Genomic DNA, 57,671 nt, shown 5'->3' on the forward strand with positions numbered 1-57,671 from the left:
CCGAAGGGCTAGGACAAGTGAAACAAGATTTAGTGGAGGTGGGAAAAGCCGCACTTCGTGCATGGCTGAAAGAGGCGGTACAGGGGGCAGGACGAAACGTTCATCCCGCCCGCGATCGCCAGGCAGCAGAAACCAAGGTGAACAGAAAGACCAGGAGAGAGGATGGAGATCATCCTCAGGATTCTCATGTAGTAGAGGCATAGGCAGTGGTTTCTCGAAGCTCTCTGCAGGCCGATCAACATATGAAGTCGACCTACTCGGAGCAGATTCGACGGACGCTTGGATGCGCCTACGGGTATCGTATTGGGTCGGGCGAGAGGGATCATGTGGTTCGAGTTCGAGTCAAGTGCTGATAGGCTCTATTTTCAACAGAGAACAATCCCAATCGGCGGGCAGTGCCCACTGCCGGGCCCATCGGTAATCCGACAACAGGCTGGCCCATGAGCTGTCGAAATGGCTGAAGCAGGTTCTTACCCCCGATCGTCCGCTGTGCGAGTCACAAATCAGTGGGAGCGCGGCGGACTCTCATGGACCCAACTGGGAAAGCGAGTGTGGCATGAGGTGCAGAAAGACGGACTCCTTGGACGGGCCGCACAACTCGCCTACTATTTTCTCCTGGCGCTGTTTCCTCTGCTGCTATTTTTCACGGCACTCATTGGATTATTCCCGATTAATGCCCCCACATCAGCCATCCTGGATTACGCGAGGCAGGTGATTCCATCGGAAGCCCTCGGTCTCGTCGAACGTTACTTGGACAATGTCGTGCATGGAAGCGGGACGGATGTCTTGTCCCTGGGAATCATCGGAGCACTGTGGGCATCGTCCAGTGGGATGACGGCAATCATGGAGGCATTGAATGTCGCGTATGATACCGCTGAAACACGGCCGTTCTGGAAGGTTCGGCTACTCGGCATTCTGCTCACACTCTGTCTTACCGGCCTCATCATCCTGTCCGCCACATTGGTCGTATACGGAGGATTCGTATTGGATTGGGCGACCCACTTCTTTGCACTCACACTCGTTTCAGAGCTGACATGGCGACTAGTTCGCTGGCCGCTGGCCATCGGCCTCATGCTCGTGGCGATGGCCATCATCTACTATGCATGCCCCGATGTCGAGCAGCCATGGCGATGGGTCACGCCTGGAGCCGTATTCGCCGTCCTGATGTGGTTGCTGGTCTCTCTGGCCTTTAAATATTACGTTCAACATTTCGGCAACTATAATGTTGCCTATGGCTCAATAGGTGGGGTCATCGTGCTGATGCTGTGGTTATATTTGAGCGGAGCAGTCATTCTGCTCGGCGGCCAGATCAATGCCGAAATTGAAGCAGCTGCCCGGCAACAATAATCTCTTCCGGATTCGACTCTAAGAAGTTGAGAGGACGCAATCTGTGTTTCCTTGTGCTGGGACCAGAACATCACCAGCTGGCCCAAGGCGACCGTAGCTCCAAACAAGACCAGTTCTTTACGATAGGCACGTCTCAACGAATATCATGAGTTGACGGTATTCCTCCAGGTCAACGTTCCGAGGATGATGGAGTGCGCCTGCGTGACACTCTTGTGAGCACATTCCTCATCGAGACTGGAAGGGTATTCTTTCCGACAGGTTCACCGGTTACGTATCCGTCATCATGATCACGGGTGTCGACTAATCGTAGTGAGGAAGAACATGCTCCGACCTGACACGTCAGCATCTGCATAGATTTTACCGAAAGTCCCTGCCCTTCGGCGATGGAAACGACACTGTGGCCTCAGCTGAACTAATGCCCATGGATCCAACAAACCACACACTGCCCAATACCAGGCTCATTCCTGCGGAACGTATGGCGACCGATGCACCTATCTTCTCCATAACGACTCCTTTCTCCCTTATGGTAAGTTGACGCAACTGCACCGCCTTGTTTACTGAAGAGTAATGCCATCTCAGCATCGCAGGAACCTGGGGAGGGTCCAGGCTGGTACGGGATCATCCGTCCAGCGTGCGTCCTCAGACTCAGTACCCTCGACAATGGTGGGATCCATGCGATTGCGAAGAATCACACGATCGAGAATATCTCCGCATTGGACACAGCGCAGGGCCGAGACCTGCTGTTCAACGAACATATCGACCGTGCTATCTATACGCTCCGCGACGAGCAACCCTCCGCAGCGCCTGCAATTTCGTGATCCACGCAGCATCATGAGGAACCGAGCTGCCTGGAGATCATCATGATGCGGCAACATTCCTGTTGTCGCGGTCTTACGGACCTTCTGTTTCACACGCATGGTTTACCTCCCCACCTCTGAATCAGCTGAATTTGGTTACGCTTCTGACATCACCCGATTCCTCAGACGATACTGTACGGTGGAGAATACGAGGGAGAGGCTAGCAATCCCTCTAGATCTACACCTAGAGGAACCCTGTTCTTGATGAGTTCTCCACCCTGATGCCGTAGTTGTAATAGCCGCTAGATTGGAAACCAGCGATCTTGATCATGAGATCCGGCACAGTCAGCATCTCTGATTTTCACCAAGTTCAACTGCTGCACAGTTTGGAACTGAATCTCAGGAGCGTTCTTGAACAAATTCGTGAACTCGACTGCTACTGCGGAATGCGGGCTCAGTTTGCTGTGGCTTGGACAGACCTCCGTCATCCCCTATAACCCAGGGCTATTACCAGTTAAACCTCTAGCACCGACCTCCTATACTGTGACGCGTGACATATTTTACCGATCATGTCTCAACGCCTGATGGCGTGGACGTAAATGACTGCATCCTGGCCACAGCATTACCATCGTTGATTGCGTTGCGAATATTCGCAACGAGTGCGGCCATGATCGTAATGGCGTGGTCCTTAGTGGAATTGATCTGGCAGGGCATCTCCCCTGTCACGTTCACGGATCTCGTACCCTCAGCACTCGCCATGAGCACGATGACTGCCTCAGGGTTCCTCCTAGGCGGCGCAAGCTTGCTCCTCTACACTTATGGAAGTCCTTCTCATTCACGTCAAACGACGGCTCAACTCGGGGGTACGCTCATTATCATCTGTAGCTTTGGGTACTGGGCGACCTCTCACGGGTTGGACTCCTCAGAGGGTGCTCTCGGAGCGCCGCTTCTGGATCAGAGCTTGAACTCTTCTATCCCGATTGCCTGTGCGATTCTGATCTGTCTGGGACTTGCAATTCTGACTCTGTCTGTCCGCACGGCTTCCGGATACCGACCTTCACAATATTTTGCTGGAGCCCTCATTCTCCTGGGAGCCGTCCCCGGCATCGGTCATCTCTATGACTTCTCGAGTCTTCTTGAGTCCACACACCATGTCCCCATCGACGGTTCAACCAGCATCATGTGCATTTTCTTGGGCCTCGCACTTCTTTGTATTTATCCGACCGAAGGATTCATGCGGCCGTTCATGGCCCCAGACATTGGCGGTGCGCTCTTGCGGCGCCTCGTGCCGGTTGTCATCGGTCTGCCGCTCGTTGCCGGATGGTTGTGCATCCTCGCGCAACGACAGAGCTGGTATCCCTTCGGTTTCGGCATCATAGTCGTGATCGCGGTTGTACTGCTGATTCTTCTGATTTGCCTTTGGTATCTGGCTGGTTTGGCCAATCGAATCGATCAGGAACGCTACAGCCTGGTCCGGGCTTGGATAGAGCAGGAGACCAGGCTACGGCTGGCTGCGGCGGCGGCTCGAATCGGATATTGGCGATGGATGGGGTCGAAGAACGCCATTGAGATTGACCAAGTCTCTGGTGAACTACTCGGCCTGTCGTCCGGTTCACAGCTGACCCTGGGCACGTTCATTCAGGCGATCAGGCAGGAAGATCGCCGTGATTTGATGCAGGCCATCGAGAAGGCCAAACTGGACGGTCAATCATTTGGGGTCGAATGTCGGCCCGTGACGACAACGCATGCACAATGGATCAATGTAAGGGGAGTTCCGTCAAATCAACTCGATAGCTCCTCCTGCCGATTTCATGGTGTCATCGTCGATATTTCTGAGCGTCGCAACGCGCAGGATGCGCTTCGGGACAATCAACAGCGGTTGAATAGTATCGTGCAATCCGCCATGGATGCGATCATCACGGCCGATCAAGATCAACATATCCTCCTATTCAACAAGGCAGCGGAGCAACTCTTTCAATGTCGGGCGGAAGAGGCCATTGGAAGACCCATTAGCCAATTTGTTCCAGAACGAGTTCGTCAGCGGCACCACTCTCACATGATGGCATTTCAACAAAGTACGGTTAACGCTCGCCAAATGGGACGTCCGGGGTCGGTGAAGGCCTTACGAGCTGACGGCCATGAAATCCCGATCGAGGCATCCATCTCCAAAGTGAATGTGGGCGGACACAGCTTGTGCACGATCATACTTCGGGACATTACCGATCGCCTGAAGAGCGAAGACGCTATTCGTGAACGGGAAGCCCGTTTTCGGCACATGGCCGACAGTGCGCCGGTCATGATGTTCATCACAAGTTCCACCGGGGTCTGCACCTACCTGAATCGGCAATGGTATGGATTTACCGGTCAAACTGAAGAGACCGGGCTGGACTCGGGATGGCTCAATCATGTGCACGATGACGATCGCCGCCATGTGATGGAGTTGCTCGATGATTGCGGCAATGTGGAGCCCCGCCGATTGGAGTGTCGCATACGGAGGTACGACGGCGAGTTTCGATGGACACTCTGCTCTGTCTTGTCTCTGGTCGATGAACGGGAAAGATGGGAGGGGTGTATTGGTTCGATCATCGATGTCACGGATCATAAATTGGCCGAGCAAACCCTCAAAAGATCGGCTGAGGAACTTGAGCAACAAGTCACAGAGCGGACAGCGGCGTTGCGTCGCTCGCAGAAACAGTTGCGTGCCCTCACAGACCAATTGACGCGCGCGGAATATCAGGAACGACGACGGATTGCGGGCGAGCTGCACGATTATCTGGCACAACTTCTCGTGGCTGCGCGCCTAAAGTTGGCGCAGGACTCTCGACCATTAAAAACCGACAAGGACCGGACGCTCGCGAGAGACTTGGAACGAATCTTGGATGAAGCGCTTACCTATACTCGATCATTGGTCGCTAAATTAAGTCCTCCCGTGCTGTACCATCTCGGATTGCCCGCCGCGCTTCAATGGCTTGCCGAGCAGATGGAGGAGCATCAATTGATTGTGGAAACGGCATTTGACGTTTCACCCTCCCTCCCGAAGTTTGCAGATGACGTGGCCGCCATTCTGTTTCAGTCCGTGAGAGAACTGCTCTTCAATGTCATGAAACACGCGGGTTCATCCCATGCTCAAATCGCGTTACGAGCGACGCCGGATCAGCAACTCATGATCATGGTCACCGACCAAGGTTGCGGATTCGACCCCTCACAACTGGACCAGGCTTCTACCATTCCCACTTCATTCGGTCTCTTCAGCATCAAGGAACGGATGGAAACGCTCGGTGGGTCGGTGCACATCCACAGTCGTATCGGACACGGCACATCGGTCACCTTACTGTGCCCTTTGTCAACCCTGGTGAAAACCAACTCATTATCGTCGGCTTCAGACGGACATGACGAAACATCCATCGCTCTTACATCGCAGGCATCGCGCTCGCTTCGCATTTTGTTAGTCGATGATCATGCCATGGTTCGTCAGGGAATTCGGGCCCTACTCGAACGACATCCCAACATGGAGGTTGTGGGGGAAGCGTGGGACGGACAACACGCCTATGAGCTTGTGGATGCCTTGCATCCGGACGTCATTGTGATGGATGCCAACATGCCGCGACTTGATGGGATCGAAGCGACGCGTCGCATCAAGCGAACGCATCCTCATGTGGTGATCATCGGATTATCCGTGCAAACAGCGACCCAGGTGGCCACGAGCATGTTGCAAGCAGGTGCGAGCAGCTATCTGACGAAAGAATCCGCCGGAGAGCAACTCTACGAGACCATCCTGGGTGCAGTGGCATCCCAACACCTTTAGTGAAAGAAGAGCCACTTCCCCACCCCATGGTGATGTACGGTGTCTCGTTCGAACAGACCATCAGACGTCTCTAAACTTGGGAATGCCTCAGTGTAAATGTGCCGAACGTGATTTCCTACATGCTCCCAGATTTTCATGATGTCACGCATCTTGGCTGGAGAAGGATTCGGATAGACCGAACAAACCTATCGCTTCCGCTCGCCACGACAAACAGGCCAAGCTGATACGAGATGGAGCTCACTTTCGTGTCCACCACATGCGGTCAGGAGTTCAGAGCTCCATGAATGACGAGTATTCATCGAGGCTCAGAGGCACACCACCTGGTTTTATTCTTCACAAGGTCATGTGCCGATCCTTCGGGCGCTAATCGACGACTGGATCATCCTATCAGGCCATCGGTTTGCGCCCTGTCAGAAATCCCACTAACGCGAGCAGGACAAATATGACAAACAAGGCATACGCGATACTGGTCGCAGTGCCCGCGACTCCTGATAATCCGAGTACCCCAGCGATAATGGCCACAACGAGAAACGTCACTGCCCAACTCAGCATGGTGTGCCTCCTGGTTGCATGATTGAGGTGCGCATATCGTCACTGCTACTGCCGTCTCTCTCACTTACAGAAGAGTCGGAGCGACTCGATGTCATTTTTCATCTGAGCGTCTGACAAGCTACCCAGGGTTTGGTTGGGTGCCAGAATGAGCGTGCGCCCTGCGAATTCCGGATCCACGTACACAGTCATCATTGCCTCAGGGCCGACGATGATGCTTTCGATATCATTGTCCCAGTTTTGATCGTTGAGGCCTTTGAGCGTAGCTAACTCGTGAGGACCGATGAGCAAGAGCCGCAGGCCGTTCTTATCGAATTCGGCATTCATATAAATTTCCGCCCAGCACTTATTGTCATGCTTGAGCGGATTATTATCCTGTTGTTGAGAAACGCCGGCCTCCCCGGCATGGCTCCCCGTAAACGAGAGACTCACCAACAAGCTGATCAGTCTGACCCATCGCAGTACACGCGTCATACCAACTCTCTCAGGTGCGTCACCTGCATGGGGAACCTGTCCTTGCCTCAACTCCCACCCAATTCGAGACCACATACTCGATGCGCATGCAATGCGATCAGAAGTGAACATTAAGGCCCACCGTGATCATGTGCCCGTTATCGTTAAACCGCTTATCGTCAAGTGCCGCATTCTTCGACGAAATTTTCTCCAGCCAGATGTGTCGATACGACGCATCGGCAGAAAGATGACGAGTGATGAAGACTTGTACTCCCCCACCGACATGGCCTCCGAACCTCTGCTGGGTATCATCAAAGTTCCCCGGACCCGTGACGGAGGTGAAGTACCAGCCTCCCCCTCCAAGAATGAAGGGAGCAATCCGTTTCAGACCTAATGGATAAATCATCAACGATCCCTGAACCGGATAGGAGTGGACTCGCGTATCGCCAAAATCATTCCGGCGATAATCGACGGATCCCTCCACGGCTAGATATCGGATCGGATGAACCCGTACTTGCGCCCCCCCATACCACTGACCATCCCCATCTTTCGGGTCAAAGTAGGTCGCACGTCCGCCGATAGAGAACAGTCCGACATCCACGTCGTCGAACAGACTTTCCGCCTTGGCGTTTTCGACTGCGGCCAGCGACAACGATCCGACCGTGAGCAATGCCGCGGCGTACACCCTGAACCGATTCCACATCATATTCATCCTCCAAGCCTCCTCAAAAAATCTCCTGTAAAAAATGAGCCTCTCATCGGCTACTTCTTTTTTCTTAAACTCCGTAAAATCCCACTGACCTATGATTCCAATAACGATAACAGCTAACGATAACAGCCTCATTATTCGTACGATTCATTCGTACGAATAGATATACCCACTCGGCAGGCGGTAAGCGCCTGGCAGATGCCCTAGTCTATCGGGCGTGCCACCCTAGCCGCAGTCAGCCAGAGAAGCTGTGGCACGGTTGAATTCGAGACGGGTAAGGCGTAGGCTACCGCTCCCCTGTATATCGCAGGAACGCGACACTCTGGAGTAGGACACCCTCGTCGAATTCCAATACTCGAGGTTTCCCTCATTGAAACACTCGGTATGAGTACCAGCATAGAGAGCACGATTCCATGAAGATTCCAGTACCTGAACGGAGACTGACCCTCATCGGCCTCAGCTTGGGACTGGTCGTCCTCGTGGTCCTGGTGATTTACACGCTTGATCGAAAGCGGGAGCAGGCTGAACAACGAGAAGCCGTTCGCGAGATCCGCAACGTCGTTGAACTGATTCAGTCGTTCCAATCCTACTTATTGGATGCGGAGAGTGGGCAACGCGGATTTTTGCTTACCCATGATCTGCAATATCTTGCTCCCTACCATGTCGCGGTCGACAAGCTTCCTTCCGTGATGACACAGCTCGAACAGAAGACCAGCCAGAATGCATCTACGAAGCAACACCTGGAAATCTTGCGACTCTTGACCCAGAAAAAAATGGCGGAGTTTCGCACTACACTGGACATGGCACAGACCCGTTCTACAGAGGCCGTCGATTTCGTACGCAGCAATGCCGGGAAACTCCTCATGGATGACATCAAGATGAATCTCATGGCCATATTTGACGGAGAGAATGAACTTCTCAGATCGGCCGATGAGCGTGAGAAGCAAGCTGCCGATGAAGCGTTGCGGATCATCGTCTGGGTCACAGCCCTGGCGCTGCTGCTGTTGGTGGTTGGGACCTATCGCTTGATTCGAGATACGACATCCGGGGAACTAGCCGATCGGTTAACCGAACAGACTCAACTTTTGAATTTAGCGCCCATCATGACTCGCGATATGAACGGCCGGATTCTGTCATGGGGCAAAGGGTACGAACGCCTCTATGGCTGGACGAAAGAAGAAGCCGTTGGGAATATCAGCCACGACCTGCTCAAGAGCCGGTTCACTCAACCGCCGGAGGAGATTCAAGCAACGCTCTTGCGGGATGGTCAATGGACCGGAGAACTCACACACACGCGACACGACGGGACCGCCATCACAGTCTCTGCCGATTGGACCTTACTGAAACAAAAGAATAGGACTCCCACAGCAATCGTCGAAGTACATACCGATATCTCAGAGCTGCATCAGACCAAACGTGCGCTCGCAGAACAGTCTGCCTTCACGCGATCCATCCTTGATTCACTTGACATTCAACTCGTCGTGATCGACGCACAGGGGGTGATCCTTCGGGTCAATGAACCATGGATACGTGCTGCGAGGGAAAACCTATGGCCGTATCATTCTGAGCTCCTTGGTGTCGGCGCCAACTATCTGGAGGTGATTCGAAGAGCTGCCGTCTCCAATAGCGAGGTTCGGCAGACATTGGACGGTATCGAGGACGTCCTGGTCGGAAAGAACGACCTGTTTGAGCAGGAATATTCGTGCCATGCTCTGCCACAACGACGGTGGTTTCGAATCTCCGTATCTCCTCTGAAGACAACTGAATCTGGCGCAGTGATCACCCAGCTTGACGTGACCACTCGCAAGCTTGCTGAAGAAGCACAAGGGTTCATAGCGGCCATCGTCACGGACAGTCTGGACGCCATCATCACCAAGTCCGTCGAAGGCACCATTCTGACGTGGAACCGAGGCGCCGAGAAGCTCTTTGGTTATTCCACCGAGGAGATCGTCGGTCAATCTGTCGACCTGCTGGTGCCTGAAGAGTTGCGAGAAGAGGAGCAGAATGTCCGTCGCCGCACGCTTGGCGGCATAAACGTCGAACAGCTTGAAACTCAACGCCTCCACAAGGTTGGTCGACGAATCGACGTGTCCATCAGCATGTCGGCGGTCCGCGACAAAACCGGCATCATTATGGCCACCGCACAAGTGATACGAGACATCTCCTTTCGCAAACGGGCAGAGCTGGCCCTCCAAGCGAGCGAACGGTTCGGCCGCGCGTTATTCCAGAGCAGCCCCGATTGTGTAAAAATTCTCAGCCCAAACGGGGAACTGCTCGATATGAACACACAGGGTATGTGCGCGATGGAGATCGAAGAGATCGAAAGACTGAAAGGAAAACATTGGACACAACTCTGGCCTGCCGAGGCCCGAGAGATGATCGAGCAAACGCTTGACAAATGTCGGACGGGGGAACCCTCCAGCTTTCGAGGGTTTTGCCCAACCGCCAAGGGAAACCCTCGCTGGTGGGATGTGGTTGTGACACTTGTGCAAGATGGAAGCGGTCGGATGCTTGCCGTATCTCGAGATATCACCGAGCACGAACGAATTCAGAAGGCCATCAAAACCAGTGAGAAGCGCTTCCGTACGCTGACGACGCACATTCCGCAACTTGTGTGGTCGTGCCGATCCGACGGAGCGTGCGATTATCTGAGCGAGCAATGGTTGTCCTACACAGGGACGACGCTCGAACAGAATGTGGGGTATGGCTGGCTGTCCTTGATCCACCCGGATGATGCTCCAGGAGTCGACCGAACATGGAAGGAATCCGTTGCTTCAGGATCGCCCTTCATTACCGAGTATCGGCTGAGGGCTGCCGACGGCGCCTACTACTGGCAGCTGGCCAGAGCGACTCCGCAACAGGACAATTCGGGAGAGACGTCTGCCTGGTTCGGAACCACCACTGACATTTCAGCTCAAAAAGCCACCGAAGCCTCGCTTGAGCGGGTCAACTCGCTGCTCGAATCTAAAAGCGAGGCCCTCGTGGCCGCGAACAAGGAGCTCGAGTCCTTTTCCTATTCGGTGTCGCATGACCTCCGCGCACCGCTTCGCACCATGACGGGATTTGCCCAAGCCCTGCTCGAAGATTACGGCGAGAAATTAGAACCGGAGGCTTCACGCTATCTCACGATCATCTCCAATGGTGCTCGTCAAATGGGCCGCTTGATTGATGATCTGCTTTCTTTTTCACGGCTGTCACGTCAAAACTTGGCAGTGAGTTCGATCTCACTTACTGAGCTCGTGCAAGAGATCCGTAACGAATCGGTCGCAGATCAATCCGGACGAACGATCGAGTGGGACGTTGCCGACCTGCCACTGTGTCGAGGGGATCAAACCACCATCAAGCTGGTCCTTGCCAATCTCCTCGGCAATGCGCTTAAATACTCTCGGCTGCGGGACATAGCAAAGATCCAGGTTGGGTGGGAAGTTGATGAGCAGCAGCCGAGATTCTGTCGAATCTTCGTGAAAGATAACGGAGTCGGCTTCGATATGCGATATGCGGACAAACTGTTCACTGTGTTTCAACGCCTGCATCGGGCGGAGGAGTTCGAAGGAACCGGTGTCGGTCTGGCGATCGTGCAGCGCATCGTGCACCGCCATGGAGGACGTGTCTGGGCGGACGCGCGACCCAACGAAGGTGCCATATTTTGGTTCACACTGGAACGCTCCTCATGACCACACCTATGCATGCTGATATTCTCTTGGTCGAGGATAATCCCGACGACGTCGAACTCACACTCCGAGCCCTCAAGAAAAACAACGTCACCAATCGGATCGCGATCGTCAGGGACGGAGCTGAAGCCTTGGACTATTTGTTTGCCACAGGCCGGTATGCCGATCGCTCGCCCTCCGCACCTCCCAAGGTAGTCTTGCTGGATCTCAAACTGCCGTTGATAAGTGGAATTGAAGTGCTCCGGCGGTGTCGAGCCGACGCGCAGCTGCACCGCATTCCCATCGTCGTGCTTACTTCCTCCCGTGAGGAGCCTGATATCCAAACCTGTTACGATCTTGGTGTGAATAGCTATATTGTGAAGCCCGTGGATTTTCAACAATTCACCGATGCGGTTCGACAGGCCGGCCTCTATTGGCTGCTCCTGAATGAGCCACCGGGCGCGGTATGACCCCCCAGAGTCACACAACGCAGTGCTCGGCGGAGACGCAGGCGCTTCTTCCGCTCAAACTCCTCATTGTGGAAGATCGCGAAACCGATACTGAGTTGATCGTTCGCGAACTCAAGAAGCATGGGTACGATCCCACATGGGTGCGTGTCGACACAGAAGAGGAATTTCTTCACCAGGTTCAGGCACCGGTCGACTTGATTACCGTCGATGCCATCATGCCTCAATTCAGTGCGAAGCGCGTCTTGACCCTGCTCCAAGAACACCAGCTCGATATCCCTTGCATCATTATCTCCGGATCGATCGGTGAAGAAGAGGCTGTCGCGCTGATCCGCGCGGGCGCGGTGGATTACCTCATGAAAGATCGCCTTGGCCGCCTCGGACAATCCGTCCGCTACGTGCTTGATCAACACCACCTGCGCACCGAGCATCGCCAAGCTCACCAAAGCCTCGTGACCTTGAATGCGGAGCTGGAACGACGGATCGCCGAGCGAACCGCCAAGCTCGAAGAGGTCAATCAGCAACTGGCTCAAGAGCTGGAAGAGCGCAAGCAGGTCGAGCTTCGTCTTCGACAACATGAGGCGATGTTGGAACGTCACGTCGCGACACGCACGATCCAGCTGGAGCGGTCGCATGTCCGGTTGCGCCGTCTCGTCTCCGAATTGACGCTCGTCGAACAACGTGAGCGGAAACAACTAGCATCGGAGTTACATGACTATCTTGCTCAGTTGTTGGTGGTCGCGAAACTGAAGATCGACCAACTCAGCCACAATCCGTCGTCAGAGCACACCGTCCGGATGATCTGTGAAGCACGATCCTCACTCGATCAGGCGCTGACCTATAGTAGAACGCTTGTTGCTCAGCTCAGCCCGACAGTGCTCTTTACCCAAGGGCTCGTGGCCGCCCTCCAGTGGTTGCCGGAATATTTCTCCATGTATGGACTGCGGGTTCATGTGCAATCGTCCGTCTCCTCCGTCATTCTCGCCGAAGACCAGTCCGTGTTACTGTTTCAATCGGCACGCGAACTCTTATTTAACGTCCTGAAGCACGCCGGCACCGGAGAGGCCACCGTCGGACTCGATATCCTCAATGAACAGACGTTACGGATCACAGTGGCGGATCGCGGAGCGGGGTTCGATGCACGGAGTTTGGGAGGGGAAACCAAGGGGTTTGGACTCTTCAGCATTCGCGAGCGTATCGAAGGACTGAACGGGAACGTTTCCGTACAGTCCTCTGCTGATACCGGAACTCAAATTGAGATTTCTGTCCCCTGGTCCCATAGTGATATCTCATCAGACCCGCATGGTCCGATGGATGACATCACAAAGCCGTTGTCCGATATTCCCCCCTTGTCGGGAACCTGTCGCGTGGTCATTGTCGACGACCATACATTGGTTCGGAAGGAGATGTGTCAGCTCCTGTCTACAATACAAGGTGTGACGGTGGTCGGTGAAGCATCGGATGGGAAGCAAGGAGTAGAGCTCGTCGCCACATTACACCCAGATCTAGTCCTGATGGATATCAATATGCCGGGACTCAACGGAATCGAAGCGACAAAACAAATCCTTGCTCACAACCCGGTACTGAAAGTGATCGGTGTCACGGTCAACACGGAACGCGATATTCATGCACGGATGCTGGCTGTTGGAGCCGTCGCTTGCCTGGCAAAAGATTCGCTTTCCCATGATCTTCAACCGACCATTTCGAGAATTCTCGAGCAAGCTCACATGGCACAGTCTCCCTGAGCCGGCGTCGTTAAGGATACACCGCCAGTCCTCTTCAGAAACGGCTCCTGCAATGATTCGCACAGGACGGCCCTGTGGTCATCGAAGAAACCCGAAGAGATAAAGGAAGACGACGATCACTCCCGGAACACCAAGCAGCCATAACAGCAGGCCTTTCCACATATGCTTTCCTTTCTGCGAGGCACCTCGCAGTTTGTTCTTTTTACATCAAACCTAGAGTATCCAAATACGAGAACGCGCGTATCAGAGAATATTCTGACTGCTCCCTCGAGCCGATCGCATAGCCGCACTTCGGCTCACTTTGTTCGGTGTCGCCCGTGGGCGTCATGCTGTTCGAACCACTCCTCAATCCACTTGTTCACTTCCTCTTGCTTGTCCCCATACCATTCTTGAACCTTGCCGTCGAGTTTATCTTTGTGCCCTTCGATATATAGGAGATCGTCATCAGTGTTGTTGACGATCAATCTTTCTATCTTTTTCTCCGCGAATCACCGACCGTTCGCGGTCATTTTCTGGTGTGAAACATACATGCAATTGATCCAACGCGGCAGTCATGCCGCGCTGGATCAGAAGTCCGCTCGAACTATCCTCTGCGCGCTCCAGTCTCAGTATTCTTCCGCTCATACCAGTCATTCGCCCACTTCAGGACATCTTCCTTCTTGTCCCCATAGCGTTCCTGTACCCGGCCGACGAACTTGTCATAGTTACCTTCCGCCTCCGTGAGGTCGTCGTCCGTCAATTTCCCCCACTGACGCTTTGCTTCTCCCTTGAATTGCTGCCACTTCCCCTTGAACTGATCCGCGTTCATACAAACCTCCCATAAATGGATGATGGTTGAAGTACTTGATATGCCATTCATTTCCTCAGAAGGAACGGCATACACGATGTTTTTCTTTCTACGCTCGTTTCATCACCCACGGCACTGGACGATCCCCTAGTTATTAGTTAGTCGAAAATAGACCAGACTTGGGAACCGCGCTTCGATTGCCGCGATCGTCAAGAGACCTGCCAGTTTCCCGCCTGTATCCAATACTGGAAGACACTCCTGTCTGGTCTGTCGCATGCGCCTATACGCATTCATCAACGGCTCATCCGGTGCAACGGACGCAGTGGACCGGTCCATCACCTCGGCTACTAAAGTCTGTTGTACATCACCTATGAAATCTTTCCTCATCCGCTCCACGCTGGAGTACGTGAGAAGTCCCTGATAGCTACGTCCGTCGAACACCACCAATCCTTCAACCTCCAATCTGGCGAATAAATAGAATGCTTCATGCAGCGTGGTCTTGGGGCTCACTACTGAAGCATTCCAGGTCATCAGGTCTTTGACTCGTGCCGTCTGGCCATCGTCCCACCTACTCGGACTCTTCTGGTTCATTTCCAATTCATACTCCAACTGAGATTTCGGACCCCGAATATCTTCGGCTATACACATAAGTTCACCTCCAGATGATCATGTTCGCCAGTGAGTCATGCTTCTTTGTCATCTGACTTGCTTTTCCTGCTGCTGCCCACTAGAAAATACCCGAGTTCCCATTCACCTTCTGTAATTTGGTTGGGTGGAAAGGCGATCACTCCGCAGGCCAGTTTGTGGACCATGACTAGGCTCAGGACTCATTAACGTTGAGGATTTCCTCCGCAAACGATATGTGCTTCACTATGGCTGGAGGTAGCCATGAGTGATGTATTTCTGTTGACGCCAACGCAGTCGAACAGGATCAAGCCGTATTTATCGGCCTCGCACGGTGTCCCGCGCGTGGGTGATTTGCGGGTGATGAGCAGGATCTTCTCTATGATCCGGCACGGACTTCACTGAAAGTGATGTGCGAGGCCTAATGGCTTGCGCAAGACACTCTAGAACCGGTTTGTGCGCTGGAGCTGAGCACGGTGGCCTGAATTCGAAGCGACGCGCTGTGTGTGACGGTACGGGCAAGCCGGTGCGCCTGTTGCTGACGGAAGGGCGCACCAGCGATGACACCGGCGCAAGATGCCTTCTGCCTACTCTCCCCAAAGCCAACCATCTGATCGCCGACCGCGGTGCTGCGGAAACACTCACTTCGACTTCTGTCGTCGTCATGGGTCCTGAGGTACGGACGACATTGAACAGCCATTCAGGATACATAAATGGGGATATGGCCGATGTGATCTCGCGACACTGTCGGCACGAGACCTGGGGTTGTCTTTTAGCTCAGAGCGGGAGGCCCGGAAGACCCTGCCCGATAAGATCGCAATGGAACGAGATTCTTCTTCCACGCGGCCACGATCGGATCAATGATCCTCCAGGCTTCTTCTGCTTCATCATTCCTGATAAAAAAGATGGATTGGCCTTGGAGCACATCGAGGATCAGGCTTGCATAGGAGGACATTGCTTCTGGAGCCAGCTGCACATTCAGTTCAACCGGATCGGCTTCCAGGGGATTCCCTGGACCGTTCACGTTAAGGGTCAATCCAACTTGATCTCCCGTGAGCCCCAATCGTAACCGGTTTGACTTTACTGAGCGCGAGGAGCCGAACGTCGAAAGCCTTGAGGGCTTAAAAAATATCGTGAGTTCATGACGATCCTGCTTCATGGCTTTTCCGGTTCGCAAGACAAACGGAACATTTCGCCATCGTTCATTGTCGATACACAGACGAATCTCAGCAAATGTTTCAGTCCGCCGCTGAGAATCGACCCCCGCCTCATTGACGTAGCCTCGAACCCTCCGACCATGGATTTTCCCCTCCGCATAGCGACCCCGCCTCGTATGGGCCAACATCTCTTTCTTCGACAAAGACCCAACGTCTCGCAGCAAGCCCATTTTCCGATCGCGAAACTCGTCTGCGGTCAAGTCGGGCGGCGGCTCCATCGCGATCAAGCACATCAGCTGTAAGAGATGGTTCTGGATCATGTCTTTCAGCGCACCGGCCGAATCATAATAGCCGGCTCGCCCTTCCAATCCATGCGTCTCCTCCCACACAATCTCAACCCTCTCTACGTGCAATCGATCCCAGGCTGATTCGAATACTCTGTTGGCAAAGCGGAGGCCAAGAATATTCTGAACGGTTTGTTTACCCAAAAAATGATCGACGCGAAAGATATCCCGTTCAGATAAGAAGCTGAGCAATTTGCGATTGAGCACTTTTGCCGACTGCCTATTTTGCCCGAACGGCTTCTCCAGCATGACTCGGCTGCGTGGAGGCAACCGAATTTCGTGAAGATGGTCGACGATGGTTTCTGAGATGGAGGGAGGAAGACCAAAATACAGCACCAGGGGACCTCGTAACCGGCCGATCACTGCCTTGAGCTGATGCGGGTCGGTCAGATCGGCGGATGTATGTCGTACTCGCGCCAAGAGCTTCTTCACAACGCCAATACCGATGTTCCCACGATGCGCCTTCACTCCGTCCACAATTCGACGACGAACATCCGTCCAGGCTTTTCTGCTGACAGCCACAATCCGAAACCGCCGTGGCAATAGGCTTGCTGCTTCAAGTTCTGCCAAGGCGGGAAAGACATAGCGATAGGCCACGTCGGATCCGGCACCGAGCAGGACGAACTCATACTGCGCCATATGATTCCCTCCAGTGCTACCGGCAGACCATAGATCGCCGTTGATGGTCAAGCACGAAACACTCACCAGGAAATGACCGTACCATCATGTATTGTGGTGAGTGAACATCATCCAATAGTTTGAGTGTCCGGACTAGAGCGCGGTATCATCTTTCTGCTGCACGTTCCTTCAAGAAACAGATTGCCTTCGGTGATTCAGAATGACCCATCCAGAGGCGAGCACGAGCTGTAATGAGTTAGCATGTATTGATTCTTGGTCTCGGCTGCACTTTTGACCGAAGTTGGTCTATTCGATCGGTAATAAAGCTGAACCGCTTCCTTGTTGGATAAGGGAACCGGTAGGCGATCGGTTCTTCCTGGGGCGGTAGATGGTCCATATCTCGATACACATTCACCGGAGCTGAATCGGCTGCCAGATGGAACATAGAGCGATACCCCATCCCACAGCCGGCAATATTGAGCAGCTCTCCGACTCCATTCTGCGAGACTCGTTGGAGCGCCCGCTGTCCGATTGACTTAACGGCTCTCTCACCGCTTGTTGAGCCTCGCGATGTCGAGCACCTGTTGACTGGAATCAATCAGCAATGTGATGGCATCACCCGCCTGTACCAAGGCCAGTTCCTTCGCGGCATAGGGCCGTACAGAGTACACCTGTTGTTCTCCGTCCGTCGTCTTGATCATGATGTGTCCATCGGCCATGACTTCCACGACGGTACCGTTAATGCGGTCATGCGGCGCCTTGGGGTTGGAGATCTGTCGATATTCATGCTTCATATGTTCCAAGGACACGGAGTCCCCGAAGGTAACATCCACAATATGATCGGTCTCGTCTACCAGAAATACGGCCGGAGCTCCGATAGGCATGGATGCTAGTTTACTCCGAATCAGCGGGCTTACCGGGTGGGTAGTAGTCTCTCCATCATCCGCTCTCACCACAACTCGTTCCTGACCAACCTTCATCTGCTCCGCAACATGACCCGCCATAACGGTGTGGTGTGAATCCTTGTGTCCCCAAGGATGAAAATCGACAAGCACCTGTTGCTCATTGAAGACCATCATGACCGAGTCTCCAGGCTTGAGCTCCATTCCCTTCGCCTCTGCCACAGAGAGCGGCAGGTAACGGGGTTGGAGTGAGTCGGCGTACTCCACCTTGATTTGGTTACCTGAGATCGCTTTGGCGGTACCAAATACTATCCGATCTCCAGGAAGTAGTTGAGATGTACTCCGTGAAGTTGGAGCATGCTTCAATGCCGGAAGTGGTTGAGCTGTGCTGACTTCAGGACTCCTCGCTGATTGAGCTCCCACACACCCCGAAAGAATCAAAACAATACAGAGCACGGCTACCATTGACGGTGATAGCTTTTGGTCAGGTGAACACATAATCAGAGAGCGGGACGCTGGAGGTAATATGCAGCTCAGGTTGGTCATGTGGATTACCCTTTCGCCGAATACGTAGTGCGCGTGACGTTCACGTGAACGTCTTGATCCATCGCTACTGCTTCTACATTTTTGAATTTCTCCTATAAAGAGTAGCGTGTTCTCCAGTTGCCATGTACTCGACAAAACCCTAGCTTCACGGGTTGGACAAGCTGGATGGGACGGCTGGTTCATATTGTTTGAAATCCGATCAATCAATCAGCAGACGGGACAGATGCCGGTCGCACTCATCAATGTGATCAATGGTTAGATATCCCGCAACAGCGGATTTCATATATTCGCAGGGACCGAACACCACAACAGGGCAAGATTGTGACAGTCCTCTCCTGCTGTGCCAGACTTGTCAACTCACTCGCTGATCGCTGAGGGTTGATAATCAGTCTCCTCCCTTGAGAAGGGCTCCTTCCTCGATCTGCTTTCGCAGCGCGTTGTCTGAGTGTCTTCACATCCGTCAAGAATGGAGTCTCTGCTATATGCATTTTCTCATGTCTCATTGGTGTCTCCTTCTACAGCCCCTGCCGCCTGAATAGCTCATAGACGCTCATATGGGATAGAGCTACTCACCCCCTTGAAAGCGTCCGTCGAAGATGAGGCGATGGCCTACTGTATTTAGTTGTCACGCCCTCGTGGCATGTATCTGCCGCTCAGCCTCCAGCCAATGCTCCACGTCGTAGCCATTTTTGAAGCCGTTTGCTTCATAGAGCAGAAAGGCTCTTTCCGCGATTCTCTGATGTAGATCGTCCTGCGACTCGAGAACTTGGGCCTCAGATCTGTGAATCTGGGGTACTTGTTCTTGCTCCAATAATGAATGAGTGATTGAGGGTGTCTCAACGAAAGCACTTTCCTCGACTCTGCTTGTCGCTCTTGGCTCACGATTCCCCGAGATCTTGGGCTTCCGATTCATGTCGTTCGCACTCACACGTGACATGGTTGTCCTCCCCGTGAAATCCATTGTCACCAAGTACTCACCGCCTCGTCGGTACAAGCACAATCTCAACCCGTCGATTTTGGGCTTTGCCAGCGGATGTGCTGTTGTCCGCAATAGGGTTGCTCTCTCCATACCCTCTGATCTCCATCCGTTCTGCCATGATCCCTCCGACAAGTAGAATCTTTTGAACAGATCGAGCACGCGATTCAGAAAGTTTTAAATTGGACTCACTTGATCCATCCGAATCGGTATGGCCCTCAATAAGAAGATATTGATCCGGCACGGCAGCCAGTGTCTTCGCGATTTTGGCTACCTGCATTTGCATTGCCGGCTTGACATCAGCCTGGTTGACGTTGAAATAAATGTTCCCCGGCAAGGTGATGACAACCCCACGGGCTTCCTCACGCACCTTGGTCAGGCGTGACAATGTGGCAGTCAATTCCGCGCGTGTTTTGTCATGCTCGGCACGCAGCTTCATAACTTCACGCTCTGCCTGTTCTGCTCGAGCCTGCTCAGCCGCCAGCGCCGCGCGCTTCTCCTGCTCTTCGCGCAGACGGGCAGCTTCTTTCTCCGCAGCGGCACGTTCAGCCGCTTGCGCCGTCTGTATCTCTTGTTGCTCGCGGAGCCGAGCGACTTCCCGCTCCGCCTGTTCTGCTCGAGCCTGCTCAGCCGCCAGTGCCGCGCGGTTCTCCTGCTCTTCGCGCAGGCGGGCAGCCTCATTCTCCGCAGCGGCACGTTCAGCCGCTTGCGCCGCAAATTGTTCCTGCCCCTCGCGCAGTCGCGTAATCTCACGCTCAGCTCGGGCTCTTTCAGCAGCCTGTTTTTCTTGAGCATCCAATAGAGCCCTTTCTTGGGCTCTCGCAAGGGCCGTCATCCGTTCCAGTTCCTCCTCCTGCCCTTTCTTTCTGAGCATCATAATCTCGGCGTCGCGCAGAGCAATGGCATTGCGTGTCTTTCTGTCCGTTTCACGACGGAGGTTTTCCTCCGCTGTCTGCGCTTCTGCTATATACTGAGCTTTTCTCGCTTCTCCTTCGGCCAACCGTGCCTGATGAACAATGGCTGACGCGTCATGCTCTTTCTCCCAAGACTTGTTGGCAATGTCCAAGTTCTCCGCAGCCGTATCGTAACTGCGCGTCGCACGTTTATCCGCATGTGCGGACTTCGCGTCTTGGAGGGCGAGTCGTGCTTCCACAAGCTCGCTCGGTGGTGCTGGGACCGCACAAGCGGCTAGAGTCAAGACACCCCAGACAAGACTACTGACAGTCCAAAGGTGATATTGCACGCTGTCGTTGTTTTTTTCTCGGTTCTTCATTTATCAGACTCCGTCTCAACGCCAGATGGTGGAACCTGCAATTGTTTCTGTACCGCTTCGGCTTTGACCTCAAGCTCGTCCGCCTGCTGACGGACCATGGCAGCCTCTTTTTTCTGCTGTTCGGCTTGGGCCCGAGCTCGCGCAGCTTCGGCGTAGGTCGTCGTTTCAAGAAGATATTGGCGGGCCGCCGAGTGATCACCCTTGCCCGCTGCCCGTTGGGCTGCACCAAGCGCCTGCCTCGCTTTTTGAAGGAGAACAGGAGCATGATCAAAAGCTCCTGCTGATTCAGCGCTCCGGATAATTGCTTCAGTTTCTGTCAGTTGTGTTTGCGGAACCGGCGGGCCGCTCAAGGCACAGCCGACGACGATGTACAATAGACCAATTGCCAGAGTCGACCCTATGACAATCCTCATCGGAACTCCCCTTTCAGCATCTGCACATTGTCCTCCGTTCCCCTGATACCTTTCTGAAAATAGTAGGTGGCTACAGTGACACCCCAATATGGTCACGAGTCTCTGCTTGCGCAAAATGCGTGAGCCATCCCACTCCACTGATTGGCTAACGCACCTTGCCGAGGATGTCATTTCTAATCACTAAGTACCGTAATTCAGACTCGACCGCAGCTAGACAAACCCCTAGGCTCAGGACTCGTTCTTCGAACTAGGAGATGATGGGTACAGCGAGCCAGATAACCGAGAAGAAGCGGTGTGGTGTACAATGCCTCTGTAACCAACCGCCATCTATGATGGAAGGTACGCATGGTGCGGAGCCACTACGAGCCCCCCTACCGAGCACGCGCCTTGAAATTACTCCCCTGGATCTGTGCGCACTGCGGACGAGAATTTGACGGCAAGAAGCTGAACCAGCTCACGGTCCATCACAAGGACCACAACCATCAGAACAATCCCCCAGACGGCAGCAACTGGGAGTTGCTCTGCCTCTACTGTCATGACAACGAGCATCAGCGTGAGCACATAGGTAGCGAGTCGAACGACTCTTCGTCGAACCGTGAACCAGAACGCCCCTTCACACCCTTCGACCAACTCGCCAAGCTCATCAGCCGTAGACAGTTGTGATGATCTCTATCCAATTTCTGGGGGGTCACATCTGCGTCACGCCCTACAGGCCTTGTGTGCTCGTCTTAAGGGCTTTCCGAATTCTTCATTCTCCATGCTCGTTTCACCTCTTTACACAATCTTGAGACAGGGTGGACATACTAGCCCTGGAGTATAAGGTATCCGACCCCTTTATTTGACCACTTTATTAAGGAGGGAAGGTGCGCACGCTCAGACACAGAGAGATTCCTACAGGGGTGATCGTGTGAAGAGGAGTCAGTCGAGCCCGATGGCCGTACCGGGCATTCACCAGAAACCTATCGGCAGACACTCGCAGATCCCCCAAGTATCCCCGTCTGTACAGACTTGCGAACTGTCGACAATACCGAGAGACGTGACACTCAAAAGAACCGTTGTGGGACGACAATGATGTCGTTCGGATGGATGAGATCGTCGAGCTTGACGGAAATCGTGACTTCCTGCCCGTTGATGACTCGTAGCACCTTCGTCCGACTCTCCGCTGCTTTCTCCGTAAATCCCCCGGCCATTGTAATGGCCTTGTGTACAGTCAAGCCTCTTTCGTACATGTAGTCGCCAGGACGCCTGACTTCTCCATTCACATAGAGCTTTGAGGCTTGTGCCACCACGATCAAATCATTGGGCAGAACCAACTCATCGAGCGCCACAAGGATAGTATGAGTACTGCCTCCCTGTTGACGGGTAATCTTCACCTCACTCCGATCGGCCTTTTCAGTGAAGCCTTCCGCAAGGGCGAGAGCTTTTTGGACGGTCATCCCCTCTCTGTATTCAAAGCCCCCTGGTTTTCTGACTTCCCCATTCACAAAGAAGTTACGGTGTCGCACGATGAATACGGTCACTTTCGGATTCCGGATGTAGCCTGCGCGAAGGTGAGCCGTCAGCTCGTCCTGAAAGTCTTGGACCGTTCGACCTCCCACGGACAGGGTGCCGAGCAGCGGGAAGGTGATCGTGCCATTGCCATCTACCGTACGTTCCACGGAGAGATCGTCCTCTCCGAAGACTTGCACCTGAATCACATCATTGGGACCCAATCGGTACGCCTCTTGACGTTCAGCGTAGGCAATCGTGAATGTCCCCAACAGAGCCATTGCGACGACCGAAAGGCCGATCACTGAAAACCCGGTATAACTCATGATCGCATGACCATTAGATTGATCTTTCTCTTCATCCCGGTACTGAATTCGCAGACTGATCCCCAGTGCGTACCATAGCCAACTTGGCCAGAATGAGTCATTGTTGAGGAATTTCATCGCTTGCTCCCTACATTCCGAAACACCGCAGTGTCCTGGCGCCAGATCACACTATCGGAGGGATATTGTGCCCACTGTGAAGGTTCCCGTCAAACCCAGCCCACTCAGACTTCCCCGGCTTCCTTGCTTATTGAGAACAACCAGGATGGCAGGGGTCATGAGCGCCGTCATGATAGCTTCCTCGACACCGTTCTGATCGCGATGATGCAGTCTTTCATTTTATGGCACGACTCTTCACGCCCACCAGTGGATTTTCCATGTCTGACAAGTCATGGTCGGCCTGCCGGCTCCCGCAGGGCTCTGTGTGTTGGAAGCTTGGCACCAACTCATGAAGCAGGTCTATGACATGATCGGTTTCATGCCGAGCGGCGCTTTGCTCGAGCATAGCCACACGCGGCATCAGCGCGTAGGGAGTTCGGCTACGGTTCGATTTGACTGTGAAGATTCTGCTCAAAGTCGATCGTTCGACAGTCTCCTCCGACCCAACCAACTCCTCAGACAGCTTTTCACCAGACCGAAGCCCTACGAACGAGATCACAATGTCTACATCTGGGGTCAAGCCCGTGAGGCGAATGAGATTCCGTGCCAAGTCGACAATCTTGATCTGTTCCCCCATATCCAACACATAAATCGCACCAGGCTCACCGATCGCGGCGGCATGTAAGACCAGCTGAACCGCTTCCGGAATCATCATGAAATATCGTCGAATCTCAGGGTGCGTGACCGTCACTGGTCCACCCGCCTTAATCTGATCAAGAAAACGCGGCACCACGCTCCCATTGCTGCCCAGCACATTGCCAAATCGAACAGTCGTAAATCTCGTTTGACCATGTTCCACCAAACTTTGTACGACAAGCTCAGCCACCCGCTTGGTCACCCCCATGATGCTGGTTGGATTCACCGCTTTATCAGTTGAGATCATGATGAATTGTTCAACCCCACAACGGGCCGCCGCCTGGGCGACAACTCGAGTCCCGCGCACATTGTTTTTCACCGCTTCACACGGGCTCGCCTCCATCAACGGCACATGCTTGTGCGCCGCGGCGTGAAAGATGATGGCAGGCTTGAAGGTTTGCAAGACCCTCTCTACGCGAACATCGTCTCCAACGTCTCCCACAACTGGAAATACCGGTATGGCGCACGCACCGTCAGCCAGTTCGTTATGAATGGCGAACAAGCTGTTTTCGTACCGTTCGAACAGTACCAAGAGGCTCGGCTTAAACCTGACGATCTGCCGGCACAGCTCCGATCCGATTGAACCGCCAGCCCCTGTGACCATAATCGGTTTCCCCTTAATGAGCCGGCACAGCGGGGTAACGTCCAGTCCAATGGGAGTTCGCTCTAGGAGGTCCTCAAGTGCCAAATTCCGAATCCGTGTAATCTCGACCTGCCCCTCAACGATATTTCTGAGACCCGGCACGATCTGGATTCTCACTTTGTGAGGCTCGAACAGTTTCACGAGATCACGAATAAGCTTAGGGTTGGCAGTTGGTATCGCGAGCAAGACGACGTCGGGAACGACGTCCGCTATAATTCGGCATAAATCCTTGCGGCCCCCCAGAACCCGCACGCCGTGAATGCGGCGTCCGATTTTTCCAGGATCATCATCGATAAATCCGACAGGTTCGTATTTGACGGCCGAACTCTCTTTCAGCGACCTGACGAGGCTCGCACCTGCATGGCCGGCCCCGTAGATGACAACACGCGTTTGGCGTTTGGAACCTCCACACTCCCGGTAATATCGCCAACTGAGACGCACTCCCCCCAAGAGAACGATGAGAAGCACTGTGTCCAGCATGTAGATGGATTGAGGATAACTCTCGAGGCCAATACCCCACCTGATCGCAACATACATCACGGCCGTTCCCACGATCGAGGAGACGATAATGTTCTTGAGATCCCAGAGGCTCGTGTGCTTCCACATGCCTTGATAGAGCCGGAATGGGAAAAAGATCAGCAGACGGATGACCAGAACTAACGGTAGGCATTGTATGAACAGACTCATGGCCCAACCTGGAATCATTCCGTCAAACCTGAGCCAAAAAGCCAGATAATTGGCCAGGGCGATGAATCCCAAGTCAATGGTGACAAGGGCAGGCAAACTGAACCGACGTAAGAATGTCATGATAGCCATAGTCATAGTTGGTAAGAGAACGGGAGAACGCCAAGGTTGTTTTGCAAGATTGTCTCTGTGATTGTAAAGGCGCTACAGCACGCAACTACCGATGGAGGTCATGCCGTCACCCTGCATGAGAGTGGGAACGGCCATGATGAAACTCTTGGCCGTATTGCAGGAACCATTCGTACAGTTCAGGAACAAATCGCCCGAGTACGGCGCCTCCCAAGCTGGGAAGAAATGACCAGATTTCTCGAACGGATGGCACTCTGGGTGACGCACTGAGCGGCGTAGCAACGACGTTCGCCTCTAGGCCAGTACCGAGAAAGACGAGAGTGAAGATTGCCGCGGCTCTCATCACATGGTCGCGAGATGTCACAACCATCACGCGATCCATTCTTTCCCGGGCGAGTATACGACGAATCATTAAGGCTTCATCAACGGTATTGCGCACGCCGGTTGCACACAGCTCACGCACTCCTCGTTCGCGAAGGCATGTCGCATCGACCAAGGTGGAGAGGATGCGGGGGGCTAACCCCTGCTCGGCCAACAACGCCGCATATCGATCACGTTCGACATCTTTTGCTAAGGCGACGATCGCGTCGGCTGGTTGTGGTCGCTCAAACAACGGATGAGGATGGAACACCGTCACGAATTCTGGGTGAAAGATGAGCCAGTTCATTCCATAGAGTCCAAGAAGTCCTACGAACGGCAATAGGACCGTCGCCAACAACACCCATCTGTCTCTGAACAATCTCCTCCATACAGGAGTCATGCGTCTTTAGCCCGCACTCTTGGATATTCGCGATCGATCATCCTAACCAAGCAACCGCTCGACCTGTAAACAAACGTGATTGATTTCCTCCAAAGTGGTGTGTGAATACAACGGCAACGCGAGAGCTTGCCGGCTGATCTCGCTGGTGCGCTGCAGATTCGAGCTGACACGCTTGGGAACACGTTGAAACAAGGCGTGTTCATGAACCGGCGGATAAAAGTATCGCTTTGTCTGGATTCCCACCATCTTCAACGCCTCGTAGACTTCATTACGACTTAATTTGGCTCGGTCCGTGATAAACAACACAAAATAGTTCCCGCTGGTTGACCGATCTGACGGAAACTTTTGGACCCAACAGCCGGGGAGCGTACCCAACCGATCACGATAGATCCCGATAAGTTCCTTGCGCGCCTTTACGAGTTCGTCCATCATGCGCAGGGAGAGCAGCCCGACGGCTGCGTGCAACTCGCTCATCCGGGCAGACAGGCCCAGATGATGCATTTCTTCCCCTTTCGTAGGATCTTTCCCATAGTCGCGCAGAGAACGCATTCGCTCCGCGAGGGCATGATCATTCGTCGTGAACAGTCCGCCTTCAACCGACGTCACGACTTTTGTCGGACTCATTGAAAATACTTCACAGGCGCCGAATCCTCCAAGCGGCCAGCCCTGATAGGTCGCGCCCAGCCCTTGTGCACTGTCGAAATAGACGGGCAACCCTTTCCGCTGGCCCAGCGCGAGCAACGCCTCAGTATCGGGTGGCAATCCGAAGATGGACACTCCGCAGATCGCCACCGTTTTTGCGGACAGATTCCGCTCCACATCGGCAGGATCGATGGTACACGTATCTGGCAAACAGTCGCAGAACACCGGAATGAGCCCGTTCCATAACAAGGCCTGCGCTGTCGCCGCGAAGGTAAACGACGGCACGATGACTTCCTGCCCCGGCTGAAACCCCAGCGCTTCGGGAATCATCATCAGTCCAGCCGTACAGTTCGACAACGCCACGCAATGTCGCGCGCCGGTCCGCTGGCATACCTCTTCTTCAAGGCCCCTGACAATAGGACCAAGTGTGACGGTTCCGGCATCCCAGCTCGGCTCAACGAGCTGCATGATGTCGCTCATTGATGGAAGCGTGGGGCGGATAATATTGAGCTGCATAGTCTTCCTCCTTCGACGTGATAGCCCAGGGGTATGGGGTGTTGGGATAACCGAGAAATGTGTGCGGACCGACGAATGCATCAGCGAGAACGAGTCGCGGAACGAGGCTGCTTTTGATGAGACTACGAAAGACTCACATGCAGGTCCAGATTGATATCACGATGCTGCTGCCGCTCGTCAGCCGGGTGTACTTGCTGTTCGATGACAAGTCTCCCTTCTCAACTCCTTCATAGAGGATTCGTTCGTCACTATTCCTAGTTGCTAACTTGGTCAACGGATGGTGAGCAGCTCCTTCAGCGACGGAGCAACCGGACGAGTCTGAGGTATAAACTTCCCATGATCGTAATTCGACGCACACATCGCTCACGCCCTCACGCATGAGCATCGCGATGGAATGACTGTGCTCCGGGGTTGCCGGTCGAATGATGCGGGTCTCGCTGCTCACACCTCCACCTTTGGTCTAGCTTCGATAGGCAGGGAAAAATCCCTCGACTGGAACCCACTGTTGCCCCTGTCCCACAGCCCAAACTCGGCGTTGTTCGATGAGCCTCATGTATTGGTCGGGATTAAGGATTCGAGTGCCAACCTTGAACGTCTTCACACTATGGGGAGCAAATCGTTTTTTATAGCTAAGGAGACCGTCGTTTTCCTGATGACTTCCGCCAAACACCATGTATCGCTTCCCCTGTTCACTCCCCCACACATTCGTCTGGTGACGGAGTGCCGTGTTGGCTCCACACGACAACCCTTCCTCGGTTGTACCCCCAAGAAAGGCATACGTATGGCTCTGTGAAACAAGTTGCAGCTCAGTCGAAACGACATGATTCTCGTGGAGCGCATGAAAAAAGACGGTATGCGTTGAGAGACGTTTCATCAATGCCGTAAAGAGCATCTGCGGAAAAAAATAATTGGAGGACGCCGTGCGACGCTCCATCGTGGAATAGTAGACCGCCAAGAACTCTTCCAGGCGATCACCTTGTGGATCCACGACGACCGACACCCCTTTCCGAACCGACCGTCTGAGAACTTCGCGCACCGACTTTGCGTAGTTCTTTAAAATGGATGGTTCCCCCTCCTCCAAGGGAATGACCACGGAGGGGCCTTTGGTGATGACCTCACCCTTGAAGGGAATGGCCTGATCCTCAAACAGCGGGAGTCTGGTAAAAAGCGACACAACATTCAGAGTATCCGCCCATTGGTCGAAACGATCCCAAAATGTCGTCACATCCGGGCTCCCCCATCCAAATGGACCTCCAAAACCATATGGTGATATGAGATCACACCAGGCGTTGCTCTCTTTGACCCATGGCTCGGATTCGAGAGGGCGAAGGAGCAGCGGAAAGAGAATGCCACCGAATGAATCTTCCAGTGCGACACAGAGTGCGCGGTCACCTGGTCGTCCGAACAACGAGACATAGTCGGGATGTGCCCAGACTTCGCGATTCGGCCAGCGGTGCCATATCTGGAGCCATGCGGATCGGTCTGTCGGACTCGAGGCGTCCAACACATGTAGGGTGGAGGGGGATGCTGGTACAGATAACATAGGGACATCCATTGGGTGAGTTGCAGTCTGGTTAACGCGGCGAAACTGTCTCAGCCCATAGTTGCGGAAAGACCTGTGGATCCCGATAGTCAGGCAGACCGTCTTTCTGCTTACACGCTAAATCATCGTTGTAGATCTTCCAAGGCTCGCCCTTTGCATTGAAAAACAATCGAAATCGATTGGCCTCATCTTGCATGTGAATGGCATAGGCGACACGCGGCTGGTCACTCCGGTTTGGTCCGCTGCAATGGATCGTACGACAGTGATGAAAGCAGACCTCCCCCCGACGCAATGTCATGGGGACTTTGACTACCGGAGCCTCGGAGGATAGGCGTTCTTCCAACTCGCTGAGATCACGGCAATTGAACGTGCGCATGTCGGCCGTACCAGGCCAATGATGGCTTCGGTCAACATACAGCACGGGTCCCATCTCTTCGGTGCAATCCTGAAATGGAATCCATACCGTCAGCATGTTATCGGATGAACATGTCCCCCAATAAGAACGATCGGTATGCCACCCAACGACAGACTCATTCCCATCCAAGTTGCCAGGCTTATAGACCAACGAGTCGGCAAAATAGCGGATGGCATGGGTGCCGGCCAGTCGTGCGGCTATCGCGCCAAGTAGCGGATACATGATCAACTCACGCAACTGTTGGTTCTGCAGTGCAACCACTTCCGCATTCCGTACGGTGTTGGGATCCCCCGGCTTCCAATCCGAGAAACCACTGTTGGGTGGAAGTATCCAATCACGCTCTCCGTCAAAATGCCGTGAGACCCCGATGAAGGCGGCGTCCAGCACGGCGTCCGGTAGGATTTGAGGCGATCGATACCACCCGTGTTCACGGTAGAACGCCACATCGTCCCTCGAAGGAAGCAACGCTTCCTGTTCTTGTGTCAAGATCATGATGGCACCAACTATAAAGAACGCTACAGACCAGCCAGATAGATCGGCGTAGACGCGATGGAGGAAGACCTGCAGGTTTGCTCAGAGCACCGGACTACTGAGATGTGAATAGGCGTCAAGGCTATGAAGGACTGTCACCCCAGCGCCCACAATGGACCGTTCCCCTACCGTGATCAACTCTCGCAGAACGGCATTGCTGCCAACAAACGAACGCTGGTGAACCTTAGCTGCACCGTTCACAATGGCCGCCGTCGCGATGTGGCAATGGTCTTCGATGACGGCGTCGTGCTCGATCAGCGCTCTCGTATTAATGATGCAATTTCGTCCAACAGAGGCCCCGGCATTGACAAGCGCATAGTGCATGACAATAGTCCCCTCCGCAAGCATGGCTTGGCGTGAAACATGAGCCAAAGGAGAGATGATGATGGGGAGAACCATACCAAGCTGCTTGAGGTGATCAAACAGCCGAATGCGCGGTTCGGGAGACTTAATCTGTCCAATCGTGATCAGGAAGTTTTGGCAGGATTTTGCCAGCTCACAAAGATCTTCTTCCCGACCAAGTAGCGGGTAGTCTGTTACCATCAGGTCTTTAGATTGTTTTTCGTCGACGATGCCGCGAATCGTAAAACGGCCATCCATCTCGATGACATCGATGCAGGAGCGACAATGTCCACCGCCGCCGATCAGAATCAAATCCTCTTTGTGTTTCATGGGATCTTCTGAGGCAGGATACGTGGTATCCAGTCTGTTATCGAATGGGCCGCTCCGAATGAGCACCCTTAAATTTGCCTTCCCAGGATGGATCGTCCGGTTGCAAGATCCCCTCTCGCTTGAGGACTTTCCAGGGCGTCATCACAATGATCTTACAATCCAGCCAGAGCGAGCGATGATCAACATACCATAGGTCGAGAAGAAACCGTTGCTGCCAGTCGGCGGTATTTCTTCCATTCACCTGGGCCCAGCCTGTCAGGCCGGGAGGAACGAGGTGGCGACGGTGCTGCTCAGGGCTATACCGTGCGAGGTATTCCATGAGGAGGGGCCGCGGGCCGACGAGACTCATCTCACCTTTCAACACGTTGAAGAATTCAGGAAGTTCATCCAGGCTGGTGCTGCGCATCAGCTTGCCGAATCGTGTGAGTCGATCGGTATCGGGCAAGAGCCGTCCATCGGATCCGCGGGCATTGGTCATCGTACGGAATTTATACAAAATAAAGGGTTGACCGTGAAGCCCGGGACGCGTCTGTGTGAATACCAACGGCCAACCATGGGCGACCCACGTCACCAGTGCGACGATCCCGACGAGAGGAAGGAGGAACGGAAGAAGACTACAGGTCACAATCACGTCGAAAGCACGCTTCCCAGGGAAGAGCTGCGCGATCGTCGTTTTGGAAGAATCGGTGGTATGAGTCATAACCTGATCAATCCTCGCATTGCATCATGCATGTCGTGCCCGTGAAAGGCCGGGGCCATCTAGAATCTGCCATGGCTCAGTGCCTCAGGTTCCTTCTGGCTAGAGATCTGGTCATTGGCTTCATCCGACAGGGGCCGATCGGAGCTCACGTTCACCACCCCCTCCTCTGCCAACCAACTGACATATTTGCGGTAAATCGTCTCGTGCATGGCGGCACTCGAAAAATCGCGCAGTACCCATGCGCGGGCGGCCGACCCATGCCGTCGGCGCAGTGCGGGATCATCTACGTAACGCAGGAGGCCCGCGGCGAGTGCTTGCGGATCATAAGCCGATACAAGCGTGCCTGTTATCCCATCCTGGACAGCGTCCAGACAGCCGGTTACGCGCGTTGCGACGATGGGCAAGGCCATGGCCGCAGCTTCCAACAGTACGATTGGAAATCCTTCTCGGTGAGTGGGTAATACCAGAATGTCCATCGCGCTGTAGAGCGGGGGCGTATCCCAATTTTCTCCCACGAGATGTACACGCGGATCGTCGCGCAGCCGCTCAAGCACCCCTGGCGGAGGCGGATCGCCTGGCTCATCTGGTCCAATCAGCAGCAGGTGCAGGTCCGAATGCTCCTTCTTCAACATTTGCCACGCAGCACCTAATTCGACAAGTCCCTTCGCACGGGCCAGGCGACCAACGAATCCAACCACAGTGGCATCAGACGGAATACCATACCGTTGCCGAACGTCGTCCCGTATGAAGGCGTGCTGCCGATCAGGATTGAACTCGGTCTCAGCATCAATGCCGTTACAGCTCCCTTGCAAAAGGACATGAATTTTCTCTGCCGGAGACAGTTGCAGGTCGACGGCCATAGATCGGACCGACCGACTGACACAGAGAACCTGCGAAGCCATCCGACAGGAGACCGTCTCCGTGGCCATGAGGATCCGTCGTGTGAGGCCGGTTGCCGTGATAAACGGAAGACCATGCATGTGATAGATCCGCACAGGAACGCGAGCGAATCGCGCTGCGATCATCCCCAACAAACCGCCTTTCGGTGTGTGCGCATGAACGATGTGCGGACGAAGGTTGCGAAACAACTTCCAGAGTTGGAAAAGCACTGCCAGATCACGGAACGGAGTGATGCGTCGAGCCATGGACACCGCATGAACGGTAACCGCCTCGTCTGTGGCAAACTGTGTCAAGGGCGCTCCAGGAGATGAGACGGCATGGCTTTCGAAACCCTTGGTTCTCATATAGGCTGCCTGTCCAGCCACAAAGCGGAGGGACAGCGGAACAGTGGTCACGTGAATCAATATGATAGGAACGTTAGCCATCAGTGTTTCAGCCTGTTGGGTGAACGGCGGTGAAGAGAGTCGTTTCGAAGCGCTGCACGTGGCTGACTATCGCCCATTGACAGAACAGCGGTTGTGTTCCATCCAGGCCTGAAACATCAACACGTCCCAGAGGAGAAACTCCCATCGGCCGGCACCTCGTTGATGTTCATCCCATTTCATCCTGACTTGCGATGGGTCGAGGAAGCCGTCGTCTTTTAGGCGTTTCTCGTCAAGCAGATTCTCGGCCCACTCCCGAAGCGGGCCGCGTAACCACATATGCACAGGCACCCCAAACCCCACCTTGGGGCGTTCGGTCATGGCTGGGGGAACGTATTTTCTGAGCAGGTTTCGTAAGAGCCGCTTTCCCGTTCCCTGCCGAACATTCCACGCCAATGGAATCTGCCAGGAAAACTCCACCAACCGATGATCAAGGAGTGGGACCCGTGCTTCCAAACCGATCGCCATGCTGGCTCTGTCAACCTTCACCAAAATGCCATCTGGAAGATAGGACTGACTATCGATATACATCATGCGTCGCTCAAATTCAGCGACCGGGAGATGCCGACGGAAATCAGTCACTGCGGTCAAGGGCTCCTGAGCGCCTGGAACAACTTCGGCCGGCTGTTTCCAATGAGACACCATTTCCAGATACAGAGATTCCGGGGCACCTGCGTTGAGCACGCGCGCGATGCAATGAAGCTTTTCTCCCGGATTGCGCTGCCAGGTACTGTTCGATAGCAGGTGGTCGATCGGTGCGATCAATCGATTCCATCGTTGCGGTGAAACGGCTTGAATGCCATCGGCGAAGAGGGTTCGTATCGGGGCGGGCATGCGACGGATCTTCCGCCATAACTCAGCCCCCACAACGTACCGGTCATAGCCGCCAAACAACTCATCGCCTCCGTCGCCGGTGAGCACTACCGTCACATCCTTGCGAGCCAATTGAGAGACGATAAACGTTGGAATCTGGGACATATCTGAAAAAGGCTCGTCATACATCTCCGGCAGACGTGGGATCACAGCCATGGCTTCTTGCGGAGTCACATATAACTCCGTGTGGTCGGTTCCAAGGTGCTGTGCCACGACCTTCGCGTACGTCGCCTCGTTGTATTGAGCCTCGTGGAAACCGATGGTAAAAGTCCGCACCGGACTGGCACTCTGATCTTGCATCAGTGAGACAATCAGTGAAGAATCAATCCCCCCGGACAAAAACGCACCCAGGGGGACGTCTGCCTCCATACGATGTTTGACGGCATCACGAAGGAGCGTATCAAGTTGTCCGACAGCATCCTCCTCAGTTCCGTGAAAGGGAGAGACCAACCCACGCTCAGCTGCCATATCGACAGACCAGTACTGCGTCACCGTGGGAATTCGATCAGCGTCCGCTGAAGAGATGCGTACAATAGTGCCAGGCAACACCTTGGACAGACCTTCATAGATGGAAAAGGGCGCCGGAATGTAGTTATGCCTCAGATAGAGTGCCAATGCATTCCGATTGAGGCCGCAGTCAAATTCAGGATGGGTGCGAAGCGCCTTCAGTTCAGACGCAAAGATCAACGTGCGACCAAGATACCCGTAATACAGTGGTTTTTCTCCCAGCCGATCGCGTACCAGATAGAGCTGTCGCTCTCGCCGATCCCACAGCCCGAACGCAAACATGCCGTTGAGGCGCCGTATGGCAGAGAGGATGCCAAATTCGGTCACGGCAGCGAGCAGAACCTCGGTATCTGAGTGCCCCCTGAACCGGTGCCCACATAACTCAAGTTCTCGGCGTAGTGCACGAAAGTTGTAAATCTCGCCATTGAACGACACCACATACCGACCGCAAGACGAATGCATGGGCTGGTGGCCGAGGGGTGACAAATCCAGAATAGATAGGCGGCGATGAGCTAAGACAATGCCGGCAGTTGGATCGGCCCATACTCCCGAATCGTCCGGTCCTCGATGGTGCAGGGCGGCGGCCATAGCTATAGCTGTGGCTGCCAACTCCTCTCCTGTACTCCGAGGCTTCGTCTCAAAACACCCAGCGATACCACACATGACGTATGCGTTACTCCATGCAATGCAGAAATCAGAGAGCGATGTCCAACGCCTTCATCACTCCAACCTTAGGCGACAGGTGAGATTGTCAGTTCATCAAACATCGTTTGGTAGCGCTCAACAATTGCGGGGAGGTTGAAATGACTCTGAACCCGTTGACGTGCCCGCAGCCCTGTCTGAAGCAGCTGCTCCCGACCAAGATCGAGCATACGTTCCCAGGCTTGTGCCAACGCCGGTGCATCGTGAGGAGGAACCACGATGCCGGTTGGCCCTACAATATGAGCCGAGTCACCGACATCCGTCACAACACAGGGAACCTCACAACTCATGGCTTCGCTGACCACATTGGCAAAGCTTTCACCGAAGCAGGATGACGACGTGGCTAAGTCGAACGAGGCCATCAGTTGTGGAACATCCTCACGCCGTCCGAGCAGGTGACAATTGGCACGAATCCCGGCCTCGTCAATCCAGGTACTGAGTTCTCGGTTGTCCCAGGTCACATCCTGGCCGCAAAGCACAAAATGGACGGAGGGTCTCATGGAGACGAGGAGTTTGGCTGCACGCACAAAATTCTTATGGTCTTTCTGCGGGTGGAAGCGTCCCACCAAACCGATTACAGGAGCCTCGCTGGGAATCGATAGGTTCTGTCGAATCAAGTCGCGTGCCGTAGGATCGGGTTTCAATGCTGTCAAGTCGACCCCATTGGGAATTACCAACATCTTGTCAGCCGTATAGCCGACGGCAACATGGGCCTGACGGGAGGCCTCCGAACAACAGACTATCCGTTCGGGGATCCAGCGGGACAATCGAGCACACAGCTTGACCGTGGGGACCGTAAGCGGACCATAACCTTGAGTGAACGGATCGCTATGCCTGACTCCCCACACGATCGGAATGTGCCCTGCCAGCCAAGCGGCCACGCCACCGAGTAGGTCTGCGTGGTACATCCAGGTCTGCATCACATGCGGGCGATTTCGACGGAGCCAGGATACGAGACGCCAGAGGGAAGCCAAATTGGGTATGCCAGGTTCCATTCCGAGTGATCGAACAGGAATTCCCAACTGCTGAATCTTCGCACCGACCGGTCCGAGTCGAAGCAGTGAAATGACCGAAGGCTGAAAGCGTTGCCGGTCTAAGTGTGAGAGCAACCGAAGGAGCATGAGCTCAGCCCCTCCAGCATAGAGGCCCGTCGTGAGAAACAGAATCCGTTTCGGGAGCATAGGTCCTTCCACTGTTACAGTACCGTACGTTGTTGAACTGAGAGGCTAGGCGGCCAGACTGAAAAAAATGCAAACTAGACCATTCGGTCGAGGCCAAGCCGGCCCATACCTTGCGACCTTCATGTTCAAGTTTGTTCACGTGCGGTCATGAAACCACACAGTGGGTACACCGAGAGCTGCGTCAGATATGAAAGAAGCCGTTGATCCTCAGGAATCGCAGAAGACACATCTACTTCAATAGATCACCCTAGCTGGTCACCCCTTATCCACACGGGCACTAAAATTGCTTTAGCTCCTTCATTGAAGGGTCCAAGAATGTGACTCACGGATTCCGATGATAAGATCGAAGATGTCATGGGGAGACATGCGGAACGCTGGAAGACCATGAAAGGGAACAAGATGCCATTCGTCATCCTCTTATTGGTGGCGTTGGGGCCATTCCCCAGTTGGGCATTTCTCACAGATGACGCTGTGCATCTGGAGCCACCCGCTCCATCCTTACCCACGGCTGGTTCAACAGCGACCGATCCGGTGTTTGGTTCCAAGATTCTTCGCGTGACGGACAAGCTTGACGGCAGTGAGTGTCAAATCTTCTACAGCAACATGCCTGCGCTCAATGTCAATAACACCAAAGTCGCGGCAATGTGTCGGCTCGGGTATATGCGGACCAAAGTCTGGGATTTTAATGCGGAGACGATGACTATCTCCAACGGGCGTCTCCAAAGCAATGAGCCAACAGGAGCCCAAGGATATTTCACACAATGGTCTCGTACCACCCCCAACAAATTTACGATTTGTGCGCAGACGAAACTCATCGAAGTGACGATTCCTGACGGGAGCTCGACCACGTGGACAAATACGACTCTGCACGATTTTTCCACGGATTTCCCTGGCGTAAGCTACGTGACGCAGCATTCGGTGTCGAGCGATGACGATGTGTTTGCCGTGATGTCCAATACCGGCGGATATGCAGTCTGGAAACGTAGCACCAATTCCATTCTCCTGAAAGTCACCAACGAAACTAATCTCAATGAGGTGGAGATTGATAAGAGCGGACACTATCTCGTGGCCCTCCAGAACGACACCACCTTGCATGTCTGGAATTTACAAGCCGGACCGACTGAAACGAAGGTCACCGTGCAACCGTTTAATCACCGAGCAATGGGGAATGGGATTGTCGGCAGTGGATGCGAGACCCGTCGACTGTGTGTGCGAAAACTGGCCACGCCGAACTCGGTGACCTCCCTCCTGCCGGCTGATTCGTGGTCCTACGCTACCCAGCAAGATCATTTTTCCATGCCTGGTGATAGTGACGCCTGGATGATTGCCAGCCGTTATTCCCTCACGGGAGGGCTTGCGCGTCACACGTTCGATAATGAGATTGTTCAGATTGCCATGGATGGGTCGAGTCAAGTGCGACGGATCGCTCATCATCACAGTGTCATCGCAAACAATAACTACGCTGCCCACCCGAAAGCGTCAGGAAACCACGACGGAAGCTTCATTGCGTTTACGAGTAATTGGGGACAGGTCGACGGACGCCGAGATCTTTATCTCGTTCGAGTCCAACCTATTACCGCGACAGATCTCATCCCACCAACGCCTCCCAAAACGCTAGGTGTTCGGTAAGCAAAGCGCAGGCGCATCACTCCAGCCAGTCCAACAGACGAACAAATACTGAGGAACACGATTCACCTAAAAAGCATAGGTGTGTCTACATACACCTACATCCCTAGACGAGTCAGGAAGACCTGACTGTCGCACAAAAAACAAAGAGAGTTTCTATAATTCAACACGTTAGCAGAATAGACGCACCCATCATCGCATAGGTACCAAAATTGCTTAGCATGCCATCAGAATCCGATGGCTTCCGATGATACTGTTGAATGCATCATCGATAGACTGATGAAAACTGTGGCTGCGGTTTAAGTTGTCCGACAGTTTTTCTCCAGCTCGTGAAACGACAATGTCTTGCGGCATTAATTCGGCAACCGTGCCAACTCCCCTGACATGTGAAATGAAAGGAGCCACGATGGTATTCCTGTATTTCTTGTGGTTGATATTGGTCCCCTCACCCAGTTTGGCGTTTCTGACCGACACCGCTGTCCATCCAGAGCCGACTGCCCCCTCCCTCCCCGGAGGGGGTGCGACAGCCACCGATCCGGTGTTTGGCTCCACCATCTTACGGGTGACGGACACCACGGACAGCAGCGGAGACTGCACGGGATTTTACTCGAACATGCCCTCACTGAACGTCAATAACACCAAAATCGCGGCCCAATGTCGGGTCGGGCCGATGCGGCTCAAGGTCTGGGATTTCAATGCAGCAACCATGACGCGCTCCAACGGACGTATCCAAAGCAATGAGCCCGCCGGAGCCCAAGGATATTTCACTCAATGGTCTCGAACCACCTCCAACAAATTTACGGTTTGCGCTCAACTTAACCTCGTTGAAGTGACCATTCCCACTGGGACCTCGACTGTCTGGACGAATAAGATCCTGCACAATTTCGCAGCCGATTTCCCCGGCGCGACCTACGTGACACAGCATTCGGTGTCGAACAATGATAATGTGTTTGCGGTGATATCCAATACCGGGGGGTATGCGGTCTGGAAACGCAGTACGAATTCGATTCTCCTGAAAGTCCCCAACTCCGCCAATCTCAATGAAGTAGAGATAGACAAGAGCGGACGCTATCTCGTGGTAACGCAGAGCGGGGTGACAGTTGTCTGGGATCTACAAGCCGGGCCGACTCCAACACAAATCTTACCGACGCTGTATTTCAATCATCGCGCAATGGGAAGTGGGAAAGTTGGGAGTTCATGCAATTACCGTCGGCTGTGCGTGCGGAATCTGGCGACGCCGAACACGGTGGCCTTCATTCTGCCAGAATTCTCATGGCCCTACTACACCCAGGACGATCATTTTTCAATGCCGGGCGGCAGTGACGCCTGGATGATTGCCAGCCGCTATTCTCTCTCGGGAGGGCCGGCGCTTCAACCATTTGATAATGAGATTGTTCAGATTGCCACGGATGGGTCGAATCGAGTACGAAGGATCGCCCATCACCGCAGTATCGTTTTGAACAACACCTACGCTGCCCAACCCAAGGCATCGGGGAGTCGCGATGGAAACCTCGTCACATTTACGAGTAATTGGGGCAATCCTGGCGGGCGCCGAGATCTTTATGTCGTTCGTGTCCAATAAATCCGGTACTGCCGCCGCATCAGCCACTCCCACAAACTTACGGGCTCAGTAAGTGAGCTGTGGCAGCGTGAATCGTTAAACAGCACATCATGAAAAGGCCAAGCGCCGTAGTACATTGAGATGGTCATGGTGAGAAATGTGCCAAGGTCTTTGGGAGATGCCCTCGCTCGAGGCGGGCAACCATGCCTTGTTGTGCGTGACCTGTCCGGCGATCCCGCATCGCCACGAGTGCGGCTACCAACGCCAGGAGGAGAAGGTTGTAGGCGTTATTTAACAATTGGTGCGTAAAGAAGCTAAACCATAAGACGACGCAGCTAAAGATGAAGACCACAGGTCGACTGTCCCCTTGTGCCCGCCAGAGCAAGGCCAGCAGAAGGAGCGGGATGAGCATTGCACCAACAACGCCATGATCGATCATATGCGCCAAGAACTGATTATGTGGCGGGATATCAAGTCCTGTATGCACCTCGCCTGTTCCTTCACCGAGAAATGGGTGTTCCCCTACTCGTTCCCACGCTTGCTGGGCAATGGCCTTCCGTCCCCAGCTGGACGCATCCTCGACACCGAGTGGATCCATGAGCCATGTCAGTCTTTCTCGAGTGTCTGGATTCAGCGATCCAGCCCCCTCCAGAGCGGTGAGAATCTGGTCGGTTTTTGGCAATAGGGCGACGCCGACAAGTAAGAGTGCGATGAGCCCGGTCCGAACCAACTGCGGCACGCCTATGAACCTTCCAAGCATGAGCCCTACGACGGCAATGAGCCACCCGATCAGTCCGGCCCGAGAATAGGTCGCAAACACACCAGTCCCCGCAACGAGAATGAAGACAGTGCGAAACCAAACGGGCAATGCCGTAATGCCAAGAATCATTCCGAGAACGAGTGCTTCCGCGGAGGTATTTGGATTCACATACAAGCCGGCAGAACGTCCCGATACGTTGCTGAACGACATGGGAACAAAGAGTTCATAAACATTAATCACCGTACCGACGTGCACCACGACGACAATCGCCCATTGTGCAAACCGGATTGCCTTCGCATCCATAAAAAGAGCGAGGAAGCAGAGCATTTCCACGATGGCGAGCATACGCCATCGCACTTCCTGCCAAGACATCTCCGACTGCGCACCCATGATAAACCAGATGATTGTTATCCAGGCATACCCAGCACACCATGCTACGACCGGAAGTTGGAGGATGTCAGATGTGATCACCTGCCTGACCAGCAGTGGCAAGGCCAGGATGATGAAGGCCAGAACCCAGTGCCATGGTATCCCAATATCGTGAGCCTGGTTCAAGTACTCGTGACCATTACTGTAAAAGACGGTGACCGCGATCACCGCAAGGATATTGCGATAAAAGGAGTTCATCGTGATACCACTCCGAGCTCTACGCAGGGCATGCCCACTATCTGATCAAAGCAGAACTGATTTAACGCCCGACGTCAATCAGCGAGGCATTCTCTCGACACACCGGCGATTTTCCTCACTACCATGCTCGACCAATCGAGACCCCGTAAGCAATGTATCCAGCACATGCTCGGTCTTGGTCACCAGGCTGTTGACAGAGAGGTGTTCGACGATTCGGTGCCTGATGCTGCCAGGTTGGTATTGGGGCTGATTCAGGAGCATCTCCATCGCCCTCATGAGGGTCTCCGGTTGTTTGGGCGGAACGACACCCCCTGTCTTGCCTACCAGCCAGGCCGAATCTCCCACATCTGTCACAACACAAGGAACGTCACAGGCCATTGCTTCGGCCACGGCGTTGGGCAAGCCTTCTCCGTAGGAACTGTTGACGGCTAAATCCAGTGCGCTGTACACGGCAGGCATATCATCCCTGGCACCGGCCCAGATTACGTGGTCACTCAGCCTACATTGATCCGCGAGTGCTCGCAGCTCAGCAGTGTAGTCCGGGGATCCATCTCCCACACACACGAAGCAAACATCGCTGCGTAGAGCAATGAGAGATTGCGCGGCCTTGAAGAACACAGGATGGTCTTTCATCGGATCTAGACGAGCGACCAGACCAATCAGCTTCATGTGGGCCTCAATTCCCCACTCCATTCGAATACGGGCACGCGCCGCCGGGTCGGGTTGATACCGCTCTGTATCGATCCCATTTCGGATGACGATCATTTTCTCGGCCGGATAGCCCATCGTTTGGTGATACCGGAGTCCAGCGTGGGAATTTGGGATGAGGGCATCGGCTGAGTGCGAGACCCACGAGCTGAAGACCGCTCCTATCCGAGAGACCCAATCGTAGCGATCGAGATCCATATACGCACATGAGATCGGCCAAACAGTCCGTAGCCCTGGAAGGAAGAACTTGGGGATCACTGTGACGACATTCGGGATGCCGTGAAAACCATATAAAATATCAGGATGTTCTTGCCGTACAATCTGAACCAGTCGCCACAGAAATCCGAAGACGTCCCATCGCCCAGTCTTGCCCAACGATCGGACACGGATCCCTGCCTGCTGCAACTCCACTTCCCAAGTCCCCCCTGCGTAGAAAACTCCGACGACAACTTCGTGCCCTCGCTGATGGAGGCCTTTCGCAAGGACAATTTGTTGCCTCTCCGCACCGCCATAGACCAGCCTGGAAATGAGGATAAAAATCTTCATGCTCGACCTGCAGTGGTGTCGTTCTCCAACTTGTCTTTCCTATATACGAAGTCGATCCTGTGATCCACGAGCGTTACTCCCCATACCCCAGCGCAAAGCGACCACCTCTGCTACGATCCGGCATTGTACACACAGCATCTTCCACCGCGGCCGGAGTCTTCGGCGAGATGAGCATGACGATGTTGCTGGTTTTGACTGAACTCAATCCGTCAACCACACTGTGAACACCCGCTGAGCACTCATTTGTTGGCTTCCCCCCAGGTGAAACCTACTAACTCGTTCCACATGGTCATGATCTTCTCCACACTGAACCGTCCGATGATTTCGGATGCTCGCGCTCCGAGACGGCGACGCTCATCGGAATCAGCCATGAGACGATCCATCGCCTTGGCTAAAGCAGCCACATCATCGGGCGGAACCAATACGCCGTCGACCCCATCACGGATGATCTCACGTGGGCCGCCGCCGGAACAGTCGGTACTTACGACTGGAAGCCGACAGGCCATCGCTTCTAACAACGCATTCGGGAAACCCTCGTATCGAGAAGGCAACACAAAGAGGTCTGCCCCTTTCAGAATTGTCATAGGCTCTTGAAATTGCCCGACTAACTTGACTCGGTCTGCAATGCCAAGATCGACAGCACAGGTTTGTAGACTCGCACGCATTGGCCCTTCACCCAGGATGACGAGCGACCAATCAGCATGCTTCCTTGCACATCGGCCAAACGCTTCAATCAGAGCATCAAACCCTTTTTGTCTCACCAATCGTCCCATAGCGACGACCGTATGCATGGAACCGTTAGACTTTGCACCCTGCTCAAATCCATTGCTTAAAGGACTCACAGGGTTGGGAATAACGTAGGTGGCCTTTACTCCTGGGAGCCTCGAGGCCCACTCACGTATGGCATTTGATTGCACCACAACCGCATCGGCACGCCGATAAAGCAAAGACCGCAATCCATTCCAGGCCCAACCTATGGTATTCAGGTAAGGGTCATTGCGTTCCGAGACGATAATGGGGATGCGAAGGCCCCAGCTCGCCATGAGCGTGAGGACATTCGTCGTATCGAGAAAACTTATTACCACGTCAGGGTGAGCGTTACGTAATGCCCGACGAAGCCGTAGGATTCTTTCAACATTGTCTTTTACGGCTTGGCCGATATGTGTCGAGAAAGATAGGACATCTAACCCCACCCGCTTGACCTGAGGATGAAGCTTGTACCAATCGGTGGATTGGGAGCTTAAGGTGATGAGGGTAATGCGCTTTCCCTGTTCCGCCCAGTGGTTGGCCATAATCGACAAGACCCGCTCTGCCCCTCCTGCCCCAAAAGTCGAAATGACAAGCGTGATCCGCATCAGATGTGAGTCCACTAGGACGAATGAAGGGGGGACAGGCTGCTCTCTACGGACCGGAGTCGTCGAAACACCATGGCATACAGAAAGCACATCGAGACGGCATACATCAGACTGGTCGCCAGAGCAATTCCGGCGATACCGAGTGGTTGCATGAGCAAATAGTTCAGAATAATCGTAAGAACGAGGCTGATCGCCGACCCCCACATCAAGATCTGGTTGGCCTTGAGAGACGAGAGCAACCGAACGGCAAGAATGCCCAAGGCAAAGGGAACGATCTGCAACAGGGCGAGGGCTTGAACCCATGCCACTTGCCGAGTATCTGCATCCGTAAACGCACCGCGTTGAAACACAAGCTCAACAATGGGTTCCGAAAACCACACCAGTAGGACCGTCAGCGGAATTGTGACCGCTGCAACCAATCGCGCGTAGGTCAGCAAGGTGTGCCGGATCTCTTTCCAGCGCTCCGCCGCGACCATCTCTGAAAAGTATGGAAGCACAGCCGTGCTCGCCGCCAATGAGCCTACGCCCAGCAACAGCATGGGAATCTTGGTCCCGTATGAGAGGATCGACACACTTCCCGATCCCAACGAAGCTGCCATGATTTGCCCCACGACTTCTGTGCTACCGATCAAAGCCGCGCCGGCGAGCATCGGCGCATATTGATTCCCCACCGTCTTCAACGCAGGGGTCACACCGGACCATCGCGGGAGAAGCCGTAGCCCCTCTCGAGCGACCCCCCACCCAAGGATGGCGGCGTGGCACACCGTGCCGGCCACCACACCAACCGCAAGCGTATAGATCTCTATTGCCCCATTGGGTGCCAGGAGGACAAGAATGGTGATCGTCGCCATAACAGCGGGGGCGATAGCCGCAAGGGCAAAGCGTTCATGCGCATTGAGTATCGCTCCCCAAGTGGTGGCTAGTCCGCTGAAAAGCAAACAGGGCAAGAGGGCATTATAGAGAGAGCCGGTCAGGGCTAGTTTTTCTTGAGAAAATCCCACTGCTACCGTCCGGATCAAAAAGGGGCCTGTGGCAAATAATGCCACGGACGTTGCGGAGAGGAGCAACAGACTGCCCAAGAGCACACTTCCATAGAGATCAGTCGCGGCGGTCACCCCCTCTTGTTTCCGAACCTGGATATAGGTCGGAATGAGCGCGGCATTCAGAGATCCGCCGACGAGATTGATGGCAAATGATGGAATCAGGAATGCCATCAGAAAGGCATCAAGTTCATCTCCGGCACCAAATTGATAGGCTACGACCAAATCTTTCCCGGCAGAGACAATTTTCGCGAGAACCGTCATGCCGCCGACGGTCATCAAGGCACGAAAGATTCGGCGATTTACAGACTGCGATTTCCAGAGATCCCACCATTGCATACCGGCTTGCAGCACGTGGTGCATAGAGCGTAATCCGGCACTCGAACTAAAGATAGTTGGTCGTATGGCCATACAAAGACAGCTGAGCCTGACGGATGTGTTGTCGCACGACACCAACTACTATCCGACAAGAGACCATGGAGCTGACTGGCGCGAGCCACGTCGTTGCAGGTGTTTTGAATCGAGTTCTGCGTGGTCAAGAGTCGAGAGGTGGGGCCTAGGACAGACTATCTATGCACAGGTCAAGGCCAGCTCCTGAGAGGCGCATCCAGGAGTCATCATCTGATGACACACTCAACACCGATCTTCCTCATCACCGACCAATCGTTCAGAATCCTACCAGCGTTGAGCGGGTGCTCCTCATGGCGCAGCCCCCGCTGGCGCTCCATGCTTTATCGCCTTCTCACCCTCATCACCGTAGTACGGGTTATACGGTACTCGGACTTTCTGTAGAACGATCCCGAGTATTTTCCCCCCCCCAATTGTCAGACGCTCGATCGCCGATTGACAGGCTTCTCGGGTTGTCTGGCCGACACTGGCAACCAGAAGCACGCCATCAACCTGAGAAGCGAGGATCACTGGGTCAGTCACGGAAAGTACAGGAGGAGCATCCAGGATGACATGATATCCGTCCTCTCGACATCGGTTCAGCAAAACCTTCATCTGTTTAGAGTGGAGCAGCTCCGACGGATTGGAGGGGCGCTCGCCTCGAGGAATCACCGACAGGTTGGCGAGGTCGGTCCGATACATGATCTGTTCCAGCGTGGCTCGTCCGGCAAGAAAATTTGCGAGCCCCTTCGTGTCAATCCCTTCACGTTGGATTCCATGGACGTACCTGTGATCATGATTCCGAAAATCCGCATTGATCAGGACCACTCGTGTATGTTCCAACTGAGCCAGTGCAATCGCGAGGTTGACTGACAGCGTCGTTTTTCCCTCCCCCTCCCCCGCACTCGTTATGAGCACGCAAGACGGCAGCTCCTTGGGACTGGAGAGCAAGATGCTGGTCCGGATAATGCGAACGTGTTCGGCCGCAACTCCAACGGATTCGCTGGCGAGGCGATAGGCACTCGCTCCTGTTTTGATTTTTGGCAAAAGAGGCATCACGCCGAGCAAGGAGATCTTGGGCAGATACCGGCCTAAGTCATCGGGTCCCCTCAGGGTCCGATCGCGAGCCTCCAAGAAAATGGCCAGGCCGACCCCTGTCATGAGCCCAGCCAGAAGCCCTAAAATCGTATTTAACTGCTTCTTGGGCTTCACAGGAATGAAACTGGGCACCGCCGGGTCGGCGAGATACACTGTGGCGGTTCGCAATCCGGCGGAGAGATTGGCTTCTTTCGTCTGTTTCAGGAAAATATCGTAGAGGTGCTGCGTGCTTTCGGCTTCTCTCTCGAGAATCCCATAGTCAACCTCATACTGCTCGAGCTTAATTTTCTCTTGTCTATGCCGACTCGCGGCTTCCCGAATGACACGGACCCGTCCCTGTGCCGCGTCATAGTCGTGTCTCACTGAGTCGAAGATTTTCTGTATTTCTTGCCGAATCCGCTCACGAAGATCCTGCATCTCCGCCTTTGCCTGAATCAGCTTGGGGTGAAGCGGACCATACTTTTCTGCCAACTCAGCAACCTGGCCTGAAGCTCTCACATCCTGTGATCGTAACGTTTGAATCAACGTCGAACTCAGGACTTCAGTCGAGGCATCCAGGCCGGACCAATCGATCTCAAGCACTCCATTCTGGTCCGTTCGGTTACGCAAAACCGATTTAATTTGCTCCACACGAGACTGAGCCTCGGCGAGCTTCATTTCCGTCCTGACAAGCTCCGAATTCAATTCGGTGTTTGAATGAGCTCGCACCGTCTCCCGTTCACGCCCTCCCATCAGCCCGTGCTTCACCCGAAACAGATACAGCGCCTGTTGAGAGGCTTCGGCCTTCTTGCGTAGTTCGTCGAGATGGGTGGTATACCACTGTGCAGCTTGTTCCTTCGATAACGCGTTCAACTCCTGGGTCCGTTCGATGTAGGTCGAAGCCAGCGTATTTGCAATGCGGGCGGCAAATTCGGGATCTTCGGATGTGGCGATCACATGCGCCAGTCTTGCGCCTCGAATAGGCACGATCTCGACCGTTTCTCCAAACCGTTTCAGCAATCGCCCATCAACGCCCTCTGCCGCGTGTTCGTCGGTTCCCTCTTCCCGTGCCACACCATTCGTCTTGAGGGCAGGCATCAGGTTTCCGACCAGCGACGACAGGATAGACGGTTTGAGCATGTACTCCGGCTGCTCGGACAGATGTAGGAGTTGCGCCGTCCGGTGAAAAACATAATGGCTTTTCATCAGCTCAAACTGAGTCTGAAAGTATTCCGGGGAAAGATCACTCTGACGGTAGTCTCGGTCGTTTCCCAATCCACTCGGCCCTACTTGCTCAACAACCACGGTGGCTTTTGCCTGGTACCTCGGTGTCTGCATAAAGGACCAGACCGCCGCGCTTCCTGCAAATCCCACTGCAATGGCGAGGATCAGCCATAGTCGCTGGCGACAGGCTCCGAGATAATCAACATGGACGGGCTCGGCACCATCGTCTTGGACCATTTGAAACGGAAGCACACCCTCATCGCGATTCATGCAAGAGCTCCCAATTCATGAAGTAACGAAAGAACGCGGCTTGTTCATCAAACCGACGGCTCCCTTTGCGCAGCAACAACCCACATCCAGCTTGTTTGGCAACCTGACACCCCAAAGAGCTGAGAGCGAAACCGGCATGACCTGCCATGAGGACTGAACGGATCGGAGCCAAGAATTTTGTCAGACGCTCTTCTTGTCACTCTCGCCCACCTCAATGGAGATTGACACTGGCAATTATACCGATCCCGACCATGAACGCTGTCGGTTAAAAGAGGGTCTGTGCCGACAGCATCACGGTGCTTGCTTGATAGGTAAACTGAGCTTGATTCGAGTGCCGATCCTCAAAAATATACTGCGCACCGAGCCCTAGCCATTGCACAGCACGATAATTCACGCCAACCGCGACATTCTTCAAATCCTCGCTCCTATCGGATCCGTTTGTTGTGCTGCCAGAAACGCCTTGAAACTTGTCCTGCTCATACCCCAGGTTGAGTTGGAATGTCGTGCGGTCGGTCAATTCATGCCGAGCGGTCAGGTTCACGCCGGTCGCCGTATAGAACAGTGAACCGCTTGCGACCGTTTGTTGGATCGACCTGTACACCTGCAGCGTGATCCCCAAGAGAGGTGTCGCCTGCCAGTTGAGCCTTCCCATGACATAGATATTGGAGTAGGTATCTTTGTCTCTGAAAAACTGATTCAACGGGGGAGGCTGGGCTACCTGCGCTCGAGTAAATTGTACGTGCTGATATCCGACAAGAATGTCTCCGGAGGTCTTCCCGCTGACATTCCACGTCGCGCCTCCACTGAAGGTATAGATGACATTATCCAGATTCCTATTCTGATCATAAATCGATTGCTGCGCGCCAACCGTGGTCCGCAGCGATAAGCTATCTGTGATGTTACGAGAGAACATCAGGTCAGCTCTATTGGTCAACCGATCTCGAATGGGGCCTTGGTTATTATTCAGGTACTTCCAGCGAAGTGTTTGCACATACAATCCCACGCTGGACTGGGCTCCAACGTACTCGGTTTGACCCGTGAAACCATCGGCCGTCCATTTGTTTACCCCCAGGCGTTGCGTGTTCACATTATCCACGGCGGAGCCTCTGGGATCATGCCCCAGCTTGTGTTCACCGTGGAGATCGATGTTGAGGCCGCCGGGAAAATTGAACTTGAAGGCCCCAGTGGCAGTCTGATCTTGCACATCGTTCGATGAGGTGCGCGAATAGTATTGAAGATTCGTACGATAATCCAAGAGAACCGAATGAAATCCTGCGAACGGCAATCTGGCTTGAATGCCTGGTGAAAGGGTGGTCAGAAAATCGCTGGTCTTGTTGCTGTTGGTCCTGAACACATTATCAGTGTACATTTGAGCCACACCCATGTGGGGATGCAACCGGAGCGGTCCTACCATAATCCCATCGCCGGGAATGGTGTTGGACAAACTTCCCGGATAGATGGGGTAGTAACCGGTCTTAGGCCACTGCGGCGTTAAGTATAGAGAGCCCAGGACCGCAGGATTGGCAAACGGCGAGACAAACATCGACCCTGATGCACCGAAGATGGACCCTCCGCTTACTGAAGATACACTTGACACCGTGGATGGTTGGGCCAACGCCATTTCTACTGCCCCCAAATTTGTGAGCAGGCTTATGACACATGCAATGATCCTGGCAGAATGAATCAGAAAGGCCCACGGAGACCTCACCGCTTGAACCCACATAGGAAGAGGCCCATGGCCCTTATCTCGGTGGCCCCTTCATCATCGAACCGACTCCCACAATCTCTCAAGTTGTTGCTCATCAGTACGCCTCACTTGCCACCGATACGGAACTGGTGAGCGGATCTCGTGGTTGCGAGAGATCTTACGAACCGGACGGCCGGCACTAAGCCCGGAGAACCCAATCGACTTTTGATTTCGAGATCGACAAGAACTACACATCAAAGCCATCCATCGAATGCGTGGCAAGGCCGATGGGCTCTGGATCATCAGGATTCTGCGCAGGGGTTACTTCGTCTGCTCCGATGCGAATGAGTGCCGCCTGCTGAATAAAGGACGCGCGGATCACCACCCCATGATGCTTTGTCTGACTGATAAATTGTCCGCGAAGGCCGGCAAGCGGACCACGGACCACTTCTACCCATGCGCCCTCAACAAAATAGTCGCAGGGATCGATGGGCCGATCAGATGCGCAGACCTGCCGAAACACAGCGATCTCTTCCTCTCGAATAGGTTCCGGTTTCAAGGCTCCAACGATACGCACGACACCTGAAGTCTTGCGCACAGCGAGGCTCTGCTCCAACGCAAACCGAGCGAAGCAATACCCGCGGAACAGAGGCTCTGCTGTCCATACCGTCCGGTCGGACCATTGACGACGCTGTTTGCATAGCGGAAGAAAGGGCTCAATCCCACACGCTACCAACCGGTCTCGAACTTGCTTCTCATGATGAAAATACGTCTGAAGGGCATACCATCGAGAAGCCGTCTCTAGTAACCGCTCCTCCTGTTGCCCCGCATCGTGCTGTTCATGACTGGCAGCGCGCATAGCTTCGCCCCGTTTGTCCCAATCTCGTTTTCGGATTCAACATAGAGGCCCCTACGGACCTAAATACTTGGTGATCCATGCAAGCACAGCGCATGGATCGCTACGTATACTAGGTCATTTGATGCCTAGTCAAGAACATTAGTTATTTCTCATTCAGTAATGAATGAATCATATCGCACAAATATGACTCTCTCTTTTTACCTGATCTATTTTTAGGAATTTCCGTCAGGACCGTTCAGATCTACTCAGAACATTTCAAAACACTATATGTAGTCCAAATCTGCATTGCTACGTATACTAGGTACATATGCACCTAGTCAAGAAAGGAAATGCCCTCGCGTTGTGCAGGCTCATCAGAATAAGCGGCGATCGTCCCTCCGCTCTCATTGTGGATATCGGCTTCGCTTTACACCGAACACCGTGCACAAGCTTGGAACCAGCTGGGCAGCACATCATCTCTAACCACCGGCCCTCCACGCTCCCGGCAGATGACAATGCCAATGAGAGTAGCCTTGCAGGAGACGCACAACCGCAGAATCTTGAAAGTGAGATCAGTACGGAGCCGAGGAGTCGTAGAAGGCAAACGCGACTGTCTTGTCATGACAGAGGCAGTCGGCTGCCTACGAATATTTCGCAGGATGTCGAATTTATGCGGGTGGCCATGAGTCTCAGGCATTCAAGGTTGCAATAACGTAAGTATTGGCTTATCAAGCTGCCAGGAGACTCTTACGCCCCGTCAATGCTTCGGCAATCCAGTGGCCAAGGTTGTTTTTTCGAGTCTGGGACGTTCCGGCTTCCACCTTCCCGTTCCCAACATGGGACTGCTATGCCTGAATGTCTCGCGCACGAGTGGTTTCAAACAGACAGCATCGTCGCAACGGGCCGAAGGCTGCTGCGCCTATCCGACCCCACATTGCGGCTATCGCGTCCCGCCCCCTCTCCCCTAGAATCTCGATGCTGTTAGCGTCACGTCCGTGGCCGCCCACGTGTGCTGGAAGCGAGCTTCCGCGTCAGCCGCTTCGGCGGTCCTCCCTGCGCTCGAAGTGACTGCGCAAGCCCGAATAGAGACCACCCGTTTTCTGGAAAGCGACGGAGATCCTCACAATACACGTTCTCGACCTCGACATGACGACCAGCGTTCACGAGCACGGCGCCGAGCGAGTGCCTGATTGAGTAGTACCACTTGGGTGATTCGAATTAGAGTCTTGCATCTTCGATCTTGGCTGCTTCGCTGAAATGATGGATGCCGACCTCGAGATCATTACGGCGGGTCGCGATCTCGCCGGACAGCGCATGCGCGGCGATCAAGAGAGCCGTCTTCTCTTCAGCCCATTCTCCTGTAACAACATGCGCCACACCGTGGGCGTAGGGCACCATGGCCTACGGGAAACGGATGTCCTCGAGCGGAAGCAGTTAGCCAGCACCTCGCCCCATTTTCGAACGTTGTGAGTGTGAACACGTAGTATGGCTACAGGGACAAGAGCGCAGCTATCCTTCTGTTGTCTCAATTTGACGCAGGATCAGAATGAAAGATTGATTCAGTCATGCGTGAACTACAGTTGACCGTTGTGCTCCATGAGGCGTAGAGTAATACATTGATACCGCCTCATTCTTCAGGAGGTGGGGGCCATGTTTGTCGCGGGGATAACACACCGACCGACTGAATGTGGTCAATATATCCTCCCTTCTCTTTCAATTCTCCTCACTCATCTTGCTAAGTTATCGCTGCGTTTTGTCATCGGGCTTGTGAGTCCGGCGACGTCACTTCAGTACCATGGCCGCTCAGACGATGGCTCGACGTGGCAAGGAGGTAGCTATGTCCTATCGTTACAACACCATCGATATCATCGTGGGTGTCGGGATGTGTGCCATTCTCTTCGGAGCGCTTCTCCTGTTTCTTGCCGTCAATGGAACATACCAAGCCGTTCTGCCGAACGCTCCTGGGGTGGAGCAATCGTCCAGTATGGATAATGGCTTGCGCTTCCTCCAACCAGCGTTGGGGCAAGCCATCGTCGATCAAGCGCTCATGGAACGCCGGACCAATCAGGCTCTGGCTCACTCGGTGACTGAATGGAACCGCGTCACTATGGCGTATCATGACTGGCAATCTGGCTCGAGCGGTTGGCTCGGCACCGTCCTCGACCAAGGGGTGACCGTGCCGGCGGCTCATCTCGCCCGTGTGCAGGGCGTCATGGGGCGGGGGATCGTCAATTTCACGAAACGTGGCGTACGAAACGGCCTGTTGTCTGTTGATCAGTATGACACCGCATACAACATGAACATGATCGGCGCGATAGAAGCCCAAGGGCAGCGCCTGCACAATGCCTTCGCCTCTACATGGCAAACAATGCTCGGACGCCGCATCGTCGAGGCGTCCCAACACGACTGGCTCCAGGAAGGTGCCATTCAGGAGCGTCTCGGATCTGCGGTGGTTCAAGTTGCGCACGCACAAATGAACGGGGGAAAAGGGCACGCTGCACAGCAAGAGCAGCTGGCTAGCTTGATCGTTGCCGCCGCTCGCAACGAGGGTATCACCGATCGGCCGATGCAGCCGACCATCACGGCAGCTCCGACAGTACCTTCAAAACATATCGCTGTCGCTTCTACCGAATCGGCATCATGGCCGGAGATCCCGATGGGGTACCTCATGATCGCCGGCGTTCTGCTTACCACGGTCTTTCTGGCAGGGTTGTCTATGGCGGCGCAGAGCCGAGAAGCGCGAGCGCTCGCGCAAATGAAACGTGATGCGGAGCGTTGGGCATTTCGTATGGCCGCGTAACTGCAAAGTACAGATCCATGCCGGTGCCCTCAAAAGCCTATATCTCTGAGGAGCAGATCTTAGCTCGTATTATTCATGACGGTTCGTCACGAAACTGGCAAGACGCCACGCGAGACGGGCACGCGGAGCGACGAGAGACCAAGGCATACTTGAAACAGTATGTCGAGGTCATGAGGAGTGAGCCTGCCCGCCTGGCCGCAGCGAAACCGCGGCCAGGCTTGTCGCAGCAGCGTCTTGGCGGTTGCAGTAGAAGCGTTCATGAATAATGCGGGCGAGGGCGTCGTAAAAGAAGAGAAGGTTTCCCTGTCCAGTCACCGCTAAGGAAATACGGCGTATCGCATCGCGTCTCAATCGAGGCCGTGAAGACTCGCCCTGCATCACATTTAGGAGAAACTTTCCGTTGATGGGCGCGTCAAGGCCATCAACACTTATCTTCACGCTCAGTCACTGCTCATTCTTGCTATCAACATGCATGGCCTCCACATCCGGGATTCTGGTCTTCGCATTACTGAATGGAGGTTTCATGATCGGTGAGTGGCTATAAGATATAATTACTGGTTTTCTATAGCCTCTACGCCTTGAATTGATGATCGCGATAGGCTGCCAATAGAGGAGCAAGACGGGTCTTTAATTCCAGTCGTTTGGGTTTGCCGGTCGAGGTATAGGGAACTTCGTGTCCAAAGTGGATGACCTTCGGACATTTTGAGAGCGGAAGCCGTCGACGGCAGTGAACGAGCAACTCGGCTTCCGTGGGGGGAGCACCTCCGTCTCGGAGTACCACATAGGCGGCAACCTCCTCTCCATAGTACCGATGCTCAAACGGCACAGCCATCGCGAATCGGACGAGAGGATGAGTCTGTAACACCTCGTCGATTTCAAGTGGAGCAATATTCACCCCACCGCGGATAATGAGTTCCTTGAGACGGCCCGAAATGAAGAAAAATGGCCTCCCTGCCTGATCTCGGACATAGAACCCCTCGTCTCCAGATCGGAACCAGCCCCATTGAAACGCCGCCTCGTTGGCGTCGTCGCACTTGAAGTAGCCGGCACAGACGGTTCCGCCACGGATGCCAATTTCTCCTCTCGCCATTTCCGGCAGCGGTTGCCCATCATCGCTCAGAATTGCCATCGAATTGTGCCGGAGAGGGACTCCGATCGAGGGAAACTCGTAGTCTCCGATCCAGTGGCGATGTTCATTGCGCGACAGATCATTCGGCAGAAAACAGGAATAGCAGGTCGTTTCGGACAAACCGTACCCATGGCGAATCAGAAAACCGAATCGGTCTTCAAACCGTAAGGCGGTGTCCTTGAGCAGCGGCCCTGCCCCGCAAATGAATCCGCCGAAATGATCGAGTTTGTATGCAGTCACATCGTCATTCGCATCGAGGAGAAATTCAAGCAACGTCGGAACGACGCTGACGCAGGTGACCCGCTCTTCGTGTAATCTCCGCCAGAATGTAGCGCTTTTGAACTTACGATTCAGGACGATGCTGCCTTTGCAATAGAACGGTGTGACCAGTGTGACGACCGTCCCGTTCACATGATGAATCGGGAGCACACACATCAAGCGGTCGTCTGCCCCAAACTGATGCCAGTCGGTGATCGCATCGGCATCGAGAAGCAAATTCTCTACGGTGAGGACCACCCCTTTGGGCGGACCAGTGGTCCCCGAGGTATAGACGATGAGCGCTTCGTCTTCGAGACCGGGGGCGTGAGATGTTGGGCCCAAGGATGAGTGGGGTGCTGTCATCTTGGCACTCGACCGATGCTTCGGACCTTCTACGAAACCATCATCATTCAACGCAATCACCTGTCGTAAGGCCGGAAGTTCTCGTTGAAGGTCTTTCACTTCTTCAAGAAGGCCATACCAGCAACAGACGGTTGAGGCTTCGGAATGTTCGAGGATGTAGCCCTTCTTATCGGTGGACTCCTCGATGTTGATCGGGACGATCGTGACACCCAGTACCCACGCCGCAAAGTACAGCATCACGGTCATGTCGTGATTGAAGAGCATCATCGCCAGCCGGTCCCCTCGTCTTAGGCCCACCTGGTCATGGAGAAACGAAGCGACCAGGTGGACGACCATCCCGAATTCCGCATAGCTGTAGGAGTAGCGGACAGCCAGATCGTCGTCGCAATAGGTCAAGAACGTGCGATTGACTAAGGAAGGATCGTAGACACGGGATTTAAAGAAGTCGGCGAACGAGTTCCACGGAAGCGCAGGACACAGACCTCCGACTTTCCGTGCCTGCGCAATATGTTCAGGCACGACAACTAATGGAGACATGTTCCCTCCTCAATGCTTCCCTGTAGAGAGCACGCAGCCTCACCAACCGTGCCCGTGCGATGGGGTCAGGTGCATCAATTAATAGAGACATATTCTTTCCTTAATGGTCCCGTATAGAGAGCATACAGCGTAATCAACCATACCCGTGCGATGAGGTCAGGTACGGCGATCAAGGGGAACATATTCTCTTCTTGACGGCCCCCTGTAGAGTGCGCGGGGTCTCATCAACCGGTTGTGATCCTGTTGTTCGATGACATGCGCACACCATCCGGTAATGCGCGAGCAGACGAACAACGGTGTGTAAAAAGCACGAGGGATCGCCATCAACAGATAGGCGACCGCGGTGTAAAAATCGAGATTGGGATGAAGGCCTTTTTCACGCTGCATGACATGATCGACGGTCGTCGCAATCTCATACCATCGGTGGTCGCCGCACATCCGGCTCAACGATTCGGCATGCCGTTGAATAATGGCTGAACGAGCGTCGCCTTTCTTGAGCACGCGGTGACCGAAACCCATGATCCGGTGTTTTTTCACAAGAGCGTCTCGCACCCATGTTTCCACCCGTTCACGGCTGCCTATATCGAGAAACATTTCGGCCACCGCTTCGTTAGCCCCGCCATGGAGCGGCCCCTTGAGCGCCCCAATCGCGGAAGTAATGGCCGAGTACAGATCCGTCATCGTCGACGCCGTGACACGAGCGGCGAACGTGGATGCGTTGAATTCGTGTTCGGCATACAACGTGAGGGAGACGTCAAGGACCCGAGCCATGGCTTTTGCCTGATCATCCCCCTTCCGGTCGGTGAGGAGATACAAGAGATTCTCCGCAAAGGTCAGATCCTCCCGTGGCCGGACGCGAGGTTTGCCGTTCATGAGCCGATGGGAGGTCGCGACCAATAGGGGGATTTGCGCCATCAGTCGGACGGACTTCCGAACGTTGGCCTCGTGAGAGTGATCGACTGTATCCGGATCGACTATACCCAGCAGTGACACACCCGTTCGGACGATATCCATTGGGTGTGAGCCGGAAGGTACTGCACTGAGGAATATGTCGAGGAGACGAGGGAGGGCGGCATTTTTAACGAGGTCCGCTGCGAACGCTATCAGCTCTTTTTGATTCGGCAGATGGCCGAACAGCAGCAGATAGGCGACCTCCTCAAACGTGCTGTGCTCCGCCAACTCGCGGATCGGGTACCCTCGATAGAGAAGACCGGCTTCTTCTTCATCGACGAGGCAGAGAGCCGATTCGCCGGCGATCACTCCTTCAAGTCCGGGGCTATACGCAGGACCGTCTTTCACTTTGATCACGAGAGAATCATTTATGACCATGCTCATTGGTCCTCCCTTCCCGGTGCTCATGAGGGTCCGTGTACCGGAGCAGCGCGTACAGTTCTCGTCGCGTCATCATGTGATGGAGCCAGTCCTTCTGAGACCCGAACAGCTTCAGTTCAGCCAGCAACCTATTGATGGCTTGCAAGGCTGTCCGCAACCCCGTCACGGGGAAAAGTACGCCGCGATACCCTAGCCTCTCGAATTCTGCGACGCTCAACAGTGGCGTTTTACCAAACTCCGTCATATTGGCGATCAACGGAACGGTGACTCCTTCCTCCTGGATTTCGCGGGCGAAGACTCGAAACTCTTCGGTGGACTCTAGCGCCTCCGGGAACAGTGCATCCGCACCGGCCTTCGCATACGTCGCGGCACGTTGAATAGCAGCCTCCACTCCCTCCACCGCGCGGGCATCGGTGCGGGCGACGATCATGAAATCCCGATCTCTTTTCGCATGCACAGCCGCCTCGATCTTCGCCACCATTTCGTCAACAGATACCAGAAGTTTCCCGGAAAGATGCCCGCACTTCTTGGCTGTTTCTTGATCTTCAATCTGCATGCCCGCAAGATCGTTTGCTTCGAACACCCTCACTGCTTCCGCAGTCTCCTCCGGACCGCCATAGCCCGTATCGGCATCGACGATGGTCGGAATTGACACGGCTTTAGCAATCCTTCCTGCTTCGCCGGCCATCTCGCTGAGCGTGAGAAGCCCGATATCCGGCACTCCACGGCAAGCGGAGATCGCCGCCCCAGAGACATACACGGTCTCGTAGCCAGCCCGTTCGACTTGTTTCGCGACCAGCGCGTTGAACGCACCCGGTATAGCGAGGGTGCGTGCGGCCAGCAACTCACGCAGGCGAGCTGCCTTTGTCTGAGTTTGTGAATCCTTTTTCATATCCATCATCACTGATCTTGTAATTCAGATCTTCAACAATGGCATGAGTGTACCGATGTCCTTGACCCGATCAAGATTCCACACGTATTCGATCAGCCGGTCGATACGGAGACGATTCAGTCTCCCGGCGGCTAACCGGCGAAACTTTGCTTCCAGATCCCTGTCCGACATCGGATCGCCCGGATGTCCTACCGGCACATCGACTTGACTGATGTAGGTTTTTCCCGCTTGGGTCTTGACCGTGATCCGCGTCGGCATGGTGTTCGGGTAGCGCCCTACGAAATCGGGCTGCGGCACGACACGGATCTTTTTCATCAGGTCTCGTACGGCTGGATCTTGCAACCGTTTTGAGCCGAATGACTGCAGCGTCACGTGACCGTAGAGCAATGCCACGGCAACGCAATAGGGAAAGCTATGATCAGCCGTCTCCCTCGTGGCCGGCTGCCATTTTTCAGGATCGCGACCGATAATTTCGATGGCCACGTCATAACTCCCGATCTCAACATCCGTCACACGATCGATGGCACGCGCTCCTTCGGCATCAATCAGCTCATTGCGAAGCACCACAGTCGCCTCGACTGCGGTCTGCGCGTGATACTCGACTGGGTACTGCTTGATAGAGGTGTCCAGAATCTTGAATTGAGGGGACTGGGTCTCGGGGAACCGTCCCCTCCCGCCTTGATCTGTACCCGTTCGAGAAGGTTGTCCACGTTCTGCGGCGAATAGTGTCAGCTCCAGTGGCCCTGAAACGAGTTTCATGAAGCCCTTTTCACCTTCGAAGATGGGCGATGGCCCTGTCATGCCGAGCTGCGCCAACATGGCGGCAAACACACCGTTGCGGGCGGCATTCGAGAATGCGCAGGCTTTCCACAGCGATACATCACCCACTCGCGTCTGTCGCAACGCCACATTGGCGATGCCGGCCAGATTGATGGCCTGTACGGTCTGCTTGTGTGAAAGTTTCAGGAGCTTCGCGGCACCGAGAGCGGACGAAAATGGGCCGTAGGTCACATGATCCCACCCGCGAGGGCGAAGCGCTGCGGCGTCGCAGAGCCGGCACTGCACT

At 54.2% G+C, this 57,671-nt stretch carries 46 protein-coding genes (1 of these 46 running past the window's edge); 10 read left to right on the top strand and 36 right to left on the bottom strand.

The annotated features are described in order from the left end of the window. Both ACYX34_RS09745 and ACYX34_RS09750 read left to right on the top strand, forming a co-directional pair. Positions 1-203, top strand: a 203-nt coding sequence (locus ACYX34_RS09745) for a hypothetical protein (protein WP_462076363.1), incomplete at its 5' end; no start/stop codon positions are given. Positions 204-453: 250 nt separating this feature from the next. After that, on the top strand, positions 454-1,347 hold the full coding sequence (locus ACYX34_RS09750) for a YihY/virulence factor BrkB family protein (protein ID WP_462076364.1): 894 nt from the start codon (positions 454-456) through the stop codon (positions 1,345-1,347). A 575-nt stretch (positions 1,348-1,922) separates the two neighbouring features. On the opposite strand, the gene ACYX34_RS09755 is transcribed toward ACYX34_RS09750, so the two are convergent. Further along, a complete protein-coding gene (locus ACYX34_RS09755; RefSeq protein ID WP_462076365.1) occupies positions 1,923-2,264 on the bottom strand; it encodes a hypothetical protein in 342 nt (113 codons plus the stop codon). Positions 2,265-2,811: 547 nt separating this feature from the next. On the opposite strand from ACYX34_RS09755, the gene ACYX34_RS09760 reads away from it, so the two are divergent. Next, complete coding sequence (locus ACYX34_RS09760) at positions 2,812-5,949, top strand: PAS domain S-box protein (protein ID WP_462076366.1); 3,138 nt, start codon at positions 2,812-2,814, stop codon at positions 5,947-5,949. A 387-nt stretch (positions 5,950-6,336) separates the two neighbouring features. Here the strand turns inward: ACYX34_RS09760 and ACYX34_RS09765 are convergent, their stop codons facing one another. The 3 genes from ACYX34_RS09765 to ACYX34_RS09775 all read right to left on the bottom strand — a co-directional run bounded on the left by ACYX34_RS09765 (position 6,337) and on the right by ACYX34_RS09775 (position 7,663). Beyond that, a complete protein-coding gene (locus ACYX34_RS09765) occupies positions 6,337-6,501 on the bottom strand; it encodes a DUF1328 domain-containing protein (protein WP_462076367.1) in 165 nt (54 codons plus the stop codon). Between the two features lie 60 nt (positions 6,502-6,561). Further along, a complete protein-coding gene (locus ACYX34_RS09770) occupies positions 6,562-6,972 on the bottom strand; it encodes a hypothetical protein (RefSeq protein ID WP_462076368.1) in 411 nt (136 codons plus the stop codon). 97 nt (positions 6,973-7,069) lie between these two features. After that, positions 7,070-7,663 (bottom strand): outer membrane protein, encoded by a 594-nt coding sequence (locus tag ACYX34_RS09775; RefSeq protein ID WP_462076369.1) that lies wholly within the window; start codon positions 7,661-7,663, stop codon positions 7,070-7,072. A gap of 410 nt (positions 7,664-8,073) precedes the next feature. Between ACYX34_RS09775 and ACYX34_RS09780 the strand changes: the two genes are divergently transcribed. Genes ACYX34_RS09780 through ACYX34_RS09790 form a run of 3 tightly spaced genes read left to right on the top strand, consistent with a single transcriptional unit; the run spans position 8,074 to position 13,522 of the window. Then, positions 8,074-11,334: a PAS domain S-box protein gene (locus tag ACYX34_RS09780; protein WP_462076370.1), complete on the top strand. Its 3,261-nt coding sequence runs from the start codon at positions 8,074-8,076 to the stop codon at positions 11,332-11,334. After that, positions 11,331-11,780, top strand: coding sequence for a response regulator (locus ACYX34_RS09785; RefSeq protein WP_462076371.1), 450 nt, complete (start codon positions 11,331-11,333; stop codon positions 11,778-11,780). The genes ACYX34_RS09780 and ACYX34_RS09785 overlap by 4 nt, the downstream gene beginning before the upstream one ends. After that, positions 11,777-13,522 (top strand): response regulator, encoded by a 1,746-nt coding sequence (locus tag ACYX34_RS09790; protein ID WP_462076372.1) that lies wholly within the window; start codon positions 11,777-11,779, stop codon positions 13,520-13,522. The genes ACYX34_RS09785 and ACYX34_RS09790 overlap by 4 nt, the downstream gene beginning before the upstream one ends. Before the next feature lie 583 nt (positions 13,523-14,105). Here ACYX34_RS09790 and ACYX34_RS09795 read toward each other — a convergent pair. The 7 genes from ACYX34_RS09795 to ACYX34_RS09825 all read right to left on the bottom strand — a co-directional run bounded on the left by ACYX34_RS09795 (position 14,106) and on the right by ACYX34_RS09825 (position 21,162). Then, positions 14,106-14,330 carry a CsbD family protein gene (locus ACYX34_RS09795; RefSeq protein ID WP_462076373.1) on the bottom strand — a complete coding sequence of 75 codons (225 nt, stop codon included), beginning with the start codon at positions 14,328-14,330 and terminating at the stop codon, positions 14,106-14,108. A 126-nt stretch (positions 14,331-14,456) separates the two neighbouring features. Beyond that, positions 14,457-14,957 (bottom strand): CBS domain-containing protein, encoded by a 501-nt coding sequence (locus ACYX34_RS09800; protein WP_462076374.1) that lies wholly within the window; start codon positions 14,955-14,957, stop codon positions 14,457-14,459. Positions 14,958-15,705: 748 nt separating this feature from the next. Next, a complete protein-coding gene (locus ACYX34_RS09805) occupies positions 15,706-17,073 on the bottom strand; it encodes a glucose-6-phosphate dehydrogenase (protein WP_462076375.1) in 1,368 nt (455 codons plus the stop codon). Positions 17,074-17,600: 527 nt separating this feature from the next. Next, positions 17,601-18,221, bottom strand: a complete 621-nt coding sequence (locus ACYX34_RS09810) for a hypothetical protein (protein WP_462076376.1) — start codon at positions 18,219-18,221, stop codon at positions 17,601-17,603. A gap of 904 nt (positions 18,222-19,125) precedes the next feature. Continuing rightward, positions 19,126-19,569, bottom strand: coding sequence for a DUF2934 domain-containing protein (locus ACYX34_RS09815; protein WP_462076377.1), 444 nt, complete (start codon positions 19,567-19,569; stop codon positions 19,126-19,128). Next, positions 19,475-20,749, bottom strand: a complete 1,275-nt coding sequence (locus ACYX34_RS09820) for an OmpA family protein (protein ID WP_462076378.1) — start codon at positions 20,747-20,749, stop codon at positions 19,475-19,477. Before ACYX34_RS09820 ends, ACYX34_RS09815 begins: the two co-directional genes overlap by 95 nt. Next, positions 20,746-21,162: a DUF4398 domain-containing protein gene (locus ACYX34_RS09825; RefSeq protein WP_462076379.1), complete on the bottom strand. Its 417-nt coding sequence runs from the start codon at positions 21,160-21,162 to the stop codon at positions 20,746-20,748. The genes ACYX34_RS09820 and ACYX34_RS09825 overlap by 4 nt, the downstream gene beginning before the upstream one ends. Before the next feature lie 345 nt (positions 21,163-21,507). Between ACYX34_RS09825 and ACYX34_RS09830 the strand changes: the two genes are divergently transcribed. Beyond that, entirely contained in the window at positions 21,508-21,825 is a 318-nt protein-coding gene (locus ACYX34_RS09830) for a YajD family HNH nuclease (protein ID WP_462076380.1), read from the top strand. Positions 21,826-22,205: 380 nt separating this feature from the next. Here ACYX34_RS09830 and ACYX34_RS09835 read toward each other — a convergent pair whose 3' ends face one another. The 12 genes from ACYX34_RS09835 to ACYX34_RS09890 form a co-directional block, all read right to left on the bottom strand. Continuing rightward, positions 22,206-23,093 carry an SLBB domain-containing protein gene (locus tag ACYX34_RS09835; RefSeq protein ID WP_462076381.1) on the bottom strand — a complete coding sequence of 296 codons (888 nt, stop codon included), beginning with the start codon at positions 23,091-23,093 and terminating at the stop codon, positions 22,206-22,208. Between the two features lie 214 nt (positions 23,094-23,307). Then, positions 23,308-25,227, bottom strand: coding sequence for a polysaccharide biosynthesis protein (locus tag ACYX34_RS09840; RefSeq protein ID WP_462076382.1), 1,920 nt, complete (start codon positions 25,225-25,227; stop codon positions 23,308-23,310). A 106-nt stretch (positions 25,228-25,333) separates the two neighbouring features. Next, on the bottom strand, positions 25,334-25,984 hold the full coding sequence (locus tag ACYX34_RS09845; protein ID WP_462076383.1) for a YdcF family protein: 651 nt from the start codon (positions 25,982-25,984) through the stop codon (positions 25,334-25,336). Between the two features lie 42 nt (positions 25,985-26,026). Next, on the bottom strand, positions 26,027-27,142 hold the full coding sequence (locus ACYX34_RS09850) for a DegT/DnrJ/EryC1/StrS family aminotransferase (RefSeq protein ID WP_462076384.1): 1,116 nt from the start codon (positions 27,140-27,142) through the stop codon (positions 26,027-26,029). 133 nt (positions 27,143-27,275) lie between these two features. Continuing rightward, positions 27,276-27,587: a hypothetical protein gene (locus ACYX34_RS09855; protein WP_462076385.1), complete on the bottom strand. Its 312-nt coding sequence runs from the start codon at positions 27,585-27,587 to the stop codon at positions 27,276-27,278. 15 nt (positions 27,588-27,602) lie between these two features. After that, complete coding sequence (locus ACYX34_RS09860) at positions 27,603-28,685, bottom strand: GNAT family N-acetyltransferase (protein WP_462076386.1); 1,083 nt, start codon at positions 28,683-28,685, stop codon at positions 27,603-27,605. 31 nt (positions 28,686-28,716) lie between these two features. Next, on the bottom strand, positions 28,717-29,592 hold the full coding sequence (locus tag ACYX34_RS09865; RefSeq protein ID WP_462076387.1) for a phytanoyl-CoA dioxygenase family protein: 876 nt from the start codon (positions 29,590-29,592) through the stop codon (positions 28,717-28,719). Positions 29,593-29,673: 81 nt separating this feature from the next. Beyond that, complete coding sequence (locus ACYX34_RS09870) at positions 29,674-30,303, bottom strand: acetyltransferase (protein ID WP_462076388.1); 630 nt, start codon at positions 30,301-30,303, stop codon at positions 29,674-29,676. A gap of 37 nt (positions 30,304-30,340) precedes the next feature. Next, on the bottom strand, positions 30,341-31,003 hold the full coding sequence (locus ACYX34_RS09875; RefSeq protein ID WP_462076389.1) for a sugar transferase: 663 nt from the start codon (positions 31,001-31,003) through the stop codon (positions 30,341-30,343). A gap of 59 nt (positions 31,004-31,062) precedes the next feature. Then, positions 31,063-32,328 (bottom strand): glycosyltransferase family 4 protein, encoded by a 1,266-nt coding sequence (locus ACYX34_RS09880; protein WP_462076390.1) that lies wholly within the window; start codon positions 32,326-32,328, stop codon positions 31,063-31,065. Between the two features lie 66 nt (positions 32,329-32,394). After that, positions 32,395-34,368, bottom strand: a complete 1,974-nt coding sequence (gene asnB / locus ACYX34_RS09885; RefSeq protein ID WP_462076391.1) for an asparagine synthase (glutamine-hydrolyzing) — start codon at positions 34,366-34,368, stop codon at positions 32,395-32,397. Positions 34,369-34,436: 68 nt separating this feature from the next. Then, positions 34,437-35,588, bottom strand: a complete 1,152-nt coding sequence (locus ACYX34_RS09890; protein WP_462076392.1) for a glycosyltransferase family 4 protein — start codon at positions 35,586-35,588, stop codon at positions 34,437-34,439. Positions 35,589-35,942: 354 nt separating this feature from the next. Here ACYX34_RS09890 and ACYX34_RS09895 point away from each other — a divergent pair, with 354 nt between their 5' ends. Together ACYX34_RS09895 and ACYX34_RS09900 are read left to right on the top strand one after the other, a co-directional pair. Next, positions 35,943-37,217 (top strand): hypothetical protein, encoded by a 1,275-nt coding sequence (locus tag ACYX34_RS09895; protein WP_462076393.1) that lies wholly within the window; start codon positions 35,943-35,945, stop codon positions 37,215-37,217. A 403-nt stretch (positions 37,218-37,620) separates the two neighbouring features. Then, positions 37,621-38,796, top strand: coding sequence for a hypothetical protein (locus ACYX34_RS09900; protein WP_462076394.1), 1,176 nt, complete (start codon positions 37,621-37,623; stop codon positions 38,794-38,796). A 124-nt stretch (positions 38,797-38,920) separates the two neighbouring features. On the opposite strand, the gene ACYX34_RS09905 is transcribed toward ACYX34_RS09900, so the two are convergent. The 8 genes from ACYX34_RS09905 to ACYX34_RS09940 all read right to left on the bottom strand — a co-directional run bounded on the left by ACYX34_RS09905 (position 38,921) and on the right by ACYX34_RS09940 (position 50,692). Further along, positions 38,921-40,162 carry an O-antigen ligase family protein gene (locus ACYX34_RS09905; protein ID WP_462076395.1) on the bottom strand — a complete coding sequence of 414 codons (1,242 nt, stop codon included), beginning with the start codon at positions 40,160-40,162 and terminating at the stop codon, positions 38,921-38,923. 78 nt (positions 40,163-40,240) lie between these two features. Then, entirely contained in the window at positions 40,241-41,416 is a 1,176-nt protein-coding gene (locus tag ACYX34_RS09910; protein WP_462076396.1) for a glycosyltransferase, read from the bottom strand. A gap of 239 nt (positions 41,417-41,655) precedes the next feature. Continuing rightward, positions 41,656-42,771: a glycosyltransferase family 4 protein gene (locus tag ACYX34_RS09915; RefSeq protein WP_462076397.1), complete on the bottom strand. Its 1,116-nt coding sequence runs from the start codon at positions 42,769-42,771 to the stop codon at positions 41,656-41,658. 14 nt (positions 42,772-42,785) lie between these two features. Next, entirely contained in the window at positions 42,786-44,174 is a 1,389-nt protein-coding gene (gene murJ, locus ACYX34_RS09920; protein WP_462076398.1) for a murein biosynthesis integral membrane protein MurJ, read from the bottom strand. A gap of 336 nt (positions 44,175-44,510) precedes the next feature. Continuing rightward, positions 44,511-46,769, bottom strand: a complete 2,259-nt coding sequence (locus ACYX34_RS09925) for a GumC family protein (protein WP_462076399.1) — start codon at positions 46,767-46,769, stop codon at positions 44,511-44,513. 265 nt (positions 46,770-47,034) lie between these two features. After that, positions 47,035-48,366 carry an outer membrane beta-barrel protein gene (locus ACYX34_RS09930; protein WP_462076400.1) on the bottom strand — a complete coding sequence of 444 codons (1,332 nt, stop codon included), beginning with the start codon at positions 48,364-48,366 and terminating at the stop codon, positions 47,035-47,037. A gap of 337 nt (positions 48,367-48,703) precedes the next feature. Beyond that, on the bottom strand, positions 48,704-49,315 hold the full coding sequence (gene nusG / locus ACYX34_RS09935) for a transcription termination/antitermination protein NusG (protein ID WP_462076401.1): 612 nt from the start codon (positions 49,313-49,315) through the stop codon (positions 48,704-48,706). Between the two features lie 1,197 nt (positions 49,316-50,512). Next, positions 50,513-50,692: a hypothetical protein gene (locus tag ACYX34_RS09940; protein WP_462076402.1), complete on the bottom strand. Its 180-nt coding sequence runs from the start codon at positions 50,690-50,692 to the stop codon at positions 50,513-50,515. A 439-nt stretch (positions 50,693-51,131) separates the two neighbouring features. Between ACYX34_RS09940 and ACYX34_RS09945 the strand changes: the two genes are divergently transcribed. After that, positions 51,132-52,094: a hypothetical protein gene (locus ACYX34_RS09945; RefSeq protein ID WP_462076403.1), complete on the top strand. Its 963-nt coding sequence runs from the start codon at positions 51,132-51,134 to the stop codon at positions 52,092-52,094. A 168-nt stretch (positions 52,095-52,262) separates the two neighbouring features. Here the strand turns inward: ACYX34_RS09945 and ACYX34_RS09950 are convergent, their stop codons facing one another. From ACYX34_RS09950 to ACYX34_RS09970, 5 genes are all read right to left on the bottom strand, one after another. Continuing rightward, a complete protein-coding gene (locus tag ACYX34_RS09950) occupies positions 52,263-52,532 on the bottom strand; it encodes a hypothetical protein (protein WP_462076404.1) in 270 nt (89 codons plus the stop codon). A gap of 133 nt (positions 52,533-52,665) precedes the next feature. After that, positions 52,666-54,381: a class I adenylate-forming enzyme family protein gene (locus ACYX34_RS09955; RefSeq protein ID WP_462076405.1), complete on the bottom strand. Its 1,716-nt coding sequence runs from the start codon at positions 54,379-54,381 to the stop codon at positions 52,666-52,668. Positions 54,382-54,537: 156 nt separating this feature from the next. Further along, positions 54,538-55,716 carry a citrate/2-methylcitrate synthase gene (locus ACYX34_RS09960; protein ID WP_462076406.1) on the bottom strand — a complete coding sequence of 393 codons (1,179 nt, stop codon included), beginning with the start codon at positions 55,714-55,716 and terminating at the stop codon, positions 54,538-54,540. After that, on the bottom strand, positions 55,697-56,605 hold the full coding sequence (locus ACYX34_RS09965) for an isocitrate lyase/PEP mutase family protein (RefSeq protein ID WP_462076407.1): 909 nt from the start codon (positions 56,603-56,605) through the stop codon (positions 55,697-55,699). Before ACYX34_RS09965 ends, ACYX34_RS09960 begins: the two co-directional genes overlap by 20 nt. Before the next feature lie 24 nt (positions 56,606-56,629). Beyond that, a protein-coding gene (locus ACYX34_RS09970; protein ID WP_462076408.1) for an MmgE/PrpD family protein crosses the window boundary here: on the bottom strand, positions 56,630-57,671 show its 3' portion. 392 nt of this gene lie beyond the right edge of the window; the window shows 1,042 of its 1,434 coding nt (coding positions 393-1,434); the start codon falls outside the window, past its right edge — the gene reads right to left on this strand; it ends in the stop codon at positions 56,630-56,632.

Source organism: Nitrospira sp. CMX1, from assembly GCF_054902215.1.

Bases quoted from the DNA above. Each gene is read 5' to 3' on its own strand.
- ACYX34_RS09790 (WP_462076372.1), top strand. From the start codon at position 11,777: ATGACCCCCCAGAGTCACACAACGCAGTGCTCGGCGGAGACGCAGGCG.
- ACYX34_RS09870 (WP_462076388.1), bottom strand. From the start codon at position 30,303: ATGAAACACAAAGAGGATTTGATTCTGATCGGCGGCGGTGGACATTGT.
- ACYX34_RS09830 (WP_462076380.1), top strand. From the start codon at position 21,508: ATGGTGCGGAGCCACTACGAGCCCCCCTACCGAGCACGCGCCTTGAAA.
- ACYX34_RS09860 (WP_462076386.1), bottom strand. From the start codon at position 28,685: ATGTTATCTGTACCAGCATCCCCCTCCACCCTACATGTGTTGGACGCC.
- nusG (WP_462076401.1), bottom strand. From the start codon at position 49,315: ATGCGCGCTGCCAGTCATGAACAGCACGATGCGGGGCAACAGGAGGAG.
- ACYX34_RS09850 (WP_462076384.1), bottom strand. From the start codon at position 27,142: ATGCAGCTCAATATTATCCGCCCCACGCTTCCATCAATGAGCGACATC.
- ACYX34_RS09840 (WP_462076382.1), bottom strand. From the start codon at position 25,227: ATGGCTATCATGACATTCTTACGTCGGTTCAGTTTGCCTGCCCTTGTC.
- ACYX34_RS09880 (WP_462076390.1), bottom strand. From the start codon at position 32,328: ATGGCTAACGTTCCTATCATATTGATTCACGTGACCACTGTTCCGCTG.
- ACYX34_RS09785 (WP_462076371.1), top strand. From the start codon at position 11,331: ATGACCACACCTATGCATGCTGATATTCTCTTGGTCGAGGATAATCCC.
- ACYX34_RS09825 (WP_462076379.1), bottom strand. From the start codon at position 21,162: ATGAGGATTGTCATAGGGTCGACTCTGGCAATTGGTCTATTGTACATC.
- ACYX34_RS09960 (WP_462076406.1), bottom strand. From the start codon at position 55,716: ATGAGCATGGTCATAAATGATTCTCTCGTGATCAAAGTGAAAGACGGT.
- ACYX34_RS09770 (WP_462076368.1), bottom strand. From the start codon at position 6,972: ATGACGCGTGTACTGCGATGGGTCAGACTGATCAGCTTGTTGGTGAGT.
- ACYX34_RS09890 (WP_462076392.1), bottom strand. From the start codon at position 35,588: ATGCTCCCGAAACGGATTCTGTTTCTCACGACGGGCCTCTATGCTGGA.
- ACYX34_RS09750 (WP_462076364.1), top strand. From the start codon at position 454: ATGGCTGAAGCAGGTTCTTACCCCCGATCGTCCGCTGTGCGAGTCACA.
- ACYX34_RS09835 (WP_462076381.1), bottom strand. From the start codon at position 23,093: ATGAAATTCCTCAACAATGACTCATTCTGGCCAAGTTGGCTATGGTAC.
- ACYX34_RS09925 (WP_462076399.1), bottom strand. From the start codon at position 46,769: ATGAATCGCGATGAGGGTGTGCTTCCGTTTCAAATGGTCCAAGACGAT.
- murJ (WP_462076398.1), bottom strand. From the start codon at position 44,174: ATGCACCACGTGCTGCAAGCCGGTATGCAATGGTGGGATCTCTGGAAA.
- ACYX34_RS09775 (WP_462076369.1), bottom strand. From the start codon at position 7,663: ATGAATATGATGTGGAATCGGTTCAGGGTGTACGCCGCGGCATTGCTC.
- ACYX34_RS09795 (WP_462076373.1), bottom strand. From the start codon at position 14,330: ATGAACGCGGATCAGTTCAAGGGGAAGTGGCAGCAATTCAAGGGAGAA.
- ACYX34_RS09760 (WP_462076366.1), top strand. From the start codon at position 2,812: ATGATCGTAATGGCGTGGTCCTTAGTGGAATTGATCTGGCAGGGCATC.
- ACYX34_RS09875 (WP_462076389.1), bottom strand. From the start codon at position 31,003: ATGACTCATACCACCGATTCTTCCAAAACGACGATCGCGCAGCTCTTC.
- ACYX34_RS09820 (WP_462076378.1), bottom strand. From the start codon at position 20,749: ATGAAGAACCGAGAAAAAAACAACGACAGCGTGCAATATCACCTTTGG.
- ACYX34_RS09915 (WP_462076397.1), bottom strand. From the start codon at position 42,771: ATGCGGATCACGCTTGTCATTTCGACTTTTGGGGCAGGAGGGGCAGAG.
- ACYX34_RS09940 (WP_462076402.1), bottom strand. From the start codon at position 50,692: ATGGTGCCCTACGCCCACGGTGTGGCGCATGTTGTTACAGGAGAATGG.
- ACYX34_RS09765 (WP_462076367.1), bottom strand. From the start codon at position 6,501: ATGCTGAGTTGGGCAGTGACGTTTCTCGTTGTGGCCATTATCGCTGGG.
- ACYX34_RS09900 (WP_462076394.1), top strand. From the start codon at position 37,621: ATGGTATTCCTGTATTTCTTGTGGTTGATATTGGTCCCCTCACCCAGT.
- ACYX34_RS09895 (WP_462076393.1), top strand. From the start codon at position 35,943: ATGGGGAGACATGCGGAACGCTGGAAGACCATGAAAGGGAACAAGATG.
- ACYX34_RS09845 (WP_462076383.1), bottom strand. From the start codon at position 25,984: ATGACTCCTGTATGGAGGAGATTGTTCAGAGACAGATGGGTGTTGTTG.
- ACYX34_RS09865 (WP_462076387.1), bottom strand. From the start codon at position 29,592: ATGATCTTGACACAAGAACAGGAAGCGTTGCTTCCTTCGAGGGACGAT.
- ACYX34_RS09965 (WP_462076407.1), bottom strand. From the start codon at position 56,605: ATGAAAAAGGATTCACAAACTCAGACAAAGGCAGCTCGCCTGCGTGAG.
- ACYX34_RS09780 (WP_462076370.1), top strand. From the start codon at position 8,074: ATGAAGATTCCAGTACCTGAACGGAGACTGACCCTCATCGGCCTCAGC.
- ACYX34_RS09800 (WP_462076374.1), bottom strand. From the start codon at position 14,957: ATGTGTATAGCCGAAGATATTCGGGGTCCGAAATCTCAGTTGGAGTAT.
- ACYX34_RS09910 (WP_462076396.1), bottom strand. From the start codon at position 41,416: ATGAAGATTTTTATCCTCATTTCCAGGCTGGTCTATGGCGGTGCGGAG.
- ACYX34_RS09955 (WP_462076405.1), bottom strand. From the start codon at position 54,381: ATGTCTCCATTAGTTGTCGTGCCTGAACATATTGCGCAGGCACGGAAA.
- ACYX34_RS09815 (WP_462076377.1), bottom strand. From the start codon at position 19,569: ATGGAGAGAGCAACCCTATTGCGGACAACAGCACATCCGCTGGCAAAG.
- ACYX34_RS09805 (WP_462076375.1), bottom strand. From the start codon at position 17,073: ATGGCGCAGTATGAGTTCGTCCTGCTCGGTGCCGGATCCGACGTGGCC.
- ACYX34_RS09905 (WP_462076395.1), bottom strand. From the start codon at position 40,162: ATGAACTCCTTTTATCGCAATATCCTTGCGGTGATCGCGGTCACCGTC.
- ACYX34_RS09755 (WP_462076365.1), bottom strand. From the start codon at position 2,264: ATGCGTGTGAAACAGAAGGTCCGTAAGACCGCGACAACAGGAATGTTG.
- asnB (WP_462076391.1), bottom strand. From the start codon at position 34,368: ATGTGTGGTATCGCTGGGTGTTTTGAGACGAAGCCTCGGAGTACAGGA.
- ACYX34_RS09945 (WP_462076403.1), top strand. From the start codon at position 51,132: ATGTCCTATCGTTACAACACCATCGATATCATCGTGGGTGTCGGGATG.